Raw genomic sequence first — 54,501 nt, forward strand, 5'->3', positions numbered from 1 at the left:
GTCGGTCTTCAGCCGGCGCAGGACGAAGGGCCCGGTCAGCGCCTTCAGCCGGGCGGTGGCGTCGGCGTCGCGCTGCGTCTGAATGGGCATGAAATAGTTGCGTTTGAAGGCCGCCGCGCTGCCGAGGAAGCCGGGGTTGAGGAACTCCATCACCGACCACAGATCGCCGACGTTGTTCTCCACCGGGGTGCCGGTCAGCGCCACGCGGTAATCGGCGGGCAGCGCGCGGGCCGCCTTGGCCTGCTTGGTCTCCGAGTTCTTGATGTTCTGTGCCTCGTCCAGGATCACCCCGGCCCAGGGCACCGCCTTCAACGCCTCCGCGTCGCGCTGCAGCAGGGCGTAGCTGGTCACCACGAGATCGTGCGCCTTGCAGTCGCGGCGCAGCGCGGCGGCGGTGCGGGTGCGCCCGGCCCCGTGATGGACCATGACGGCGAGGTCCGGCGTGAAGCGCGCCGCCTCGCGTTTCCAGTTGGCGACGACCGAGGTGGGACAGACCAGCAGCGTGGTCGGCCGCGCCCGCCCCTCCTCCTCCGACGCGTCCTTCTCGCGCTGGAGCAGGGTCAGCGTCTGCACGGTCTTGCCGAGACCCATGTCGTCGGCGAGGCAGGCGCCCAGCCCCCAGCGCCGCAGGAAGGCCAGCCAGGAATAACCGCGGCGCTGGTACGGGCGCAGCGTCGCCGACACACCCGGCGGCACCGGCAACTCGTCGAAGGGACGGGCGCCGGTCAGCCGGTCCAGCAGGTCCTTGACCCAGCCCGCCACGTCGATGCCGTCGACGGTCATGTCCCCGCTTCCGCCCAGCGCCATGCGGACGAGGTCGCGGGCCGACATCTCCTGGCCGCGCCGCTTCAGCCGCTCGGCCGCCGCCTTGATCTCCGCGGCGTCGAGCAGCACCCACTGCCCGCGCACGCGCACCAGCGGCGTCTTCAGCCGGGCAAGCGCCGACAGGTCGCGCGCCGACAGAACCTGGTCGCCTAGCGCCACCTCCCAATCAAAGGTGACGAGGTCCTCCAGGCTCAGCGCGGCGCCACCCTGCATCTTCGGCGCGCGCACCTTGGCCCGGTTGGCGAGCCGAGTCCGGGTGCCCCGCCCCGCCCACCAAGCCGGCAGCAGCACGCCGAAGCCCGCCTGCTCCAGGGCCGGGGCGGTTTGGGTGAGGAAGTCCACGGCGCCCGTTGCGTCGGTGTCGAAGCCGGCGGGAACGCCGCGCTTCAGGCTGGCCTCGACGGCCGGGCTCAGCCGCCCCGCCTGGGCAAAGGACAGCAGCAGGAACTCCCGCAGGTCGCCACCGCCCGAAACCCCCTTCAGAAGCCGGGCGGCCTCGCCGTTTCCGCCCTTTGCCCAGGCGTCGGGCACGGGGACGAGCAGGCTGGGGTCTTCGTGCGATTGCAGCAGGTAGCGGACCGTCCAGGCCCCCTCCGGAACGGTGACCGCAGTGGCGTCCTCCTCCGCGTCCGGGTCTCTCTCCGGCTCCTCCAGCCGGAAGCAAAGGCGCACCGGGCTGACGGCCATCACCGCGATGGGCCGGCGCCAGTCGGCGAGGCGTTGTTCCAACCCGGCGAGCGCGGCTGCATCGCCCTTGATCGCGGCGACGGGACCGGTGAGGGCGGCGAGCCACGCGTCGTCCGCGCTCGCCGCCTTCGCCAGCGTCATCGTCGTGCTGGCCGGGGTTGCCTCATCCCACAGCGGGGGCCGCATCAGCGCGTCGGCGATCCAGGCGAGGAAGGCGGTCAGTATGGCCGGCGGCGGATCCTCAGGAGGGGCGCCGGCCTCGCCGACGGCGCGCGCGGCGTCCGGCATGGCTTGGGACAGGCGTGCCAGGGCCTGGGCGTCGCGGCCGAGATAGGTGGGACTCCAGCGGGCAAAGGCGCGACCGTCCTCGCGCACGAGGTCCGGCAGCAGGCGCCCCCGCGCGACCAGCGCCCCGGCGAAGCGAAGGGCCGCCGCCCAATAGGCGAGGTCCGCGCCGGCGAACAGGCCGGGCGCCAGCGACGCGTCCGACAGCACGCGGGTGAGGAGGGCAACGGCGTTCCGCGGGTCCAGCCCGAGGGCCGCCGTCTCCCACGCGGCCAGCGACATCGGGCCGGTCTGCGCCTCGTCCGCAGCGTCGTCCAGGATGGGGCTGGAGGGAACCGGCCGCCCGCGCTCGGTGGGAAGCCAGAGCGTCACGGTCCCAGCCGCGATGCCGGTGCCGAGCCCGATCGCTTCGACCATCTGGCCCAGCGTGCCCGCCCCAGCGTCGAAGGGATTGGGATCGCGCTGCGGCGCCTTTGCTTTCCGCCCGCGCGGACGCGGCAATGGTGCCGCGCCGGCCAGGGTGGTTTCCCCCCACAGCCACAACCGGTCTTTCCGGAAGACCGAGTGCAGAAAGGTTGTCATTTTCCGTCGCCGCGTCTTTTCACCCCGGAAAAGACTATACACGCGACGGGGCGCGGTGGCCCGACGTCACGCCCGGCGGCGCTGCGGACCCCGCTGCTGGATCAGGTCGATCCAGGCCCGATACATCTCGCGCGCGTTGCGCGGCCCGCGTTCGGCCTTCAGCTGATCATAGGCGGCCTGGGCCGCCTCGACCGTCGGGTAGGCGCCCTGGTCGACACCCCAGGCCACGGCTTCCGCCGGCGTGTAGAAGGTCAGGACGCTCTCGGCCTCGCCCTCCTTGGGTGCAGAAGATGTGGGTTTGGAATCGCCATCCTGTCCGTAGATCGCCGCCTCGATGCGCTCCGGCACGCCCTTCCAATGCCCCTCCTCGTCCCACACGATCATGCCCGCGGGGCCCTCGCGCGACCATTCGACCAGCACGCCGCGGCGCTCCTCCTCGCGCACGATGCGCAGGGAGGCGTTGAGCGAGCGGTACAGGCGCTCGCGTTCGGTTTCCGGCAGGGTTTCCCGGATCTGGGCCTTGCCGTTGAGCTGCGCGTCCTCCAGGTGCCAGATCCACAGCACATGCGTGCCATGCGCGGTCACCGCATCCTGCAAAAGGCGCATCTTTTCCGCCTTGTCGACCCAGGCCTGGTTCTTGTTCCGGTTGCGGTCGGCCGCGTTGTCCAGCATGGCCCGGGCGATCGAAACGCCGATCAGCGACGTCACGCTGTCGATGGCGATGGTCCGGATGTCGGAACCGGGCATGTTCGCGTCCAGCAGGTCCTGGATGCGCTCGACGGAGCGGTGGTCGGCGGCCTCCTCGCTCAACTCGTACAGTTCGCCGCCCTTCAGCTCATGCCGGCGCCCGTCGGCGTCGATCATCAGCGTGGGCTGCTGCATGGCCAGGATGAAGGTTGACTTGCCGTCGCCATAATAGCCCTTCAAGGCCCAGCGGCGGGGCGGCAACGTCGTCTGGCTGACGCGCTTGAACGCCATAGAAAAAACCTCGCATCGGTGAACGGTTTGCCTCGCCGAAGGACCAGTCCGAACCAGCCGGCGCAGCGCACATGCTTGGACACTAGCACAATGTTCATGATTTGTGCTGTTTCTTTTGTATGGCACAGCTTAGGCTTTCTATTGCGCGCGGTTTGGATTCAGCGCGACCCCTCCCGCATCTCCACGATTTGCAAGTGAGAATGATTTGCACTATTATTCGGGCACGTACGGTCGCGACCGCGCGACGCATCCGAAACCACGAAATAGGCGGGAGCCTGGACGATGTGTGAACGCTGCCGAACCAAGGACGCCCTGCCGCCGCTGAGCCGCGGCGGACGGCGAAAGCTTTGGACCATCCCCGGCGAATTCCACTGTTCCATCGTGGGCACCTGCCTGTCGTCGGACGATGTCGCGTGGCTGTGCCGCCGCCTGCGCCTGACAATGTCCGCGGACGTGCGGCCGTACGACATCCACCGCTACTTCGTGGAACGGGCGGGCACCAACGGCCCGGAGGCGCGCCTCATGCAGCGGCGCCTGGACGAGGCGGCGGCCGGCGCCATCCGCCGCTTCGCCAAGGAGACCACCGAGGAGGGCTGGCTGGCCCAATGGGAAGCCTCGGTCGCGTCGGGAGCGGTCGCCCAAGCCTATTGGGCGATCCTCAGCCACGCCGGCATTCCCGACGCGGTGCGGGCGCGCGCCTTCTCCGACGTTCACATGCTGTCCCACATCATGGGGGGCGAAAGCCGCCGCCAGCTGCGCGACAACCAGGGACTGGCGCGGCGCTGCGCCGAGTTGGAGGAGCGGCTGGCCCGGAACGAGCGCGCTGCGGCCGACCATCTGGCGGAACGCGACGCGCGCATCCGCGACCTGGAGGCGCAGCTGGCCAAGCGGCGCAGCGTGGTGAACCCGGCGCGCGAGGTACTGGCGCCAGCGCATCGGACCGGCGACCGCTTGCAGCGCGAGGTGGACGTGTTGCGCCGCCGTCTCGCCGCGGAGCGGATGCGCGCCCGCAGCGCGGAGGCAGAACTGGACCGGCTGCGCCCTCTTCTCGACGGGCTGTCCGCCCTCCGGCCCCAACCGGTTCCCGCGACCCGGACGGACGAGGCGGAAGCGGAAGTGCCCGCCGATCTCAACGGCCAAGCCATCCTCTACGTCGGCGGGCGGCCGGGCACCCTTCCCCACCTCCGCGCCGCGGTGGAGACCCGCAACGGCTCGCTGCTGCACCATGACGGCGGCATCGAGCAGACGACCCACGGCCTCGTGTGCCTCGTGGAGCAGGCGGATGTGGTGGTCTGCCCCATCGACTGCGTCAGCCACAACGCCTGCCTGCGCGTGAAGGGGCTCTGCCGGCGCATGGGCAAGCCCTTCGTGCCGATGCGCAGCGCCGGAGCGACCTCCTTCGCGCGCATGCTGCGCACGCTGAACGGGGCGGCCGGCACCCCGGACACACCACCCGCCTGAGCTTTCAGGACCGGGGCGGGTCGAAGATCACCGACCGGTCGATGTCGGCCAGTCGTGCCCGCCCGGTCAGCGCCATGGCGACCTCCAGTTCGGTCTGCAGGATCGTCAGCGCGTGGGCGACGCCCGCGACGCCGCCGACCGCCAGGGCGTAGAGCACGGACACACCCACCATCACCGCGTCGGCGCCCAGCGCAAGGGCCTTGAGGATGTCCGTGCCGCGGCGGATGCCGCCGTCCATCAGAATGGGAAGGCGCCGGGCCGCCTTCGCCGCCACAAACGGCAGTGCCTCGATCGTCGCTGGCAGCGTGTCGAGAGTCCGCCCACCGTGGTTGGACACGATGAGACCGGCCGCCCCCGCCGCGATCGCCGGATCCACGTCCTCCGGATTCAGGAGTCCCTTCAGCAGGACGGGCATCCGCGTTTGTGCGCACAGCCACGCCACGCTCTCCCAGGTCGGCGCATTGTGGAGCATGCCCTGGAAGACCAGGCTGCCCGGCCGCGACGCCACAACCTCGTCCAGGGCCATGCCGACGAGGTTGACCGGCGAGACGTCGGCCGGCAGGCGGAAGCCAGCGCGCTGCTCCATGTTGCGCAGGCCGTTCACCGGCGCGTCGACCGTCAGCACCAGCGCGCGATACCCGGCGTCCTCCGCCCGGCGGACCAGGGCAAGTGTGTCCTCCGGCCGAGGCCGCAGGTAGAGCTGGAACCACAGCTGGTTGCCCAGTGGATTGTTGGGCGCCGTGGCGGCGACCTCCTCCAGTGTGACGCTCGCCTGCGTGCTGACGGTCATCCAGGTGCCGGTCAGCGCCGCCGCGGTGGCCGTCGCCCGCTCGCCGTCCGGATGGACCAGCCGGTGATAGGCCATGGGCGCCACGACGATCGGGTAGGCCATCGCCTCACCCAGCAGGGTCGCGCGGGCGCTCGCCCGGGACAGGTCGCGCAGGGCGCGCGGCATCAGGCGCAGGCGGTCGAAGGCCTCGCGGTTGGCGCGCTGGGTGATGCCGTCCGCCCCGGCGCCGGCGATGTAGGCGCGGATCGCCGGATCGACCCGGTCGGTGAAGTGCTGCTCGTAGTCGGACAGCGACACGGTGTCGGGCGGAACGATCATGGAATATGTCCGGTGTTGGCCAGAGCCTCGGCTTCGCGCGACAGCGCGCGCAGCCTGGAATCGGGGTGGCCGGCCAGGGCGTCGGCCATGCAGCGGTGGAAATCGGAGAAACCGGCGGCGAGCGCGCGCCGGAACCACGGCAGCGCCTCCTCCAGCCGGCCGTCGAGGGTCAGCATGCGCGCGTGGTTGAAGCGGCCCCAGCAGTCCCCGCCCTCCGCCGCCGCCTGGAAGAAAGCACGCGCGGCGCCGCCGTCCACCGGCACCGCCCGCCCGCATTCGTGGAACAGGCCCAGCATGTTGAGCGCCTTCGCGTGCCCCCTGCGCGCCGCCGCGGCGTAGAGCCGGTAGGCGGCCTCGTCGTCGGCCGGGACGCCCTCCCCCCGGCAATGCAGGTCGGCCAGGTTGAACAGGGCCCAGACATCGCCGCGGTCCGCGGCCTTGCGGTAGCAGGCGGCGGCCTGTCCGGGATCGGCCAGGACGCCCCAGCCCCGCTCGAAGCAGCGCCCCAGCATGTTGATCGCGCGCGCGTCGCCGCCGCGCGCGGCGATGCGGAACCATTCCGCCGCCTGCGCCGCCCCGCCGCGGTCGAGGCAGATCTGCCCCAGCGCCAGTTGCACGTCGATGATGCCCGGCGCCACCGCGGCGCCTGCGCGTCCGGTGGCCATCACACCTCGGCCCAGCGGCGGAGAAGGTTGTGATAGTGGTTCACCAGCGACAGCACGGCCTGGTGCCCGTCCCCCAGCTCCCCGCGCAACGCGATGATGGCGACGTCCAGGTCGTAGAGCATGGCCCGCAGGCCGTCGTCCTTGACCAGAGACTGCGTGAAGAAGAAGGACGCCCAGCGCGACCCCCGCGTCACCGGTGTGACCTGATGCAGGCTGCTGGACGGGTAGACCACCCCGTGCCCGGCCGGCAGCTTCACCGCCTTCATGCCGTAGGTGTCCTCGACCACCAGCTCGCCGCTGTCGTAGTCGGCGGGATCGCTGAGGAAGATCGTGGTCGACACGTCGGCGCGCATGCGCAGACCGCCGCTGCCGGGAATGGTTCGGATGGCGTTGTCCACGTGGCAGCCGTAGGTCATGTCCTGGTCGTACCGGTTGAACATGGGCGGCAGCACGCGCAGCGGCAGGGCGGCGGAGTTGAAGGCCGGGTTGCGTCCAAGCGCTTTCAAAATGACCACGCCCAATTCGCGGGCGGTCTCGCTCTCCTCCGGGATCTGCAGGTTCCGCTTGGCCTGCACCGCCTGACCGCCTGCGGTGACGCGGCCGTCCACCCAGGGCGACGCCTCCAGCACGGCCCGGCAATGGGCGACCTCGTCGGCGGTGAGGATATTGGGGATTTGCAGCAGCAACGGGGGCTTCCTCTCAAGAAAATGGCTGGGCCGCCCCTTCGGGCGGCCCAGCCACAGCGGTCAGAACGTCAGGCCGGCCGTCAGCAGGAACGTCCGCCCAGCCGCCGGCACGGCGCGCGAGGCGTTGAAGGCGGCCGTGTAGTTGCGGTGGTCGGTCAAGTTGTAGGCGTTCAGCTGAAGCGACAGGTTGCGGTACTCGTAGGACACCAAAGCGTCCAGCGAGACGGTCTCCGGCATGCGGCCGGTGTTCGCGCTGTCCGCCCAATAGTCCGACGCGTACTGGACGCCGCCGCCGACCGCGAACTTGCCCGGGACCCCGGCCTCGAACTCATAGGTCGTCCACAGGCTGGCGTTGTGCTTCGGCACGTTCGGGGCGTTGCGGCCGACGACCGCGGGGTTGGTGCGGGATTCGGTCACCTCCCCGTCCAGGAAAGCGTAGCTGCCGTAGACGCTGAGGCCCGGCAGCACCTTGCCGCTGATGCCCGCCTCGAAGCCCTGGACGCGGGTGCCGAGACCGGCTTCCGAGAAGCCGTCGGTCACGGCCCCGGTGGCGGGGTCCACGGCGTAGGTGTTGCTCTTCTCCAGGCGGAACAGGGCGGCGTTGACGCCCAGGCGGCCGTTCAGGAAGTCCGCCTTTCCGCCAACCTCGCAGAGGTCGGTCTTTTCCGGGTCGAAGTTCCGGCCATTGCGCGGGTTTTCCGCCGTACCGTTGGCCACCGCCGCCGCGATGTCGGTGCCGATCGGCTTGGCGGACCGCGCGTAGGAGAAGTACAGGGAGGAGTCCTTGGTCGGCTCGTAGAGCAGGCTGACCGACGGGCTCCAGGTGCGGGTGGTCGCGGTGCCGCTGCCGACCGCAGGGTCGTTGGCGCTGAAGCTGGTGCGGAAGTAATCCCAGCGCACGCCGCCCTGAACCGACAGCTGGTCAAACAGCCACATGCGGTCGGTCGCGAACAGGCCCGTGTTGGCGACGCTCGCTTCACGGCCGCCAGTGGTCGGATAGGTCACGAAGGCGTTGGCGGTGTAGTTGTGGATCGGGGTCCGGACCGTCTGATTGTTGACCCGGTTGACCCAGGTGCCGTTCCGCCGCTTGTCGCTCTGGTAGCTGACGTCCACGCCGCCGTTGAACTTGTGCAGCAGCCCGAACAGTTCGCCCTGCACCTTGGCGCCAGCGACGTTCTGCACGCCCCAGCCCTCCTGCTTGTAGGCGCTGCCGCCGCCGGCGCCGTAAGGCAGCGTCGGGTTGCCGCCGTTCAGGAAGCTGGTGGCCGTGGCACCATTCAAGGGGCCGGGGGTGGTGACGGCGAGATCGCGCTCGTAATGGCTGTAGCGGGAGTCGTTGTAGACGGACAGGCTCTTGTTCACCTCGTGCGCGAAGGTCGAGGTCACGACGTGGTTCGTGGTGTCGTCGCGGTCGAGGTTGCGGATGTAGGAGGTGGAGCGGTCGAGCCCGTACTCCCCGATCGGCCGGTAGACGCCGTCGCGCCCGAGCAGCATAGGCTGGCCCTGGTCCGGCGTCTTTTCGCCTTTCAGGAAAGAGTAGTTCAGGTGCCACGTCGTGTCGGTGCCGAGACCAAGGCCGAGGTCGGCGGCGATGCCCTTGCGGTCGGCCTTGCCCTCGTCGCGGTCGGGGATCGTCGACTTCTGGTACAGGCCGTTCACCCGCAGCGCCGCCGTGTCGCTGATCTTCTGGTTCACGTCGACGGTGGTGCGGTAGGTCGGGCCGCTGCCGACCGACTGCTCCACGTTGTACCGCGAATCCAGCCTGGCCTTCTTGGTGCCCTGGTTGATGACGCCGCCGGAGTTGCCAACGCCGAAGCCGTTGCCCGATGGGCCTTTGAAGACCTGCACGGATTCGGTGTTGAAGGTGTCGTGGGTGTAGACGCCGAAGTCCTTCAGGCCGTCCGTGTAGATGTCGCCGCGCGCGCTCAGGCCGCGGATGCGGAACTGGTCGCCGGTCTGCCCGCCGTTGCCTTCGCCGGCCGATATGGTAATGCCCGGCACGTTCCGCAGGACCTGTTCCAGCGTGGTGGCCTTCTGCTGCTCGATGATCTCTTCCGGCACAACGTTGACGACGCGCGGCGTGTCCTTCACCGTTTCAGGCAGGCGGGAGATGCCGGTGGGCGCTGCGTTGACGTTGCCCGTCTCGGCCGGCCGGTTGGCATCGACGCGAACGGGGTCCAGCACCAGGGCGTCGCCGGACGACGCGCCGGGCGCTGGGGCTTTGCCCGTGCCGGCCGTCTGCGCGTCCGCCGCCGTGGTCAGGGAGGAAAAGGTCATGGCAAGGCCGGCCGTCGCGGCGGCGCCGGCGATGATGGGTCTCAGGCGGTCGGGAACGGTGTTCTGCGGCATCGGGCTCTCTCAAAATGCGGCGTGGGCGAATGAAACGATCGGTGGGGCTATGTACCAATGGGGGGGTTCCCGGCTTCAATTGTTAAGATTCAGAATCATTCTAATTTGCAAAATCGTAGTTGTTGCGACTCGTTCTTAAGTGGAAGCGGGTTGCCGTACGACGGCGCCGGGTTGTCCGGCCAACCGTGACCGGGGCGGCGCATCTCGATTTTTTCTCCTTTCGTTTCAATGCCTTCGCATGCCGTTTCTGATGTTCGCCGATGCTTCCCGGACGGCAGGACCAGGGCAAATCCGGCCTGTGTTGCTCAATTGTTATATCGCTAATGACAATCACTCTCATTGCGTAGGAGTTCGGATTGTGGGCAATTCACCGCGCCGTCAAACCGTGCGGCGGGCCTTCCACAGGGCTTCGGCTTGGCCCATGGCCTCGTCGAAGCTCATGCCCTTGCCGCCCGGAATGGAGAAGAGCGCGAAGGCCGCGGTGCTGACGATGATCCGCTCTGCTCGCGGGTCGCGGATGGCTCCGGTCCATACCCCTTCCCAATAGTCCAGGTTGGTGCCGCGCGGCCGCGGTGTCGCCGGCGGCTCGCGCATCAAAGCCGGCAGCGTCCGATCGTCGGCGTCGCCATCGACAAGGCGGTGGACGGTGGTCGGGCGGAACGGCGTGAACTGGGCGACGTCGCGCGCGCTGCCCAGCACCGCGAGGTTCTTCCATCCGAGAAGCCGGGCGGCGTCGCGGTGCAGGTCCCGGTAGGACGGCTTCGCCGCGCCAAGCAGGGTGATTCTGCCGCCCGCGGGCTTGAGCAGATGCACCGCCTCCATCACGGCGGAGCGCGTCTGCATCAACCGGTACAGCCCGACCAACTGGTGGATCTGCGGGGCCAGCGCAGCCAGGGAGGCGTAGGCGATGCGGCTGCGGGCCAGGGCCAAGGGGATGTCGTCCGTCGTCTTGCAGACCGGAATTGCCAGGGCCGACGCGACGACCTCGTGCCGCACCGACGAAGGGCCGACGCCGGTGCTGCCGTGCAGCAGCACGCGGTGCCCGGCCTGCGCCACCAGGATGGCCGCGTGGAAGAACCACGGCGGGTTGTGATAGTTGGGCGAGGTGAAGCAGGGCCAGTCCACATCGACTTCGATCGTCCGGCCCAGCCGGCCGGCGACATGGGCGCCCATCGCCCGCACGAAGCCGGCGATTTCCGGCGCGGTGGATCCGCGCATGCGCATCATGCCCAGCAGCGCGCCGATCTGCACCGGGTCCGCCTCCCCGGCCAGGATGACCGCCATGGCGTCCTCGGCTTCCTCCACGGTCAGCGGCCGGCCGTGCCCGCCGCCCCCGATGCCGAGCACCCCGATGTGCCGGGCCAGCCGGTCGCTGGGCGTGTCGCCCGGATTGATGACGTCGGGACCGGAAGCGTCCGGCGGATCGGCCGGCCGGACCCGCAGCGGCGGGGCGTGACTGTCGATTGGCACGTTCCAGCGCGGATCGAACGTTATCTCCGATGGCACGGGGTCCGTCCCGGGCTTGAACAGCGCGTCGATGTCCACCGCGATCGCCCAGATCTTCGGCCGCAAGGCCTCGACGAAGGGTGTGGGGACGAGGCCGCGGCCCGACCGGACGAAGAGCGGATCGCCGAACTCGTCCCGCAACTGGCCGAGGAGCCGGCTGAGCGCCGGCGTCTGGATCCCGAGATCCTTGGCCGCCGACGTGACGTTCCGTTTGGCGAGCAGGGCGTCCAGCGCGATGACCAGCCGTCCCCAGCCCAAGCGGTCCCGGACCTTTCCGGAACCGAACGCTTCCGGATCCGGATCGGGCGCAAAGTCGCCTGTCTTGCCCATCATCACCCTCTGACCTGATCGACGCGAATTGCCCGCGAATCCGACCACGCAATGATAATGATTTGCAATCTCATTTTATTGCGAACGGACCGAAAGATTCGTGCCGGCAAGGGCGCCGCCGGCGTTACTCCAGTGGGCGCTTCAGCTTGGCGCTCGACACAGCCCGCCGCACGATGGCGGCGAAGGAGCGGACGGCCGCCGCCCGTTCGCCGTCGCGCTTCCACAGGATGCCGGGGGTGCGCATGGGCGTCGGGCTTTCCAGGGCGACGATGCGCACGTCCGCCAGTTCCGACACCGCCTGCTCCGACACGATGGCGGCGATCTCCATGCGGCGCACAAGGCTCAGCATGGCGGCGATGGTGTTCGTCTCCGCCACCACGACCGGCTCCGCGCCCACCGACTGGAAGCAGCCGTCGAGCATCTGCCGCGTCGAGAACTCCTTCGGCAACAGGACCAGCTTCTGCCGGTGCAGTTCGATGATCCGGATGCGCTTGCGGTGGGCGAAGGGATGCTCCGGCCCGACCGCCAGCACCATCTCCTCGTTGTAGAGCGGCTCGAACCACAGGTCGCGCAGGTCAACGGGCCGGTAGGCGATGCCGATGTCCAGCTCGTCGGTCTCGATCCGCTCCTCGATCTCCGCGGCCGACAGCTCTTCCACCGTCACGCGGACCGAGGGGTTGTTGGTGAGGAAGGTCGCAAGGCAGGTCGGGATCAGGCTGATGTTGAAGGTGTGGGTGGCGCCGATGCGGACCATGCCGCTCAACGGCCGCCCCGTCCCCTTCAGCGTCCGGAGGCCATCGTCGATCTCCCGCAAGGCCTTGGTGACGGCGGGGAGCAGCAGCTCCCCCGCTTCCGTCATGACCACCCGCTTGCCGACCCGGTCGAACAGGCGCTGCCCGACCTCGTCCTCCAGCTGCTTGATCTGGTGGGACAGGGTGGACTGCGTGACGTGCACCTTCTCCGCCGCGTGGGTGAAGTTCAGGCGTTCCGCCAGCGCCGCGAAGTACCGCAGGTGTCTCAGCTCCAATCCTCAGCCCCTCCCCTGCCGGCGCCATCCATCGATGGCATCGATCGTTACGATGAAAATCTATCATTTCACCGCTGACCGGGGAAACGGTAGATCTACAAACATTCCGGAGCGCGAACGACGCAGGTTTTGCGCCTGTTCGTCCGCGACGCAAACGACGACCGCCGTTCGACGGCGGCGCACCCAGGGGGGAACGATGCGCGAGTTCAGCGAAGCCAGCATCACCGGCGCGGTGCTCGAACGGTTCGCGGAATGCGAGGATCCGCGCTTCAAGACCATCATGACGGCGCTCGTCCGCCACATGCACGACTTCGTCCGCGAGGTGAACCTGACAGAGGCGGAGTGGATGGCCGGCATCCAGTTCCTGACCGCGACCGGCCAGACCTGCACCGACATGCGGCAGGAGTTCATCCTGCTGTCCGACACGTTGGGCGTCTCGATGCTGGTGGACGCGATCAACAACCGGAAGCCGGCCGGCGCGCTCCAGTCCGCGGTGCAGGGCCCATACTATTGGGAAGGCGCCCCGGAACGGCCGCTCGGCAGCGACCTTGCGGTGGACGTTAAGGGGGAGCCGACCTTCTATTCCGGCCGCGTCGTGACGCTGGGCGGCACCCCGGTGGCGGGCGCCCTGCTCGACGTCTGGTCGGGCGACGGCGAGGGCAACTACGACATGCAGCTGCCCGGCCAGACGGAGATGCGGGCGCGCGGCAAGCTGCGCACCAACGCGGAGGGCCGCTACTGGTTCCGCTCCATCCGCCCGGCCTCCTACCCGGTGCCGACGGACGGCCCGGTCGGCACGATGCTGAACCGGATGGGGCGCCATCCCTTCCGGCCCGGCCACATCCACATGATCGTCTCGGCCCCCGGCTACCAGACGGTCACGACCCAGCTGTTCGTGTCCGGCGACGCCTACCTCGACTCCGACGCCGTGTTCGGCGTCAAGGATTCGCTGGTCATCGACTTCCAACGGCACGAGCCCGGCACCGCCCCGACCGGCGAGGCCATGGACACCCCCTTCTACACGGCCGAGTACGACTTCGTGCTCTGCCCGGTGACGGAACCGGCGCTTCAGGACTGATGCCCGCGGGGCCGCCACGGCGGCCCCCAGTCACCCGAACCGCACGATAAAAATCGGAGAGTTGCGATGCGCAGCGCGATCTGCCGCAGCGATGCGGACAGTATCCGTATCCATGGGCTCGACCTGACCACCGACATCCTCGGCAAGGTCGACCTCGGCCAAATGGCCTTCCTGGAAATCTGGGGGCGGCTGCCCAACCCGCAGGAGGACGCCGTCTTCAACGCGCTGGTCGTCGCCCTGGTCGAACACGGCCTGACGCCCAGCGTGCTGGCCGCCCGGCTGACCTACCTCGGCGCGCCGGATTCGCTCCAGGCGGCGGTGGCGGCTGGCCTCAGCGGCGTCGGCACGGTGTTCGTCGGCAGCATCGAGGGCGCGGCCCGGCTGCTCCAGGAGGCCAAGCCGGCGGACGCGTCGGAGGAGCAGCTGCAAGCCCTCGCCCGCGACATCGTCGCCCGCTTCCGGGCCGAGAAGCGCATCATCCCCGGCCTCGGCCACCCCATCCACAAGCAGACCGACCCGCGCACCGCGTGCCTTCTCGCCATCGCCGCGGAGAACGGCTTCCGCGGCAACCATGTCCGGCTGCTGGAACTGGTGGCGGCGGAGGCCGAGCGGTCGTTGGAGCGTCACCTGCCCATTAACGTGTCCGGCGCAATCGGCGCAATCGCCAGCGAGCTCGGCATGGACTGGCGCGTGTGCCGCGGGATCGGCCTGATCGCCCGCACCATCGGGCTGGTCGCCCACCTGCTGGAGGAAATCCGCTCCCCCCTCGCCCGGGAGCTTTGGCTGCGCACGGAGCACGAGGCGCAGGAGGCCCCGTAACGCGGCCCAGCTTCCCTCACGCGACACCCATTCCCCAGGGGGCACCCATGCCGACCGACCTGAAGCCACGCGACGTCCTGAACCTCTACCCGCCGCACGGGGACACGATACCGTCCCTGCTGGCCTCCCGCCGCGCCACGGGGCCCGACCGGCCGGTCCTGCTGTTCGAAGGCCGGACCTGGAGCTACGCGCAGATCGACGAGACCAGCGGCCAGTTGGCCCGCGCGCTGGTGCTGCGCGGCATCCGCAAGGGCGACCGCGTCGGGCTGGTCTCGCCCAACAGCGACGTGTCGCTGCTGGTCTTCCTCGCCACGGCCAAGGTGGGCGCGGTCTTCGTGCCGATGAACCCCGGCCTGACCGACGCCGAGCTGTCCTACATCCTGAAACACTCCCGACCCACCGTCGTCGCCAGCCAGACCGCCGACCTGGAGCGGGTGGAGCGAATCACCGGCGCCTTCGCGGAGGTGCCCTGGCTGCTCCCGCTCGACGAAATCGGCGCCGCCGACCGGGATGTCGCCGCCATCACCGCGCGGATCGGGCGCTATGCGGGCGACAACGGCCCCATCGGCCTGCCCGAGCCGCTGCCCGACGACCCCGCCGTGGTGATCTACACCTCCGGCACCACAGGTTTTCCCAAGGGCGTGGTCCACAGCCAGAAGAACTACGTGTGGGCCGGGGAGGCCTTCGTGGAGCGCATGCACCTCCAGCCTTCCGACCGGCTTCTGACGGTGCTGCCCTTCTTCCACATCAACGCCCTCTTCTACTCCTGGGGCGGCGCGCTGGCGGCGGGGGCCGCGATGATCACCGCACCCCGCTTCAGCGCGTCGCGCCTGTGGCAGCTGGCAGCGGAGACCGGGGCCACGGTGTTCAACATCCTGGCGGCGCTCGGCAACATCCTGGCCAACCGGCCGCGCAGCGAGTTCGACCCCACCCACCGCATCACCAAGATCTACGGCGGCCCGATCAGTGCCGAGATGATGCGGGTCTTCCAGCAGGACTTCCACGTCCCCACCCTGATCGAAGGCTACGGGATGTCGGAAATCCCCGGCGCCTGCAACAACCCCTTCGAAGGGCCGCACAAGATCGGCAGCATCGGCCGGCCGGCGCGCCACCCGCGCTTCGACGACACCTTCGTCGAGCTGCGCGTCGACGACGACGACGGGCGCGAGGTGCCGGTCGGCGAAATGGGCGAGCTGCTGGTCAAGACGCCGATCATGGCGCTGCATTACCTCGACGATCCGGAACAGACGCGCGCGGCCATGCAGGACGGCTGGTTCCGCACCGGCGACTATGTCCGGCGCGACGAGGACGGCTATTTCTACTTCGTCGCCCGCAAGAGGGACATCATCCGCCGCCGCGGCGAGAACATCTCCGGCGCGGAACTCGACCGCATCCTGTCGGAGCATCCCGGCATCCTGGAGGCCGCGACCATCGGCGTGCCGTCGGAGTTGGGTGAGGAGGAGATCATGGCGGTGCTCGTCCCCCGCGACGATCCCCCGCCCGCCGAGACCATCGTCGAATGGTGCAATGGCCGGATGGCGGCAATGAAGATTCCGCGCTTCGTCGTCTACGTGAACGCGCTGCCGCACACCTCCTCCCACCGGGTGGAGAAGTACCGGCTGAAGCAGGACCCGTCGCTGCTCGCCCGCGCCTTCGACCGCGAACGCCACGCGGCGGCCTCGGCCCATTAAGCGCCCCCAAAACCAAAGAACGCCCAAAACAGCACCGGATCAAGGAGGAACGCCATGTCCCGCGAGACGCATCCCGGTTCCCGGCTCGGCCCAACACCGTCGGCGCATTCGGCAGCCAGCACGGAGACCAGCCAGCGCTGGCGCCAACTCGTTCTGGGCGTCATCGCGATGATGGCGATCTCCAGCCCGCAGTATGTCTGGGCGCTGTTCGTGCAGCCGATGCTGGGCAGCTTCAAGGTCTCCCTGTCGGCGCTCCAGGTGACCATCGCGCTGTTCAGCATCTTCCAATGCGGCTTCGGCCCGATGCACGGCTATCTGGCCGAGAAGTTCACGCCGCGCCAGTTCGCCACCGTCGGCGGCCTGTTCGTCGCGGCGAGCTGGATGTCGTCGGCCTACGTGACCAGCCTGCCGGTGCTCTATGTCACCTACGGCGTCCTCAGCGGCATCGGCACCGGCATGATCTACGTCGCCGCCGTCGAGCTGATGACCCAGTGGTTCCCGGACCGCCGCGGCTTCGCCATCGGCATGGTGGCCGGCAGCTACGGTTTCGGCGCCATCGTCACCACCTTCCCGATCGACATGGCCATCAAGTCGATGGGCTACCAGAACACGCTGCTGATCTTCGGCGCGATCCTCGGGGCGATCTGCGTGGTGACCGCGCAGGGCATGGCCCGGCCGCCCAAGGGCTACATGGCCGATTTCCGCGCCGCGGCCGAGGCGAAGATGGCGGGCCTGCGCAGCTACACCCCTCGGGAGATGCTGCGGACGCCGATCTTCTGGCTGCTGTTCGTCATGATGACGATGGTGGCGACGGGCGGCCTGATGGTCATCTCGCAGATCGGTGCCTTCGCCAAGGACTTCGGCATCACCAAGGACGTGATGGTGTTCGGCATGGCGGCGCTGCCGCTGGCGCTGACCGTCGACCGCGTCGCCAACGGGCTGACGCGCCCCTTCTTCGGCTGGGTGTCCGACCATCTGGGCCGTGAGAACACGATGGTCGTCGCCTTCGCGCTGGAGGGCCTGGCCATCCTGCTGCTGCTTAAGTTCGGCACCGACCCGCTGGCCTTCGTCCTGCTGACCGGCGTGGTATTCTTCGGCTGGGGCGAGATCTACTCCCTGTTCCCGTCGCTGCTCGGCGACCTGTTCGGCCCGCGCCACGCCGCGAACAACTTCGGCTTCCTGCTGATCGCGACGGCGGTGGGCTCCATCCTCGGCGGGCCTCTGGCGGCCTTCGTCTACGAGCAGACCCAGTCCTGGCCGCTGGTCTTCACGCTGGTCAGCGTGCTGGACTTCTGCACCGCGGCGCTCGCCCTGTGCGTCCTGAAGCCGATGCGCCGCATCTGGCTGGTCCGGCAGGACATCGCCCCGGCGGCGGCCGGCGCGACGGTCGTGCACTGACAGCCCTGTCTCCAATCGCCGTGCTTCCCGCGGGGTGGGGCTGGGAAACCCGCCCCGTGGCACCACTTCGACTGGGGAACGCGAGACCAGATGGGAAGCGACATGACCGTGAACGTGCTTGGAATTTCCGGAAGCCTGCGCCAGGGCTCCTACAACACGGCGCTGCTGCGCGCGGCCAAGGAGCTGGCTCCGCAAGGCATGACGATCGAGGAATTCGACCTCGCGCCCATCCCCTTCTACAACGACGACGTCCGCCTCCAGGGCTACCCGCCGAGCGTCGAGGACCTCCGCACCAGGATCCGGCAGGCCGACGCCCTGCTGTTCGTCACGCCCGAATACAACCGGTCCGTTCCGGGGGTGCTGAAGAACGCCATCGACTGGGCCTCCCGCGCGCCCGACCAGCCCTTCGACGACAAGCCGGTCGCCATCATGGGGGCGAGCATGAGCGCGCTCGGCACCGCCTTTGCCAACCATCACCTGCGGCAGATCCTGGTGTATCTGAACGCCCACATGCTGAACGGGCCGGAGGTTCTGGTCGGAGGTGCGGCGTCCAAGTTCGACGCGCAGGGTCGGCTGACCGACGAGGCCACCCGCGACTTCGTCCGCAACCACCTGATAGGCCTGAAACGCCTGACTCTGCGGCTGAAAGGCTGACCGGCCGCGGAGGGATCGAAACAAACGGCGACGGGGAGTGTTGTTGCACCGCAACCTGATCAATCGGTGACGACAGACCCATGACGATGTCTAAGAACAACAACGACAAGCCGACCTCCACCGCCGAAACCACGGTGATCTTCGCCCACGCGGGCTCGGCCGCCTACGCGACCATCATTCCCGCGAAGCCGGACGAGGCCGGCGACACCGAAACCCCGAAGCCGGACGAGGCCTGAGCCGGCAGGACACGGGGCGGCGCCACGCCGCCCCGCTTCCGACAAATCAAGACCTGAACCAGTTGAAGCAGCCGACCGGCAGCAACGCGTTGCTCACCAGCATGGCGCCATGCCGGTACAACGGCATAGGATTCCCGCCCGCGCCCAGGTCGATGGCCCAGAGCTGACCCGAGGGGTCGTTCCAGACGGTCCGTCCATCCACGGCGACCACAGCCTCCAGCACCGCGGGCAGCGTCGTGCCCGGTTTGAACAGCACCATCACCGTGGTAACGCCGGGCGGCGGCAGCGCCGCAGTGGGACCGGCAACCAGAACGGCCAAAGCCAGGGCGACCGGCGTGACGACCTTCCGCACCCCACCAGCGCCGCCATCGCTACCGCCGCGCCGCAGCCACCACCCCGCCGCCGCGACCGCCACGCCGAAAACGACGAACCACAGCAGGTCCCAGACCAGCTTGTTCTCCACGTCCATGCGGATGCGGTGGATGCCCAGGATCCAATGGGACAGCACGCCGTCGAGCATGTGCCAAGCGCCGAAGCCGATCAGAGCGTTGGCAAACAGCCGGCGGTCCGCCCCTGGTTCCGCGAAGACCCGGCGGCTGCGCCACAACAGCAGCAGGCCCCCCATCGCGATGACGTACATGAGCGCGTGAAACAGCCCGTCCGCCAGGATTTGGACGCGGATGTCCCGGAAGGCCGGAGCCTCCAGGCCGGTCAGCAGATGGTGCCATTGCAGCACCTGGTGCAGCAGAATCCCGTCGAAAAAGCCGCCCAGGCCGAAGCCCAACAGGTATCCGGCCCACGAAAGCCCGGACGGGACGGGCGTGGGCGACGGGTGTGTTGCGGAAGCGGCGGACATGGCCCGACAACTTCCACCGACGCCGGTTGGTTCCACCCGACGCCACGGGGCTGTGGCACCGGAAAAATGCGAAAGCCCCGACCGGCGGGGATCCGGTCGGGGCTCCAGGGGAAAAGGGGCGAGGCGTTACTTCTGGATGCCGAAGGCGTTCTGCTTGGCGAAGTTGCCGATGCCGGCGGCCAGGTTGTTGGCCTGGAACTGGTTGCCGCCGCCGAAGGGCACGCCGAGAGGACCGACCTTCGGGGTCTTCTGGATCACGGTGCCGTTCTGGACCGCGAGGTTGCCGACGCCGGCCGCGGTGTTGTTCATGTTGATGATGTTCGGGCCGCCGAGCAAGCCGCCACCCTTCTGCTTGGTGAAGGCGTTCTGCACCGCGACGTTGCCGACGCCCGCGGCGGTGTTGTTCAGGCTGGTGATGTTCTGCGCCATGGCCGGGGCGGACAGCAGGGCCAGCGTGGCGAAACCGGCGAGCAGCGAGGTGCGGATCATGGTGGTCTCCTGGGTGTGAGGCCAGGGCCCGCGCCCCGGCGTTGTCGATGACCAGACCCTACCCGCAGCCGCCCAGCCCGGCTGTGAGCCGGTCCACACCGGACGCGCAATTCATCACGACCATCGGAATCCACCGCCGGCCGAAATGGCAACGGGCGCCCAGGGTGGCTGGGCGCCCGTTCTTGCGTGCCGGCATCCGATGGTACGGTCACGCCCCGCCGGTTCGCACGCCGGTCAGGAAGCGCTCGACCTGGGCGTTGAGATCATCCGCCAGATGCGCCAGCTTCCCGGACGAGTCGAGCAGCCGCGCCGCGCCGTCCCCGGTTTCCGACGCCGCGTGCAGCACGTCCGCGATGGAGGACGACACCTCGTTGGTGCCCGCGGCGGCCTGCTGGACGTTCCGCGCGATTTCCATGGTGGCGGCGTTCTGCCCGTCGACCGCCTGGGCGATGGTGCCGACGATGCTGTTCACCTCGCCAATGGTGGCGGCGATGGTCTTGATCGCCTGCACCGCGTCGGCGGTCGCGGCCTGAATTTCGGTGATCTGCTGCGAGATGTCTCCCGTGGCCTTGGCCGTCTGGTTGGCCAGGCTCTTCACCTCGCTGGCCACCACGGCGAAGCCCTTGCCCGCCTCGCCGGCGCGCGCGGCCTCGATGGTGGCGTTCAACGCCAGCAGGTTGGTCTGGCCCGCGATGTCGTTGATGAGGTTCACGACGTCGCCGATCTGGTTGGCCTTGGACGACAGCCCGTCGACGATGGCGTTCGTGCCTTCCGCCTGCTCGGCCGCCTGCTTGGCCTTGCTGGTGCTATCGCTGATCTGGCGCCCGATCTCGGCGATGGAGACGGCCAGTTCCTCGGCGGCCGCGGCGACAGTCTGGACGTTGACCGACGCCTTTTCCGACGCCCCGGCCACGGTCGTCGCGCGGCGTTCGGTGTGGTCGGCGTTGGTGTTCAGCGCCTGGGCGAGCGTCCGCACCTCGCCCGAGGCGGCCGACACGCTGTCGACCACGCCCTTGACCTCGTTTTCGAACCGGTCCGCGAGCGCCGCCATCTCGGTCCGCTTGCGCGATTCCGCGGCCTGCTCGGCTTCGGCCTGACGACGACGGAAGGCATCGGCGTCCACCGCGTTCGCCTTGAACACTTCGACCGCGCCGGTGATCTGCCCGATTTCGTCCTTGGCGTCCGAATGCGGCAGCACGACGCTGAGATCGCCGCGCGCCAGCACGAGCATGGCGTCCGTCAGCCGGCGCAAGGGGCGCAGCGCGTTGACCGTCCACAGCCCGAAGCCGGCGCCCAACAGCAAGGCGACGGCGCAGAGCGACACCATGAGCGTCTGGAAGCCGCTCGCCACCGCGCGGGCGCGTGCCGCGATCGTCTGGTTCTTGCGCTCCTGGTGGTCGATGAAGGCATTGATGCGCCCCAGCCATTCGGTGAAGGCGGGACGGGCGTCGGTCATCAGCCCACGTTCGGCACCGGCGCTGTCGTTCGCCTTCTTCGCCGCGACCACCGCCTTGATCATGGGCAGGGTGCGCGCCTCCGTCTCCTTGATGGCGGCGAGCAGCGACCGCTCTTCCGGGTCGATGTCGGCCATCTGGGCGAACATCGCGTCCAAGGGTTTTGCCGAGTCCGCGTAGAAGGCCGCGAGGCGGTCGATGTCGGCCAGCACGCCGGCCAGCACGGCAGGATCGCCGGTCAGCACCACGTCGCGCAACGCGATGGCGCGGTCGTGCACGCTGCCGCGGAAATTGATGGCGTAACGCTGCTTGACGCTGTTCACGTCGTTGATGCGGTTGAGATCGGAGTCGATCTTCCGCACCTCGCGGACGCCGATGGCGGTGAGGCTGATCAGCAGCAGAAGCACCACACCGAACCCGAGAACCAGGCGTGTGCGTATGGTGGCGCGGTGAATGGAAAACATATCGGCCTAACACCGTTATGATGGGACAGTCGATAGTTTAGAATCAATATCGTTAATAATCCGTTCGTTATCGGCCGGTGTTTCAATGAAGGTTTGAAGTCCGTTTTGCGTCAGCAATTCCGGGTTGAGAAAAGCCGATCCCGGCGCGTTCCGGCGACGGTTGCGTTCTGTCTCATCGCCAAACGGCGGCGACTGTGCTTCGATGACACTCTCATGACGCTGATCGGTGGGTGAATAGATGCGCAGTTCTGCTGAGTCCGGACGCTGGCCGCTGCTGTCCGGTGCAGTTTTCCTTGCTTTCCTGGCCGGTTCGGCGATGGCGGCCGATCCCGTGCCGCAGAACGACCTGCTGAACGCCGAACTGTGGATGCAGCGCTCGGTCGAATACAAGGCCAACTCGCTCGCCGTCTATGCGCTGGCGAAGGTCCGGCTGGATCAGGCGCTGGCCGACAAGACCTGGACCGCGGCAACCGAGCAGACCGGCAATTACCAGGAGTTGCCGCCGGCCGTCGTGTTGGATTTGGACGAGACGGCGATGGACAATTCGGCTTATCAGGCCGGGCTGGCCGCCACCGGCGCCGACTTCTCGCCCAAGACCTGGGATGTCTGGGTGAAGGCGGAAAAGGCGACCGCGGTGCCGGGCGCCGTGGAGTTCACGCAGCATGCGGAATCGAAAGGCGTCAAGGTCTTCTACGTCACCAACCGCACCGCCGACCAGGAGGAGCCGACGCGCAAAAACGCCCAGGCGCTCGGCTTTCCCATGGGCGGAAACGTCGACACCTTCCTGATGTCGAAGGAAAAGCCGGACTGGGGCTCGGCCAAGAGCACCCGCCGCAGCTACGTCGCCAAAGACTATCGAATCCTGCTTCTGCTCGGCGACAATCTCGGTGACTTCAGCGACGCTTACAACGGCAGCGATGCCGAACGGCTGAAAGCCTTCGAGGAAGCGAAGGCGCATTTCGGGCGCGACTGGCTGATGCTGGCCAATCCCGGCTACGGATCCTTCGAAAGCGCGCCCTACGGGCACAACTTCAAATTGTCGGCCGACGAGAAGCGGTCGAAGAAGATCGGCGCGCTGGAGCCCTGGACGGTGCCGGCCCAGTAACGAACCGCGCGGGCCGGGGCGATCTCCTTGCCCCGGCCCGCGCGCGTTCTACGTTCCTGCCACGGCAATCGTACGGAGGGCTTCCCCATGGTTCGCCTTCCCCGTCTCCCGATCCTGGCCCTCTGCATGGCCGCTACGGCGTGCGCCTACGGGCGCGTCGTCTCCGACCTGCCGTCCTCGGCCTACACCGTGAGCGAGGTTGCCTACGCGGCGTCCGACCGCGACCTGCGCGTGGTCATCTACGGCAATCCCTTCGGCATGGATCCGCAGAGTTTCGGCCAGCTGGTCACCGACAACATGCAGAACCGGATCGTCGGCGTGAAGACCCGGTTCACCACCACGCCCAACGAGACCGCGAGGCCCGGCTACTGGGTGGCGTTGGCCTTCAACCCGTCCCAGACCATGCTGACTTCCTACGTGTGCAGCGGCCAACCGATCCCGACGCGCCCACCCGGCGGACCCATCGTGGTGCAGGGCGCCTTCTGCCGTGGAAGCGGCTTCGCAGGCCTGCTGTCCGGAGGCGCCCTGACCTCGGCGACCGGCTGGCTCGACAGCCCTCAGGGACCGACCGATCCGGGATTCAAATCGCTGATCAGCGACATGACCTTTTCGCTTTTCCCGACGGCAAACCAGGGAAGCGACCGAGGCCGGTGCACGGGCTGCTAAAGCGAATTTGCATTCGCTTTAGATTCATATGACCTCATGTGCCGGTCGGGCTTCGGCCGCACGTGCGACCGGGACCGCCGTCGCGGTCCAAAGCGGATCGCAATCCGCTTTAACGCTTGCCCTTACGCGCCCTGCTGCTTGATCCGCTTGCCGACGGAGCACTGGATCCGCTGCAGCTGGTACTTGGGATTGTCGTTGATCCACTTCGCGCCTTCGATCTGGCCGGCGATCGGGCAGCTGGACATGGTCAAGGGCTCGTCGTCCGGGATCATCGGACTCACCGTCCGGCATTGGGTTGGGTCGGACGCCAGGCAAAAAATCATCGACAGTGTGACGAACATCAAACGCTCCAACGTGCAACAGCACTCATGTGCCGACTCGGAATGGACCGGCGCACGCAAGCCGCATGCCACGCCCGCGCACAGCCTGCGCACGGGGGGCATCATGCCCCTCCACCAGCCGCCTAAAAATGAGTCAGGCCACATTGCTGCCGAATCATTAGGCATCAAAGGTTAACAATGCCTAAACGGTGTGGCCGTCCAATTCCGGCGGCCGAAGGTGGCTAGCCGGAAGAGCGGCGCACGGCCTCAGTGCGCTTGCGTTAGCCTGATACGGATGGCGCCCGCCGGAGGTTTCGACGCCAGAGGTCTCGACATGGACGAACCCATGGGCACGGATGCCCCCGCCGTGGCGCCGCCGGACGGCTGGGCATCGGGTGCGCGCGACGACGAGCACGACCATTCGTTCGAACGCGCGCCCGCGGAGATTCACGGCTGCGACGGCATGATCCTACTGCGCGGCATCGTTATCCGCCCCAGCCATGCGCTGTGGCGCACCGGCGTCGTCCACATCGCTTTTGTGCCGGACCGGAGCGTGACCGGTGTTTCAACGATCGTGCAAATCGTCGACGCCAACGCCCGCCTGTTCCCCATGCAGGAACGGCTGACGGTGCGGATCGCCGGTGCGGTGGATCGAACGCTGCGCCCGCTGGGCGTCGCCGTCACGGTCGAGGTGGCGCACCAAGCCGCAATCGTGACCACCAGCCGAACGCTCGGCATCTTCCGCAGCGACGCTGACCTGCGGCGCGAATTTCGCAGCCTGATTCACCAGCACCCGTGAGGGAGCCCCCTGGCGGAGGTCAGGCCGAGGGCTGTTCGCATTGCCACCGTCGGACGTTCCAGTTCGGATGCTCCATGAGCCAACGCACGACGTGGAAGTAGCCGCCGTGGGTGCAATCCATCGCCGTCGCGAAACGCTCGATCGAGGGTGGGCGTTCGATTGTGCATTGGTCCGGCTGTGCCGCCAGGCAAACCACCAAAACGAGTTCGAACATGGACGTCTATTCCTGAAATGATTGTGATTGATACCGCACTTCCCGCAAAGACTGCCAAAGCGGGTGAGTGTCGGGATCATTGCATCAACAGGCGCGGGCGCAGTTTGCCAACTGCATATCGCGATATAGATCGCCTTCAAAGATCGACCATAATTTCGCGCTGCTGTGCAGCAAAAATTGCTGCTCCGCACAATGATCGCGCGGCACTGAAAAGAAATACGACGAAAAAATGAATTTCAAAGGATTCGCGATTTACCACCTATTCGTGATCATACCCGGCGCAAATTGTCAGGATTGCCCCTCTGGCCGTTTTCTATTTCAGCAACGTCTTGACGAAAACGCCGCCCCAACATAGCATTAAGTCCTAATTTGGCGCCGATCATTCTGAGCTTTCAATTCGGAATGAGACGTTTTGCGCGACAAAACCGCTGTGCATTCAGTCCCACGACCATAAGAACGAACCCATCGGTCTCTGGGTACCCATTGGTTATTGGGTAACAATAAGGGCCACCACGGGAGGAAGCGTCATGAAGGTCTTGTCTCGATGGCTTCTGGCGTCAGTCGCTGTACTCGCAGCCGGTTCCGCCTCTGCGAACGACAGCATTCTTAAAAACCAGGCGAACCCCAACAACTGGGCGTCCCAGCTCGGCAACTACGCCGGGCAACGGTACAGCCCGCTCGAACAGATCAACACAAACAACGTCAAGAACATGCAAGTCGCATGGTCGTTCTCGACCGGCGTCCTGCGCGGCCATGAAGGGGGGCCGATCGTCGTCGGGGACGTAATGTACATTCACACGCCGTTCCCGAACAAGGTCTTTGCGTTGGACCTGAACAATCCCGGGCGCGTGATCTGGAAGTATGAATCCGTCCAGGATCCGACCGTGATCCCGATCATGTGCTGCGACACGGTCAACCGCGGCGTCGCCGTCGCGGACGGCAAGGTGTTCCTGGCGCAGGCGGACAACACGTTGGTCGCACTGGACGCGAACACCGGCAAGGAGATCTGGAAAGCCAAGAACGGCGATCACACCAAGGGCGAATCGCTGACGGCGGCCCCGCTGGTCGTGAAGGACAAGGTCTTCGTCGGCATCAGCGGCGGCGAGTTCGGCGTGCGCGGCCACCTGACCGCCTACGACACGAACACTGGCAAGATGGTCTGGCGGGCCTTCTCCACCGGCCCCGACGCGGACGTGAAGATCGACCCGTCGAAGACGACGATGATGGGCAAGCCCATCGGCCAGAAGGACCTCGGCGTTTCCACATGGCCGGGCGAGGAGTGGAAGCGGGGCGGCGGGACGACGTGGGGCTGGTACACCTACGATCCCGAACTGAACCTCATCTACTACGGCACCGGCAACCCCGGCACCTGGAACCCGACGCAGCGCGCCGTCGACAAGGACCGGAGCAAGAGCGACAACAAATGGTCGATGACCATCTTCGCCCGTGACCCCGACACCGGCGAGGCGAAGTGGGTCTACCAGAAGACGCCGTTCGACGAGTGGGACTTTGACGGCGTGAACGAAAACATCCTGGCCAACATCAACATGAACGGCCAGCAGCGCAAGGTCCTGGTCAACTTCGACCGCAACGGCTTCGCCTACACGCTCGACCGGGCGACCGGCGAACTGCTCGTCGCGCAGAAGTTCGATCCGACGGTCAACTGGGCAACCGACGTCGACATGAAGACCGGGCGTCCGAACGTCGTCGACAAATACAGCACCTTCGCCAACGGCGAGGACAAGAACACCACCGCGGTCTGCCCGGCGGCGCTGGGCAGCAAGGACCAGCAGCCGGCGTCCTTCTCGCCGGACACCGGCCTGTTCTATGTCCCGACGAACCACATCTGCATGGACTACGAGCCCTTCTCGGTCTCCTACACGGCCGGGCAAGCCTACGTCGGATCGACCGTGTCCATGTACCCGACGCCGAACTCCCACGGCGGCATGGGCAACTTCATCGCCTGGGACGCGGCGGCCGGCAAGATCGTCTGGTCGCGGCCGGAGCGGTTCGCGGTGTGGAGCGGCGCCCTGTCGACCAAGGGCGGCGTCGCCTACTACGGCACGCTGGAAGGCTACCTCGTCGCCGTCGACATGAAGGACGGCAAGGAGCTGTGGCGGTTCAAGACGCCGTCCGGCATCATCGGCAACATCAACACCTACACCCACAACGGCAAGCAGTATGTGGCCGTTCTCTCGGGTGTCGGCGGCTGGGCGGGCATCGGCCTTGCCGCGGGCCTGACCCAGGAAGCCGGGGCCCAGGCGTGGCACAACGCGGTCCATCCCGGCCATGCCGAAGGAACGGGGGTGGCCACGGCCGGCCTCGGAGCGGTCGGCGCCCACCAGTCGCTGGGCGAGTACACCCAGCTCGGCGGCGTCCTGACGGTGTTCCACGTTCCGGACCAGAAGTGATCGGCAAACTGCCCCCGGTGCGACAACGCACCGGGGGCTTTGCTTTTTCGCCTTCCGATTGCGACCTGATCCGAGCAAGGAATTCCATGTTGATGAAGCGCAGATTTGGTATTTTGACCGGCATCCTCGCGGCGGGCATCGGCGCGCTTGCCTGCGCCACCGCCTTCGCGGAGGACGACGCGCCCGTCACCCCCGACGGAACGCCGGCCTACATCGTCAAGGACGGTCAGGTGGACAAGGGGACCTACAACGGTTACCGGCGGTTCCACGCGACCTGCCACGTGTGCCACGGCTTCGACGCGTCGGGATCGTCCTTCGCCCCCAGTCTGGCGGACTCGCTGAAGCGCCTGAGCTATGACGACTTCAAGGAGGTCGTCGTCAACGGCCGCCAGAACCAGGGCGCCACCGGCGACAAGGTGATGCCGTCCTTCGGCCTGGACCCGAACATCATGAACAACCTGGACGACATCTACCGCTACCTGAAGGCACGGGCGGACGGCGCGCTGCCCGGAGGACGCCCGCAACGCATCGGCGGCTGAAGTCTTGACGGCTGAAGTTCTGGCGACCGACCTGGGGAAGGCCAATGGCACATCCAGCGACACGCATTTGCATGGCGGCTCTTCTGGCGGGCGCCGCGACTTCCCCGGCGTTCGCCGTCGAGGTGACGGAGCGCGAGGCCGTGCGCGTCTGCGCCGACGGGAACCTGCTGCCCTTTTCCAACGAGAAGATGGAGGGGTTTGAGAACGAGATCGCCCGGCTCATCGGCGAGGATTTGAAAAGGCCGGTGACCTACACCTGGTGGCCCCAGACCATCGGCTTCGTCCGCAACACTCTGGGCTCCCGGAAATGCGACCTCGTGATGGGCACGGCGTCCGGCGAAGAGCTGATGCAGAACACCAATCCCTATTACCGCACCGTCTACGCCCTGGTCTACCGCACCAAATCCGGCATCCGGGCGGAGTCCGTGGGCGATCCCGCGCTGAAGGACGCCCGCATCGGCGTGGTGGAGCGGACGCCGGCCGTGAACCTCCTGCGCCGCTACGGCCTCACCAAGACCGAGCCATACCAGCTCAACACCGACACGCGCGTGAACAACCCGGCCCGCGACGCCATCGAGGACGTGGCGACCGGGAAGACCGACGCGGCGGTGATCTGGGGGCCGATCGCCGGCTACTTCGCGGCCCAGCAGTCGGAACCGCTGACCGTCGTGCCGCTGATGAAGGAACCGGCGGCCGCCCACCTTCAGTTCAACATCTCCATGGGCATCCGCGGCGACGAGCCGGAATGGAAGCACTGGCTGAACGATTTCATCAAGCGCCGCCAGGACGACATCGACCGCATCCTGCTGCGCTATCACGTGCCGATTATCGGCCCGGACGGGACGCTGAAGGCCGCCGACGCGTCGGCGCCGCCCGGCTACCGCATGGACAATTACCGCGCGCCGACGCCGGCCGGCCTGTCCGGCGCGTCCACCGTGACGTTGGGGGAATTGCGCGGGCTGATCGAACGCCATCCGGACACGCGGCTGGTCGACGTGATGCCGATGCCGCCGCGCCCGGCGGACCGTGCGCCGCCGGCCGTGTGGGCGCCCCCGCCCCGCCGCAGCCTGCCGGGCGCGGTCTGGCTGCCCAACGTCGGCTACGGCACCCTGTCCGCCGACCAGGAACGCTATTTCCGCGCCGGGCTGGATGCCATGAGCAAGGCGGAGCGCCCACCGAAGCTGGTCTTCTTCTGCGAGCCGGACTGCTGGATGTCGTGGAACGCGGCCAAGCGCGCCGTGGAATGGGGTTATAGCAACGTCTATTGGTACGCCGACGGCGCGACCCGCTGGCAGGAGGCGGGCTACGCGCTGGAGACGGTGCAGCCCTTCGCCGGCGGCGCGTCGAATTGACCTTTAAAAGAGGCACTGGTCAATCCAATCGGGCGGCGATCTCCCGCGCGATGCGGCCGGCCTTCTGCTCCAGCTGGACCGGCTGGTCGCAGAGCGCCGACTGGTAGCGCCGCCGCTCGTCGAGGATGCGCCGCCGCCACGCGATCTCCTCCCTCAACGGTGCCGCTTCCGGCGCGTCGGCCGGCAGTTCCTGCAAGCGGGTCAACGCCTTGTCAATGCTGTCCAGCAGTTCGCGCTGCTGGTGGGCGTAGCGGTGGATGGCGGCGATCGCAGCACCACGGTCGCGGTTGAGCGCGTCGAACGCCCCGGCGAACAGAGCGGTCAGGGTCGCGTTGCGGTCCGGTCCCAGGCCGTCGGCGAAGCGGTCGATGGCCTCCTCTTCCTGCTCGGCCTCGGTCCGGCGGTTGAGGATGCGCTTCAGCACCGGCTCGACGCCGGGGATGTCGCGCCAATCGTCCGTTTTTCCGTCGATGGCATCGCCGGACCAGATCTGGCCGGGCGACAGCGTCGGAACCAGGATTTGAACGCAGGGCCAGTCCGGATCGCGCTCGGCCGCCTGGGCCAAGGCCGGCGCCAGGGCGAGGAATGCGGCGGCGAGGAGAGTGGTGCGGTGACGCATGACCGGATTCTGATCGAGGACCGCAGGCTTGCCCATCCGCGCATTCGGATAAGCTCGACCAATAAGGCAGGGGCTTCATGAGGATTTGCGTCGCCGCCTTCATCGTCCTGGCAGTGCCGTTCGCACCGGCCATGGCCGACGCGCCGCCCAAGGTGCTCGTCTTCGAGCTGGAACTGGTGGACACCAGCCAGGAGGGGCAGCAGCCGGACCATCCCGGGCGCCTGGAACGGGTGACCGCGCTGCTGCGCGACGGGCTGAAGGAGGGCGGGCGCTACGCGGTGACCGCTGTGCGCGACAGCGCCGTCGCGGCGGAGGTTCCGCCGTCGCTCCAGTCCTGCAACGGCTGCGAGGTCGACCTGGGGCGGCGGGCGGGCGCGGACATCGTGGTGACGGGATTCATCCATAAGATCAGCACCCTGATCCTGAACATCCAGATTACAATGCGCCGTGTCAGCACCAACGACATCGTCGCCGTCGGAAACGCGGACATCCGCGGCGACAACGAGCGGTCGTGGCGGCGCGGCGTCGAATGGCTGCTGCGCCATCGTCTTATGACCGCCGAAGAGCCCTGAACAACGCCGAGGCGGGGGAGCTTCGCCCCTGCCCATTGCGGGGAGGAGGATGGCTTGGCCGACGACGCACTGCTGTCTTATGTGCCGTACCGGCCGGCGGCGAGCCGCACCCGGTATTACGACATCACGCTCCGCGACTATGTCGACCAGTTCAAGATCGGGGTCTGGGAGCGGGAGAAGGGGCGCACGCAGCGCGTCCGCATCAACGTCACGCTGACGCTGCCCTGGCCAGATCAGTCCATGACGGACAATCTGGACGAGGTGCTGTCCTACGATTTCCTGATCGACGGCATCCGCGCGCTGCGCGACGGCGAGCATGTGCACCTCGTTGAAACGCTGGGCGACCGCATCCTCGCCTTGTGCTTTTCGATCCCGGAGGTGACCAAGGCGCGCGTCCAGGTGGAGAAGCTGGACGTGGTGCCGGAATCCGGCGGCGTGGGCGTGGTCATCGAGCGTTCCCGAGCTGACGGGGCATGAAGGGGGGCTCATGAGCAGCGCCCCGCTGTGGGTCGTGAAGCTGGGCGGCAGCCTGTGGCGCGCCCCGGAGTTGCGCCGCTGGCTTGAAATCCTGGCGGCGGCGCGGCGCGTTCGGGTCGTGATCGTCCCGGGCGGCGGCCCCTTCGCCGACGCCGTGCGCGAGGCCCAACCGGCGCTCGGCTTCGGCGACCGCGCGGCGCACCGCATGGCCCTGCTGGCGATGGAGCAGTACGGCACCGCGCTGGCTGATTTGGAACCACGGCTGAACCCCGCCCGCACCATCGCCGATCTGCGCGGCCAACCCAGCCCGACCGTTTGGATGCCGCTCCCCCTGGCGGAAAGCGCCGATGTCGCCGAAAGCTGGGACGTCACGTCGGACACGCTGGCGGTCTGGCTGGCCGGCGCGCTCGCCGCCTCCTGCGCGGTGCTGGTCAAGTCCGCCCCCTTGCCGGACGGAGCCTCGCCCGTGCACGGCCTCGTCGCGGACGGCGTCGTCGACCCGGCGTTGCCGGACCGGATGGCCCGCTTCGACGGGACCGTCTGGTGCGTGTCGCGGGACGAACACCGGCGGTTCGCGGAGGCGCTGGACCAGGGCAGCCCCTGCGGCACCCGCCTGACCGGTGATCCCAATGCCTGACACGCCAGGGCATGTCCTGCTGCTGACGGGCGAGTTGGCCGAACCGCGCCTGCGCCGCGTGCTCGCCGCGCTGGAACCGTTGGAGTTTCGGACCACGGTCGTCAACCTCGGCATCAAGGTCGCGGCGCTCGCGACGACCGAGATCGTGCTGCGCCGCCTCTCCTCGACACAAGGCGCCGACCGCGTCCTTCTGCCGGGGCGGTTCCGCGGCGACCTCGACCGGCTGTCGGCGCATTTCGGCGTGCCGTTCGAGCGTGGCCCCGACGAGCTGGAAGACCTGCCCCAGCATTTCCGTCGGCAGGCCGCCCCGCTCGACCTCAGCCGCTACCACACGAAAATCTTCGCGGAGATCGTCGAGGCGCCGCTGCTCGACGTGCCGGCCATCCTGGAGCGCGCCGCCCGGTTCCGGGCGGACGGGGCCGACGTGATCGACCTCGGCGGGCTGCCCGACCACCCTTTCCCACATCTGGAAGACGCGGTGACGGCGCTGCGCGACGCCGGCCACACGGTCAGCGTGGATTCCCTGGAGCCGAGGGAGCTTCTGCGCGGTGCATCCGCGGGCGCTTCCTACCTGCTGAGCCTGACGGAGACAACCGCCTGGGTCGCGCGCGAAACCGACGCGGTGCCCGTCGTCATCCCGACCACGCCGGACGACCTGCCGTCCCTCTACCGCGCGCTGGAGGCGATCGGCGCGGAAGGCCGGCGCTGCATCGCCGACCCGATCCTGGAGCCGATCCATTACGGCTTCACCGACTCCCTGCTCCGCTACCGCGAGGTTCGGGCGCGCTATCCGGAGTTGGAGATCCTGATGGGCATCGGCAACGTGACCGAACTGACCGACGCCGACACGCCCGGCATGAACGCGCTGCTGATGGGCATCATTTCCGAACTGCGGATCGACCATGTCCTGGCCGTGCAGGTCAGCCCCCATTGCCGCCGGACCATCCGGGAGTTCGACGCGGCGCGCCGCCAGTTCTTCGCCGCCAAGGAAGCCGGCGCCCTGCCCCGCAACGTCGGTGACGCCCTGCTCTGCCTGCGCGACCGCAAGCCCTTCGTCAGCACGCCGGAGCAGGTCGCGGATCTCGCCACGAAAATCCGCGACCCGAACTACCGGATCGAAGTGACGGAGCAAGGCATCCACCTCTACAACCGCGACGGCCACCACGTGGCCGACGACCCCTTCGCCCTGTTCCCGCACATCGACACCCGCGGCGATGCGGGCCACGCCTTCTACCTGGGGGCGGAATTGGCGCGCGCGCAGATCGCCTGGCAGCTCGGCAAGCGCTACAGCCAGGACAACGCGCTGCGCTGGGGCGTGGCGGTCGATGCGCCGGACGAGGATCCGTCCGGGTTCCACGCCGTTGGCACGACCAAAGCCGGGAGCCGAAAGCCGTGAGCTTCATCCGCGAGACGATCATCACCAGCTGCGATGCGATTGGTGCCGTCCACGTCGCCCCCATGGGCGCCACGGTGACGGAGGGCGGCTACATCCTGGCGCCGTTCCGCCCGTCGCGCACGCTCGACAACCTGCTCGCCACGCGCTGCGCGGTGGTAAATTTCGCTGACGACGTCCGGGTGTTCGCCGGCTGCGTCACCGGGTGTCGGCGCGACTGGCCGACCGTCCCGGCGGAGCGCATCCGCGGCGCGGTCCTCGCCGGTGCGTTGGCGCACGAGGAGGTGGAGGTTGTCGCCGTCGAAGACGACGGCCAGCGCCCGCGCCTGCATTGCCGGCCGGTGCACCTCGTCACCCACCACCCGTTCCGCGGCTTCAACCGGGCGCAGGCGGCGGTGGTCGAAGGGGCGATCCTGGTCAGCCGCCTGCACCTCCTGCCGCCCGAGAAGATCGACCGCGAGATCGAGTACCTGTCCATCGCCGTCGGCAAGACCGCCGGCCCCGTGGAACTGGAGGCCTGGGGCTGGCTGCTCGACCGCATCGCCCAGCACCGGGCGGGCGCGGAGAGTGCCGCATGACCCGCCTGCTGGCGAGCGTCGCCAACCTGGATGAACTGGCGCTCGCCGCACAGGGCGGTGCGGACATCCTGGATTTGAAGGACCCCCGGAGCGGCGCGCTCGGCGCCTGGGCGCTGGACGACATCGCCCGCGCCGTGGATATGACCCGATCCTGCCCCGTCCACCCGCCACAAAATCTGCCACTGAGCGCAACCGTCGGCGATCTGCCGATGGAGCCCGCGGCGGTGGCGGACCGCGTGGCGCGGACCTGGGCCTGTGGCGTGGATTACGTGAAGATCGGTCTGGTCCCATCCGGCGACCCGGCCGGCTGCTTGGCCGCGCTGGCGCCCGACGCGCGGCGGGGCGCGCGGATCGTCGCGGTGCTGTTCGCCGATTTTTGGGATAATGCCAACCAACCGCTTCCCGACATCGCGCGGGCGGGCTTCGCCGGGGCCATGCTCGACACCGCCGGCAAGGGCTCCGGCGGCTTGCTGCGGCACAAGGACATCGGCCAGCTGGCGCGCTTCGTGGAGCAGGCGCGCGCCCTCAACCTGCTCACCGGGCTGGCCGGTTCACTGGCTGTGGGGGACATACCGGCGCTGCTGCCGCTCGGCCCCGATTACCTGGGCTTCCGCACGGCCCTGTGCGCCGGTGCGGACCGGGGCGGCGCGCTGGACCCGGCCGCCCTGGCCGCCGTCCGCTCCGCCGTCCCGACCCACGCCGGCTGATCAGGCCGTTACTGCCCGGAGCCCTGCTTCGGCGGGCCGGAGTTGTTGCCGCCCTGCGACACCGAGCCGCCACCGATGGCGCCCTGCCGCTGCCCAGCCAGGGAGTTGTCCGGCAACGCGCCGGTGCCGCCCGTAGCGCCGCCCGAAGAGCCGGACGTCGCCGCCCCCGAGCTGTTGCCCGTGGAGCCGGCCCCCGGTGAGCCATAGGTCGTGGTTCCCGAGGATCCGGACGTTCCGCTCTGCCCGCCACCGCCTTGGGTCACCGCGCCACCGACGGTTCCCTGCCGCTGTCCGGCCAGGGAATTGTCCGGCAGGGCGCCGGTCGATGGGCTTGCGCCCTGGCTGCCCGAGCTTTGGGACCCGGAATTCTGGGGCATCGTGCCGCCCGTGGACTGGGCCGATGCCGGAAGCGCGAACGTGGCTGCGGCCAGGGCCAGCAACGATGCGCCAGCCGCAATCTGCAGGTGTTTCATCGGACATTTCCTCCGGTTTGGTGGTGGGAGGCCCGGTGCACGAACCTCATCAACAACCAACCGTCGAAACGCCCGCTCGTCCCCCCGCCGTGACCCACCGGGCCACGGCGAGGAGGGGGTGCCTTCACCGCTCGTCCTTGGCGCTGCGGTTCTCGCGGGACGCTTCGCCCATGTGGCCGATCTCGTCCTTCGCCTTCTCGTCCCGGCCGGCGTCCTGCGGCTGGTCCTTCTTGAAGGCCTGCTTGTCGCCGAGGACGCTCTTCTCGCCGCGGGGCTGCTTCTGGCCCTTGTCGGATGTTCCGGTCATGACGGTTCCTCCACTCATGCCCGCCCGGCGGGATGACCGGACGGTCTTCTGATCCGTCAACCGGAGGGCGCCCGCGCGGTTCCGCCTCCCGGCCCCGTCACCCCTGTTCCGCGGGGCCGCCCCGGCGCGCCCAGAAGCCACGTCCGGGATCGTAGGCGAGGATCGCACCCCCCAGGAAAAGGACCAGGCAGGCCGCCACGGCGAGGAAGGCCGTGGCGTTGAATTGCAGGTACAGCGCGAAACGGATCAGCTCGACCGCTTGCGTGAAGGGGTTGATCCCGGCGATCCAGGCCAGGGTTGGGCTGCCCTCGCGGATGCGCCACAGCGGGTAGAGCGCGGAGGAGGCGAAGAACATCGGGAAGATGACGAAGTTCATCACGCCCGCGAAATTCTCCAGCTGCCGGATGAAGGACGACAGCAGCAGGCCCAGCGCCCCCAGCATCAGCCCGCTCAGCACCAGGGCCGGCAGTACAGCGAGGTAGCCGAGCGGCGGTGGCTGCACCTCCCAGAACCAGGCAATGGCGAAGAAGACGTAGGCCTGGGCGATGGACACCAGCACGCCGGCCAGCAGCTTGCACACCAGCAGGTACCAGCGCGGCAGCGGGCTGACCAGCAGGGTCTTCATGCTGCCCATCTCCCGGTCGTAGACCATGGACAACGAGCTTTGCATCCCGTTGAACAGCTGGATCATGCCCACCAGCCCCGGCGTCACGTAATCCTCGTAAAGGATGTAGGTCTCGTAGGGCGGGATGATCGACAGGCCGAGCACCGCGCGGAATCCCACCGCGAAGATGGCCAGCCAGACCAGCGGCCGCACCAGGGCGGCGAAGAAGCGTTCGCGCTGGTGCACGAAGCGCAGCCCTTCGCGGATGATCACCGCGCGCAGGCAGCGCCAGTAGAGCGATGCGGTCATTGCCCCGTCCCCTTTTGGGTCGCCCTTTCCGTCAGGCGGGCGAAGGCTGGGCCCAGGGCCGGGGCGCCGGCGGCGGCGCACACCTCGTCCACCAGCCCCTCGGCCAGCACCCGCCCGCGGTGCAGGACCACCACGCCGTCGCCATCCCGCGCCTCGTCGATGAGGTGGGTCGCCCACAGCACAGCCAAGCCACGCTCCCGGCAGAGGTCGTGCACATGGTCGAGCACCTGCCGGCGCAGTTCGATGTCCAGCCCCACCGTCGGCTCGTCGAGCAGAAGCAGGCTCGGCTGGTGGAGCAGCGCGCGGGCGATCTCCACCCGCCGCCGCTGCCCGCCGGACAGGGTGCGCACGCGCTCGTCCCCACGCTCCAACAGGCCGATGCGCGTCAACTCCTCCGCCGCGCGCTGCTCGATGACGGCCGGCGCTAGGCCGTGCAGGCCGCCGTGGTAGCGCAGGTTCTGCAGGACGGTCAGGTCCGGGTCGAGCGTCGGCTGTTGGAACACCACCCCGATGCGCGCCAGCGCCTGGGTTGGTTGCCGGCGCATGTCGAAGCCGAACACCCGGATGCTGCCCCGGCGGGTGTTGTAGATCCGCGTGATCAGCGAAAAGAGCGTGGTCTTGCCGGCGCCGTTGAGCCCCAGCAGCACGGCGAACCGCCCCGCCGGGATGCCGAAGGACACGTCATCCAGGACCGTCCGGTTTCCGAAGCTGTGGCTCAACCCCTCCACCGCCAGCACCGGCTCCGCGACGGTGCCTGACATGGCACGCTGGTCGGGCGGAGCGGTTTCGTAACAGGCCATGTCACCCCCCAATCGCGATGAAACCCTCTCCCCCCTGGGGAGAGGGGAGGGTGAGGGGGTCCCGCGACTTTGGTACGTCCGGCGCAAGCGCAACCCCCTCACCCTAACCCTCTCCCCGCTTTCAGCGGACCAAAGGTCCGCCTGTCGCGTCAGCGCAAACTTCGTTTGCGCGTGAGCGGAGGGGAGAGGGAACAATGGCTGCACACTACGGCTTCACGATCACGCCCCACGGGGCGCCGCCGACCGAGACGGACTTCACGACCCGGCCGCGCTCCAGATCCATCACCGACATGTCGTTGCTGACGCCATTCGTCGTGTAGAGGCGCTTCTCGTCCGGGGACAGGGCGAGGTTCCAGACGCGCTGGCCGACGAGGTGGTAGCGCTTGACCTCGAAGGTCTTGGCGTCGATCTCGGCCACCCGGTTGGCGGGGCCGAGGGCGACAAAGGCCCGCTGCTCGTCGCTGGTGATCTGGATGCCGACGGGCTGGATCGCCTCGCGCGGGACGCCCTGGACGGCGAAGGTGATCTTGTGGACGACCTTGCGCGACGCGGTGTCGATGATGCTGACGGTCCCGCCGACCTCCGACGACACCCAGACGAACTTTCCATCTCCGGTGAAGCGCGCGACACGGGGACGGGCGTCGACCAGCACGTTGTCGACGATCTGGTGCGACTCCGTGTCGATGAAATGCGCCATGTTCGTCGTCTCGGACGTGTTCACCAGGAACTTGCCGTCCGGGCTGATGCCCATGCCTTCCGGCTCCACCCCCACCTGGATCTCGCCGACGATCTTCTTCGTCTCGGTGTCGACCACCGAGACCATGTTGTCGTCCTCGTTGGCGACGTAGAGCAGACGCCCCTTCGGATCGAGCACGAACAGCTCCGGATCGGGACCGGACGGCAGCCGGTCGACCACCTTCTGGGTCGCCACGTCGATCACGTCGATGCGGTTGTCGTCGCCGACGCAGACGAAGATCTGCGTCATGTCCCGGTTGAAGGTGATGCCGCGCGGCCGGCGCCCGACCTTGATGGTGGCGAGCACCTGCATCTTGCCGCCGTCCACCACGGAGACGGTGTTGCTCTTCTCGTTGGAGACAAAAATCGTATCCGCCTGCGCGGACGGCGCAATCATAAAGCCCAGCAGCGCTAACAGGCCCAAGCGGGCCGCCCCTCCATCAAACGACATGCGTGTCCTCCCGTTGTCGGCCCGCTTGGCAAGGCCTTGTGTTTACTGGCTGTGTTCACTGGCTTCGCTTGCAGCGGCTCTCCGGCCGGTCGTCGCCGAGCGTGTCGAGTTCCGAGTATTGGTGCAGAAACCCCGCCTGCGGTGACACCGAGACGAGCACCCGCGGCCCGGCGAGCAGCACGGGTTGGCGGAGCTGCCCGTCCCAATCGCGGAAGCTCAGCCCCTGCCCCTTGAAGGCCGGCAAGGTGAAGTCGGGGCCGCGCACGAAGGCGGCGAGCGCCGCGGGATCGGCCGACTTGGTGCGCGTCGCCGCCTCCCCCACCGCGCGGACGGCCATCCAGGCGGTGTAGTCGCGCGGGCGCATCCAGCGGCCGGCCTGCCGTTCGAAGCGGCTGTGCAGCTGCGTCGCCCCCCACTGCTCGTTCACGCGCGACCACGCCGTGGGTACGAGCCCATGGGTGCCGACGACCGGGCGGGGAAGCCACGTCTGGTAGAGGAGATACTCGCCGAACCCGTCCGCCTCGTCGGCGACGACCAGCACGTCGTGCTCGGGCGCTTGCGTGAAGGTCAGGATTTCCGACTGCACCGTCACATGGCCGGTGTCGACGCGGCGGTTGGCGTCCTCGAACGCCCAGCGCTTCTCCTCCACGATCTTGGCGCGGTAGCGCTTGGCGGCGGCGCGGATCGCGTCGGCGTAGGCGGCGTCCTCCGGCGTGCGGCCGACCACCAGCAGCCAGTTCATCCACTTGCGCGACACCAGATACTGGGACAGCGCGTCGGCCAGCATCCGGCGGCTGGGCGTCACGTGCAGCAGGTTGGTGCGGCAGCGTTCGTTACGCAGGTCGTCGTCCGGCGCGCGGGTGTTGAAGACCAGCATGTCGCGCGCCTCCGGCGCCGCAGCAGCGGCGAGCAGCGCGTCCTCCCTCAGATCGGCGACCAGCAGCCGGACGCCCTGGCCGGCTAGGTCGCGGACGGCGTCCTCTACGCGACCATCCTCCGGCACGACCGCCTCAACCAGTTCGAAGCGCTGGTTGAGGAAGCGCCCGGTCGTGTTGTTGTCGGCAATGGCGAGGCGGGCTCCCTGCACCCCTTCGTCCTCCGACACCGGTTCGAGGAAGGTCTGGGGGATCCGTGGCTCCTCCGCGCGGGTCAGGTAGCCGATGCGGATCACCATCGGCCCGGCGCCGGGATCAGCCGCCCGGGCTGGGCCGCCAAGCAGGAGGACTCCGGCGACGATCAGAAGGGAGGCGATCCTCATACAGACCCTCCGGCGCGGTCGGCAGCATCGCCGCGTTCTTGCGAGACGTTGTCAGGATGTGGTTGGGCGGCGTGCGTCACGCTACGCCTTCGAAAGGATAAGCACTTCGCCGATGCCCTGAACCGAACGGTCGCCGACCAGCCGTCGGGCGCGGGTGCCGACGGTCGGGAAGCCCACGGGCCACGCCCCGCCATCCGTCAATTCCCGCCGCATCAGCTCCAGGAACAGCCAGTCGTTCGCGCCACCGTCCACGAAGCCGGTCGGTAGCGCCTCCGGCGCCTGGGACAGGAGGATGGTTCCGCGGCGCATCGCGAGCCCCAGTTCCGGGCCGCAGGCGGCGCCGACGGCGATGGTCCCGGCGATCATCCGGGCGCCGCATAGGCTGCCCGCCCGCCCGTGAACAGTGATCAGGCCCCGCCGCATCCGTTCGCCGATGCGATCCCCCGCGTTGCCCGCAACGACGACCGCCCCGCCGCTCATGCCGCGCGTGCCGCCGGCCAGCGGCGCGCCCAGGAAGTCGCCGGCGTCGCCGGCAACGCGCAGGCGTCCGCCGGCCATCTCGGCGGCGGCGAAGGCTCCGCAGTCCCCCTCCACGATCAGCGTGCCGCCGCGCATGCCGCTGCCGGCGTAGGCTCCGCAATCCCCTTCGACCAGGATCTCCCCGGCCGCCATGCCCGCCCCCACCCCGTCGAGCGCGGCGGCGCCAGGACGCAGCACCAGCGCTCCCGCCGGGCCGCCGTCCTGGAGGTCGAACAGCGCGTCCAGCCGGTGGCGCCCCTTTCCACGGACCAGCATCAGCCCGGCCAGCGCGGCCCGGCCACCATCCGCCAGTCGATCCGGCAGAACGCCGGTCATGTCGATCGGCGGCCCGGCGGCCTCGACGGGGGTGAGGATGACACCGCTCATGCCATCACCTCGTGCAGGCGGAATTGGTAGCGGCCGAGTTTGCCGCCATAGTTGCCGGCGGTGACCGACACCACCCCGCCGGCCGCCCCCAACCCGACCACCGCACCGATGCCCGCCCGCATGGCGGCGGCGACCGCGTCCGCGCTCACCCCGTCGATCACCAGTTCCAGGATGGACTCCACCCCCTCCGGCACCAGCGACGCGGGCACCGTGCCCCGCAGGGTCGGGCAGAAGGCCGTGTTGGTGGAGGCGATCATCCCCTTGTACTTGCCTCCGATCTTGGAGCCGGAGCGGACCACCCCGCCGGGGAACGGCAGAATAGCGCCGGGCACCTCGCGGATCGCCATGACCGCGGCCTGCGCCGCCGCCAGCCCGGCGCGGCGGTCGACCGCCAGCAGGATGAAATTGCCGCCGCCCACGCCCTCCACCACCGCGGTGGCCGCCTCGCACAGGAACTCCCCGTCCATGACCGGGACGCGCCAATAGCGCCGGTTGCCCACCCGCTTGGCGATCTGCCAGCCATCGCCGAAGTAGCGCAGCGCGTTGCCGAGCGGAATCGTCGGACCATCGTGCAGGCCCGCGTAGCAGGCCGACCCCGGCGAGGTCATCACGCACTGCCCGACGCGACGCCCCACCTGCTTCGCGAGTTCCGCCTTGTTCATCGCGAACAGCAGCACCGCGGCACCCGGCCGGGCGTCCGGCGTCTCGTCCGGCGGCAACAGCCGCTCCACCGCCGCCTCACAGCCGCAGGCGATGACCGAGGTGGCGAAGCCCGTCATGCTGAGCACCGCCGCCTGCACCCAGGCCGGCGTGTCGGCGGTGATCACCAGCCGCGTGCCGAGCATGGGGAAGGCCTCGGCGAAGGTGTCGTCGATGTGGACGCCGTTCAGCCGCATCAAAAAGCTCCCGGCGTGCACGCGTGGCGGACCAGGCCGTTTCCGCCGCGGATTTCCTCCTCCGCGATGCGGAAATGCGCCAGCCGCTGGCCCATGCGTTTGTCGAAGCGGCGGCCCATCCAGGCTTCGATCGTCGGGTCGTAGGCGGGCTCGACCACATGGGTGCGCCCCGCGCCCAGGGCAATCACCACGCCGTTGCGGACGATCAGCCGGCCGTCCTTGAAGACCAGGTCCGGCTTCTCGAACATGGCGCGGCGGTCCGGCCGGTCGGTGTAGACGGTGATGTCCGCCGCCGCCCCCGGCCCAAGATGCCCACGGTCGGCCAGCCCGAGGATCCGCGCGGGTGCGGCGCGGGTCATGGTGGCGATCTCCCCCAGTGTGTATTCGCGCGTCAGAGAGCCGAGGATGGTGTGCTGCGGCAGGTCCGGATGAAGCTCGGCCATCCGGGCGAGGCGGTGGTCGCGGTCCATCAGCAGGCGGATCAGCTCCGGATAGCTGGTGAAGGGCGCACCGTTGGGGTGGTCGGTGGTCAGGAAGATGCGCCAGGGATCCTCGATCAGCAGGAACAGCTCCAGCCCGATGGCCCATTGCAGCGCGTTGACGAAGGCCTTGTCGCGGTAGCGGAAGGGCACGACGCCGCAGCCGGCGTCGCACTCGATGTCCATCATCACCCATTTCTTGGGGTGAGCGAGCCCGGCGTTGCCCATCTGCGCCATGGTGTCGGCCGACGCGGTCACCGTCTGGCCGAACATGATCTGCCCGACGTCCACGGAGATGTTCGGCCGGCGGTTGACCGCCTCCGCGATCCGCGCGGCGGCGGAGGAGAATTTCCGGTCGCCCTCCACGCCGTAGGCGTGGAACTGCACGTGGGTGAGGTGGAGGCGCAGGCCCTCCACCGCCTCGATGCTGTCCAGCGTCGCCTCCGCGTTGCCCGGAACGCCCAGGTTGAAGCCGTGCAGGTGCAGCGGGTGCGGGATGCCGAGCCGATGCACTGCCGCCGCCAGCGCGGTGAGGATGCGGCGCGGCGTTATGGCGTGGAAGGGCCCGGCCTCGTCCACGTTCAGGCGGCGCTGGTTATACTTGAAGGCGTTGATGCCGCCGGGGTTCACCGCCTTGATGGCGAGGCTGCGGGTGGCGTTCAGCATGCAGCCGACGTAATCGGCCACCGCCTCCTCCCCAGCGCCGGAGGCGAGAAGCTCCAGCAGCAGGTCGTCGTTGCCCAGCACGAGGTAGCCGCCGGTGTCGATCAGCGGGATGTCCGCCATCTCCAAGTGCGCGTGGCGGGCGTTGCTGGGCAGCATCGCCGGCTCGAAGGCCGCGGTGTAGCCCATCTGGGCGTAGCGGCAGCCGGTGACGTGGGTGGAGGGGGTGGCGATGGCGCCCCCGCAGCCGCAAGGTTCTTCCGATGCAAGCGCCGCCGCGCGATGCTCCTCCGCCATCAGCAGCCGCGCGATGTTGACCTTCCCGCCAGCGATGTGGCTGTGGATGTCGATGGCCCCGGCCATCACCACCCGGCCGGTCAGGTCGTGGACCTCGTCCGGCGCGGCGCCGGGTCCCGGATCGGCGACGATCCGGCCGTCCTGGACGAACAGGTCGCCGACCGCGCTGTCGCGCCCGTTGGCCGGGTCGTAAATGCGCCCACCGGCGAGTTTCATCAGCATGCGGCGGCCTCCTGCGGCAGCGCGGCGGTGATGGCCGTCAACACGGTCGCGACATCGGGCAAGCCGCGGTCGATCAGGCCCCGCGCGCGCAGCGCGACCACCGTGTCGCTGCGGAAGACATGGCCGGGATGGTCGATGCCCGGCGTGCCGACGGGGATGAAGACGGCCGGCTCAGTGGCAAAGGGGGTTCCCGGCGGGGCCAGGACGATGACCGGCTTGCCCGGCGGAAAGATTGGGACCTCCGGCCGGAAGGACGAAATCCACAGGACGGCGTCCGCCGTGTCCAGGTACCGGTCCCAGGCGAAGCGGTAGGGATCGTGCAGCGGCGCCCCTCCGCCGAGCGAAGCGCGCAGCGGAACCCCGAGTTGCCACGTGCAGACCTGGTTGGCGCCGACCACGTTGTCGTGCCCGGCAAGCGGCAGGCCGGCGCAGCGGGTGTGCCGGTTGACGTCGTGGACGAGGCGGACCAGCCGCTCCACCGTCAGGTCGGCGTGCGGCGCTTGGAAGGCGGAGGCCGCCCAGGCCACCACGGCGTAGCGCGCCTTCAGCAGCCGCTCCGCCAGCGCAGCGATGTCTGCCGCCGGGATGCCCGCTGCGCCGACCGCGCGGGAGGGATCGGGCAGCGCCGCCGTCAACGCCGCCGCCACGTCCCCGATCCGCGCGGGGTCGCCGGGCAGGACCGTGACGGGAAGATTCACCAGCGCAGCCCGCGGCGAGTCCAGCGGTTCGCCGCACAGGAACACCACCTCCCGCGACGGCGGGTTCTGGAAGGCCGGGGTCGGCGCTACCCAGCGCTCGTAGAGGCGCGGGTGGAACGCCGCCGGGTCCGGCCCCGCCACCAGCAGCAGGTCGCAGCGGTTGCGCAATTCCGCCAGCGTCGTTGCGATCCAGCCCGTGCGTTGCAGCACCGCCAGATTGCGGTACAGCCCGTCGGACAAAGCGTGGTCGACCACCGCGCCCAGCCGCTGGGCCAGCGCCAGCGCCGCCCGCACCCCACCGACGTCGGTACCGAGCCCGGCGACCAGCGGCGCACCAGATCCACCCAGCGCCGTGGCCGCCGCGCGCGTCGCGTCTTGCAGCGGCACGGGAGTTCCCGCCACGCGCGGCGGTTCGGCCGGCGGGGTGCGGGCGAAGCGGTCGCGCGCGATCGGGCAGTCGGTGGAGCGCACCGCCAGCCCGCCAGTCTCCGCCTCAACCGTGAGGTCGTCGCAGCCGAGGCCGCAGAAGGGGCACAGGACGTCTTGATGAATCGCCGGATTGCTCGCCATAAGGGCGCCGTCAATCGTACTTGATGTAGGCGAAGCGCATGTCGTCCTTGGGCGTGCCCTCCAGCGCGCCGCCCTCCTTGGCCGGCTGCCACTGCACGACCTCCTCGATCTTGCGGGCGAGTTCGAAGTCCTTGTCGGTGATGCCCTTGGCCGTGTGGGTCTTCAGCCGCACCTCGACCCAGGCGTAGGACACGGTCAGGTCCGGGTGGTGCCACGCGGCCTCGGCCAGATGGCCGACCGTGTTGACCACCATCAGGGTGCCCTTCCAGCTGTTCGTCTTGTACTTCCGACGAATCCAGCCGTCCTCAAAACGCCAACGCGGCAATATTTGCTGCAGCCGCTCTGCGACTTCAGCATCGGAATAGGTGGATTCCTGAACCGCGGCCATGTCTTCCTCCCCGAAGTGACCGAACAGTCTTCACCCCGAAAGAGGTATATACTATTGGATCGGGGTGTTTTTTTGACACAAGATTATCATGATCGAAAAAACGACGCAACTTTCCTTGAACACATGAGGTTCTCATGCCTCTTGGCGTCGACGATGTGGGGGAGGTGCGGGTCACGGCGCCCGCGCGGTTGCATCTGGGATTTCTCGACATGAACGGTGGCCTGGGGCGTCGCTTCGGCAGCCTCGGCCTGACGCTCGACGGAATGGCGACGACCGTCCGGGCCCGCCCGTCCGAACGCCTGCGCGCGGCCGGCCCGTCGGCGGAACGTGCATTGAAGGCCGCGCGGGCGGTGTGCGACCGCTTCCGCTGGCCGGCCTGCGCCGAACTGACGGTGGAGGAGGCCATTCCGGAGCATGTCGGGCTGGGGTCCGGCACGCAGATGGGCTTGGCGGTCGGTACCGCGCTGGCACAGCTTTACGGGCGGCCCCTGCCCGTCCGCAAGCTCGCCGCGGAGCTTGAGCGCGGTGCGCGTTCCGGCATCGGGATCGGCGCCTTCGAGAAGGGCGGCGTGATCCTGGACGGCGGCCGGGGAGCGAGCGACGATCCACCACCCATCGTCGCACGCCTGCCCTTTCCGGAGTCCTGGCGCGTCCTGCTGATCCTGCACCGCGACGGCCAGGGGCTGCACGGCACCGCGGAAGTGCAGGCCTTCAAGACGCTGCCGCCCTTTCCGGCGGAGCGGGCCGGGCATCTGTGCCGCCTGATGGTCATGGCGGCCCTGCCGGCGCTGATCGACGGCGACGCCGACCGCTTCGGGCAGGCGGTGGGCGAGCTGCAACGCACGGTGGGCGACCATTTCGCCCCCGTCCAGGGCGGGCGCTTCACCAGCCCCGCGGTGGCCGACGCGCTGTCCTGGCTGGAGGCGGAGGGCATTCCCGGCGTCGGGCAAAGCTCGTGGGGACCGACCGGCTTCGCCATCGTCGGCGACGCCCGGCGCGCCGAGGCCCTGCTGGCGGAAGCTCGGCGCCGCTGGGCCGGTTCCCCGCTGGAGTTCCACCTGTTCCGCGGCCGCAACGACGGCGCGACCCTTGAGTCCGCCCTGCATCGGGCAACGCTGCGGGTCTCCTGAACCAACCCCACACGATAGGGAAGAGCACGATGGCTGCACCCTACGTCCTGCACATGCTGACACCGCTGAAGCACGTCAGCGCCTTCGACGTCAACATGGCGGCCGACGCCGGCATGGCGACCCTGTTCCCCTACACCGAGGTTGCGCCGGAGGAGGTCACCGGCATCACCCAGGACGCTATGTTTTCCCGCGATCCGGCCAACGCGGCGCGCACCGGGCTGTTCATCGGCGGACGGGACGCGCTGGTGGCGCTGGACATGATGGACGCGGCGCGCAAGGCGATGTTCCCGCCCTTCACCATCTCCGTCATGGTCGACCCGTCCGGCGCCTTTACCACGGCCGGCGCCATGGTCGCCGTGGTCGAGCGCGCGTTGCGCCGCACCCGTCCAGAGGGGATCAAAGGCCTGTCCGTGCAGGTCTATGGCGCCACCGGAGTGGTCGGCGGCACCGCCGCGGTCATCGCCGCCCTGGCCGGTGCGCGGGTCACGATGGTCAGCCACCGCGGCCTGTCCGGTGTGGAACCCAAGGCCGCCGAATTCCGCCGCCGCTTCGGCGTGGAACTTGCCTGCGCCGACGCCCCCGACGATGCAACCAAGGAAAAGCTGCTGACGGACGCGGAGGTCGTGTTCGCCTGCGGGCGCGCCGGGATGCAGATCCTGTCGGCGCGCAACCTCGCCGCGGCGGGGCGCCTGCTGGCGGCGGCGGACATCAATGCCGTCCCGCCATCGGGAATCGAGGGCGTCGCCGCCAAGGATGACGGCGCGCCGCTGCCCGGCGGGCGCGGGGTCGGCATCGGTGCGCTCGCGGTCGGCAACGTCAAGTTCCGGGTGCAGCACGCCCTGCTGAAGCGCCTCGCCGACGCGGACAAGGCCGTGTACCTGGACTTCCGCGATGCCTACGATGCCGCCCGCCAGATCGCCGGCTGAGGGACCGGACGTCGCCCCGGACGTCGTTGTCGTCGCCCTGTCGGCGCGTGCGCTGGCCGCCGCGGCGCGCCGGGCGGGCCGGCGCCCGGCGGCCATCGACCTGTTCGCCGACCATGACACCCGCCAGCTTGCGGAACCCTGCATCCGCCTGCCCTCCGACGCCCTGCGCCTGGACATTACCGCCCTGCTGGACGCCCTGGCGAGGCCGGAGTTACGCGGCCTGCCGCTGGTCTACGGCGCCGGGTTCGAGGAGGCTCCGGCCCTTCTGGCGCGCATCGCGGAAGACCGGCCGCTGTTCGGCAACCGCGCCGATGTGGTGGCGCGCGTGAAGGACCCGTTTCGCTTTGCTGAGACCCTGGACCGGCTGGGCATTCCCCATCCCCCCGTCGCGCGGTCGCTGGGCGGCCCGCCAAGCAACCACCTGCTCAAGCGGATCGGAGGCAGCGGGGGCGGGCACATCGCGCCCGCATCGGCCGCGACAGCCCAACCGGGCTGGTACTTCCAGCGCCGCGTCAGCGGCCATGCGGTGTCGGTCCTCTTCCTCGCCGACGGTCGGCGGGCGGTCATTGTCGGGCTCAGCCGGCAGTGGTCCTCGCCGACCGCGGAAAGCCCCTACCGTTACGGTGGCGCCGCCGGGCCGTGGCGCTGTCCGAAGCGCATCGCCCAGGCCTTGGCCGACATGATGAACCGCCTCACCACAGCGTTCGGACTGGTCGGGCTGAACAGCGCGGACTTCCTGCTGAACGGACAGGGCTTTCACCTGTTGGAGATCAATCCGCGGCCGGGGGCGACCATGGATGTCTTCGACCGCGACCCGATGCCGCCGCTGTTCACCTTGCACCTGGAGGCCTGCGCCGGCCGCCTCCCCGACCGCTTGCCGGCGCTGCCGGACTGCCGGGCGGCGGAGGTGGTCTACGCCGACGCCCCCACCTCGATCGGCGCCGACCTGCGCTGGCCGGACTGGACCGCGGATCGCCCCGTGACGCCCGCCGCACTCGCGGCTGGCCAGCCGGTCTGCACGGTGCTGGGCGACGGCGACGGCGTCCGCGCGGCACGGCGCCACGTCGAGCGGCGACGGCGGCAACTGGCCGCCTCCGCCATGATGGAGTTGCAAGCATGACCACGGAAACGCCTTCCGACCAGCGCCCAAGCCTTGCGGAGCTTTCGTCGCCGCTGGTGGAGCGGCTGGTGGCCGATGCGGCGGTGCTGCGCCTCGGCATCCAGCGCGTCGGGGAGGCCTGCGTCATCGACGCCGGCATCCGCCATCCCGGCGGCCTGGAGGCCGGGCGGCGCATCGCGGAGCTGTGCATGGGCGGCCTCGGCCGGGTTGCGCTCGGCCCGGTGCCCGGCGTGCCGGCTTGGCCGTTCGGCGTCACGGTCCACAGCGCCCAGCCGGTGCTGGCGTGCCTCGGCAGCCAATACGCCGGGTGGAGCCTCAGCCATGGCAGCGGCAAGAGCGCCTTCTTCGCGCTGGGCTCCGGTCCCGGCCGCGCGCTGGCGCGGCAGGAGACGTTGTTCGACGAACTCGGCTACCAGGACACCGCCGACAGCGCCGCCTTCGTGCTGGAGGTGGGGACGGTGCCTCCGGCCGAGCTGGTCGCCCACATCGCGTCCACCTGCGGGATCGCCGCGGACCGTCTGACCCTGGTCCTCACCCCGACCCAGAGCCTCGCCGGTACCACCCAGGTGGTCGCCCGAGTGCTGGAGGTGGCGTTGCACAAGCTGCACGCCCTGGGCTTCCCGCTCGGCCACGTCGTCGACGGGATCGGCATGGCGCCGCTGCCTCCGCCGGGCGGCGGATTCCTGACGGCCATGGGCCGCACCAACGACGCGATCCTCTACGGCGGCACGGTGCACCTGCACGTCACAGGCCCGGACGACGAGGCGGAGGATCTGGCCAAGCGCCTGCCCTCCTCCGCCTCGCGCGACCATGGGCAGCCCTTCGCGGAGGTCTTCGCGGCGGTGAAGGGCGACTTCTACGCCATCGACTCCATGCTGTTCAGCCCGGCGCGCGTGACCGTCACCGCCATCGACAGCGGACGCAGTTTCCAAGCGGGCGAGCTGACGCCCGACCTTGTGGAGCGCTCGTTCCGCGATGTCCGGTGAGCGCACCGCCCTGATCCTCACCGAACGGCCGGACTGGCACACGCCGCGCCTCGTCCGCGCCATCGAGGCGCGCGGCCTGCCCTGCCGTTGCGTCTCGCCGCGGCGCTGCGGGATCGCCGCCGGACATACCGCCACCGGGCTGCTGATCCCCGGCTTCGAGGACGAACTGCCGGCCGGCGTGTTCGTCCGGGCGGTGGGCCAGGGCAGCTTCGAGCAGGTGACGCTGCGGCTCGGCGTCCTCCACGCGCTGCGCGACCTCGGCGTGCCAGTCTACAACGACGCGCGGGCCATTGAGCGCTGTGTGGACAAGAGCATGACGAGCTTTCTCCTCACCCGCGCCGGCCTGCCGACCCCGCCCGCGCTGGCCGCCCAGGACGCCGAGCCCGCCCGCCGCGTTCTGGAGCGCACACCCGACCAGGTGCTGAAGCCGCTGTTCGGCGCGCAGGGACGCGGCTTGCTGCGGCTGGACGGTCCGGAGGCTCTGCCCGACGCCGACAGCGTGGCCGGGGTCTACTACCTCCAGCCCTTCATCCCGCCGCGGACGGAGGGCGCGTGGCACGACCGGCGGGTGTTCGTGGCCGGCGGACGGGCGGTCGCCGCGATGACCCGGCACGGCAAGAGCTGGGTCACCAACGTCCACCAGGGTGCGGCGTGCGAGGCCGCCTCTGCCGACGACGAACCCGCCGACCTCGCCGTCCGCGCCGCGCGGGCGGTCGGGGCGGGCTACGCCGGGGTCGACCTGATCCAGGACCGGGCGGGACGCTGGCTGGTGCTGGAGGTCAACAGCATGCCAGCCTGGCAGGGATTGCAACGCGTCAGCGCGGTGGACATCGCCGACGCCCTGGCCGCCGACTTCGTGGAGCGGGTGAACACGCATGACCAGCCACGCAAATGACTGACTGGGCGCCTATCCCCCCTGACCGTAGCTCCGGCATCGCCGGCGCCTACCGCGCCGCCTGCCACCTGGAACTGCGGGCGCTGAAGCCCGGCAACGTTCACATACACGCGGACGGGCATGGGATGAGCGTCGGCCAGTTCCTCGCCAGCGCCGACATCACCGCGCCGATCCTCGCCCGGCCGGACCTGAGCGTCGGGGAACGGATCTTTGAGGCGGTCGCCGCCACGCGGGCGGCCGTCGGCTGCAACACGAACCTCGGCATCCTGCTACTCGCAGCACCCCTGGCCCAAGCCGCACTGACCGGCGGCGGTCCCCTGCGCGACCGGCTGGGCCGTGTTCTCGCCAACCTGACGGTGGACGACGCGGATCTGGCGTTCCGCGCCATCGCGCTGGCCGAACCCGCCGGGCTCGGGCGGGTGGACGGGGCGGACGTCCACGCCCCGGCGCGGGTGACCCTGCTCGCCGCCATGCAGGAGGCGCAAGACCGCGACCGGATCGCTTGGCAGTACGCAACCAACTTCGCGGACGTGTTCGAGACGGGCGTGCCGTGCCTCCGGCACTGGCTGGACGCCGGGGAGAGTTATGAACAAGCGACGGAACGGCTGTACATCCATCTTCTTTCCACCGTGCTCGACAGCCATGTCGCCCGCAAGTACGGGTTAGAACGCGCTGAATGGTTACGCGGGCGGGCATCGGAATTGAGGGAAAACAAGGCCCCGGATCGTGCATTCACGCTAACGCGATCGCGCTTGGGGGAACTGGACCGCGAACTCAAATACAATGGCGTCAATCCGGGGACGACCGCGGATATTGTTGTGGGCTGCCTGCTTGCGCACTGGATCATGCAATCGCCATAGCAGTCCATAATAACGGGGGCTCGTCGAGAAAGACGCGCCGCGCAAATAACGCCTGAAAGCTAGGGAGAAAGGACATGCCGATGTGGGGAGGACAATCCGCGAAGATCAACCGCGTTCTTGTCGGTGAGTCGCTGGTCGGTGATGGGAACGAGGTCGCCCACATCGATCTGATCATGGGGCCGCGCGGCAGCGCCGTGGAAACGGCTTTTTGCAACGCGTTGACCAACAACAAGGACGGCTTCACGTCCCTTCTCGCCGTGGTCGCGCCCAACCTGATGTGCAAGCCGGCCACCATCCTGTTCAACAAGGTCACGATCAAGGGCGCGGAGCAGGCGGTGCAGATGTTCGGCCCCGCCCAGCACGCCGTCGCCAAGGCCGTGGCCGACTGCGTGGCGGAAGGCACGATCCCGCAGGAGGAGATCGACAACATCTTCATCTGCGTCGGCGTCTTCATCCATTGGGAAGCCAAGGACAACGCCAAGATCCAGGACTACAACTACCGCGCCACCAAGGAAGCCATCGAACGCGCGGTCGCCAGCTTCCCAAGCGCGCAGGACCTTATGAGCCAGAAGGACAAGGTGAAGCACCCCTTCGCCGCGTGATCCCTTCACAGGGCCTGCAAATCCGCGAGTCCAATGCGGCCGTCGTGCAGCGCCGTCGCCACCAGGGCACCGGCGCTGCCACGCGCGGCCAGTTCCCGGAGGTCGTCGCCGCCGCGCACGCCCCCGGCGGCGAACAGGCGCGCGTCCGGCTCGGCCCCTCGAATCTTTGCACCGATTTCCGCGAGGCGACCCCAGTCCGGTCCCTCCCCGGATCCCACGCGAGCGAGCGTCATGGCGATGATCCGCCGCGGCCACAGGTCGGTGCGGTCCAGCAATTCGGCCGGCCCGACAAACCGGTCGCGGAAATCGAGCGACAGGACGACGCCCTCCCACGCGGCATCGCCTCTCAGTTGTTCCAGCGGCTCGATCCCCGACAGGCTCTCGCTGCCGAGCACCGCGTCGCCGACGCCCGACGCAACGAAGCGGCGCACCACGTCCGCGCTGCGAAAGCCGGCGTCGACCCAGAATCCCGTTCCCGAAAAGGCCGCCCGCAACCGCGCCAGGACCGGCTGGTTGTCCCCTGTCCCTTCGATGGCGTCGAGATCGGCCACATAGACGACCTGGAACGGGTGCAGGCCGAGAAGGCCGCCGACCACCGCCACCGGATCGTTGCCGCTGCACAGCGGGGAGCGCAGCGGCGCGTACCGGCCCCGGTCGCCGCGCCGGGCGTGCACCACGCCGCCATCCCGCAGGTCGATCACCGGAACGACTTGGAACATCTCTCCTCCCTCGGCTTTCTTACGGACGGACGACATGCGCATCCTGGTCTGTGAGTTCGTGACCGGCGGCGGCATGCCCCCGGACGCCCCCATCCCCTCCAGCCTTGCCCGCGAGGGCGACCTGATGCTCCGCGCCCTGGTCGACGACCTGCTGGAGATTCCAGAGGTCGAGGTCATGGTCACGCGCGACGCCCGCCTCCCACCGCTCCGGCCGCCCGTGCGCAGCATAACCATCGACGACCCCCGCGAGTCCTGGGCCCTTTGGGAGGATCTCGCCCGGGAGGCGGACGCCGTCTGGCCCATCGCACCGGAGACGGAGGGCGCGCTGGAACGCTTCAGCCGCATGGTCGAGTCCGCCGGTCGCCGTCTGCTCAACAGCCCGGCCGATGCGGTGGCTGTCGCGTCCAGCAAGGCGGCGACCGCCGACGCCCTATCCGCCGCCGGATTGCCTGTAGCACCGGTCTGGCACGTCGGCGCCCTCGGCGCTGACCGACCGCCGGGGGATGGCCCCTGGGTCGTCAAGCCCGACGACGGGGCGGGATGCGTCGACACCCGGCTGCTCCGTGACCGCGGCGACTGGATCGCGTGGCGGGGAGAGGTCAACCGCGCCGGCTTCGTGGCGCAGCCTTTCCAGCCCGGCACGCCCGCCAGCCTGTCGATGCTGTGCCGCGATGGGCGCGCTTGGCTGCTGACCGTCAACCGCCAGGATGTTTCCCTGTCTGGGCAGTCCTTCGCCTATGGCGGGGGGATCGTCGGCGGTATGCCGTCAACGCCGCCCCTGGCCGGCCTCGCCCAAGGCGTCGCCGCGGCGCTGCCGGGCCTGTTCGGCTATGTGGGCGTGGATTTCATCGCCGGACCGGACGGCCCGACGATCCTGGAGGTCAACCCGCGCCTCACCACCTCCTATGTGGGCCTGCGGCGCGCGACCGGGCTGAACGGCGCCGCGGCGGTGCTGGACTTGGCGCGCGCCCCACCGGTCCCGCCGAGGCCGGTGGAGCGGGTGGAACCCGTCCTTCTGAACCTTGAGGGGTAAGGCATGGAACGCGGCGGATTGATCGGGCTGGACATCGGCGGCGCCCACCTGAAAGCGGCCCGGTTCGACGAGGCGGGCACGCTGCGCGACCTCGATCAATGGCCCTGCCCGCTCTGGCAAGGCCTCGACCGGCTGGAGACCGCCATCGCGACGGCGCTCAATCGCTGGGGCCGCCCCCGGCGCGTCGCCGCGACCATGACCGGCGAGTTGGCGGACCTGTTCGACGATCGGGCGGACGGTGTCCGCCACATCGCAGCGACGCTGCGCACAGCCCTCCCCGGCACGACCCTCGCTTTCTTCGCCGGTCCGCGTGGGCTGGTGCCGGAGGAGGCCGTTGCGGACTGCGCGGACGCGGTGGCCTCGGCCAACTGGTACGCCACGGCGCTGGTGGCGGCCGAGGCTGGGGACGGAATCCTGGTCGATGTCGGCAGCACGACGACCGACATCGTCCCGCTCGGCGACGGTGGCCCGCGCCACGCCGGCTATTCCGACGCGGAACGGCTGGAGAGCGGGGAACTGGTCTACACGGGCATCGTGCGCACCCCGGTCATGGCCGTGGCCCGCGCCGTTCCCCACGCCGGAGGCTGGCGGACGCTGATGGCGGAGTTGTTCGCCACCATGGCCGACGTGCACCGCCTGACGGGAACGCTGCCGGACGGCGTCGACCAGCACCCGACGGCGGACGGGCGCGACCACGGCGAGATCGCCAGCGCACGGCGGCTGCTGCGCATGGTGGGCGACGATCTGGGGTCGGATGGCCTTGCGGCGGCGCGCCGGCTCGCCCGTCATCTCGCCGAACGCCAACTGCGGCAGATCGAGGACGCGCTCGACCAAGTGCTGTCGCGGGGCACGGCGGCGGACGCCGCAGCACTGGTGGGCGCCGGGGTCGGCCGCGGCTTGGTGCGCCGCTTGGCGGAGCGCCGGGACCTGCCCTACCATGATTTCGAGGCGCACCTGCCCATCGCGCCGGACTTACGCGAGCGCGTCGGCTGGTTCGCGCCGGCCGTCAGTGTCGGCTGGCTGGCCGCGCACCGCGACCCCCGGACCTGAGACCCCCGGAGCGCCACGGCGGTTGCGCCGCACAAACACTTTTGCTCGGTTGCCGCGCCCTTTGGCACCGCCCCATACTCGCCGGAATGGACAGGACGCAGGAACGGACGATGGCGGGCGCGGCCATGCTTGGGGGCTGGCTGCTGGGCATCTGTCTGTTGGGCGTTTGGATTTTCTGGGCGGCACCGGTGTCGGCCGATCCCTTGCCCGTGTCCGAGGTCGCCCCCGGGGTCTTCGTGCATGCGGGCCTTTACGAGGAAACCGACACCGCCAACGCCGGCGACATCGCCAATTGCGGGTTCATCGTGGGGGACGACGCCGTCGCCGTGATCGACACCGGCGGGTCTCCGGCGGTCGGCCAGCGGCTGCGCGAGGCGATCCGGGCCCACACCGACCGGCCCGTCCGCTACGTCGTCAACACCCACATGCACCCGGATCATGTGCTGGGAAACGCGGCCTTTCTGCCCGACCAGCCGGACTTCGTGGCGCATCGCAATTTCCAGGCGGCGCTGATGGCGCGCGGCAACCATTACCTTCACGCCTTCGACGCCGCGGTCGGCGCCGAGGCAGGCGCGGAGGCGCGGATCATTCCGCCGACGGTCACCGTGTCCGACCGGCTGGAGTTGGACCTGGGCCGGCGCGTGGTGGAACTGGTCGCGCGCCCGGTGGCGCACACGGACAACGACCTGACGGTGTTCGACCGGCAGACGGCGACGCTCTGGACCGGCGACCTGTTGTTCATGGAGCGGGCGCCGGCCATCGACGGGTCCGTGCTCGGCTGGATCCGCCTGCTCGACGGCCTTGCGGCGGAGCCGGCAGCGCGCGTCGTCCCCGGCCATGGGCCGCTATCGGCGCCGTGGCCGGAAGCGGCACGGGACTTGCGCCGCTACCTGGACCGCGTGGTCACCGGCGTCCGTGCCATCCAGGCCGCGCACGGCACCATCCAGCAGGCGGCCGACACGGTCGCCACCGACGAGGCGCCGCGCTGGCGGCTGTTCGACGGCTACAACCCGCGCAACGTGACCGCGGCCTTCGCCGAACTGGAATGGGAATGAGAGGGGAGGATGCAATGACGACACCGCAGCGGAGCTTGGGTCCATGGGCCGG

56 protein-coding genes (2 of these 56 cut by a window edge) are annotated in these 54,501 nt (G+C 69.0%); 30 read left to right on the forward strand and 26 right to left on the reverse strand.

All coding sequences use genetic code 11. From position 1 onward, the window contains the following. Both M2351_RS29255 and M2351_RS29260 read right to left on the reverse strand, forming a co-directional pair. A protein-coding gene (locus M2351_RS29255; RefSeq protein ID WP_264659549.1) for a DEAD/DEAH box helicase crosses the window boundary here: on the reverse strand, nucleotides 1-2,379 show its 5' portion. The gene continues 780 nt to the left of window position 1, outside the view; 2,379 of the gene's 3,159 nt are visible here — the first part of the coding sequence; its start codon is at nucleotides 2,377-2,379; the stop codon falls past the left edge of the window. 66 nt (nucleotides 2,380-2,445) lie between these two features. Continuing rightward, a complete protein-coding gene (locus M2351_RS29260; RefSeq protein WP_264659550.1) occupies nucleotides 2,446-3,357 on the reverse strand; it encodes an ATP-binding protein in 912 nt (303 codons plus the stop codon). 282 nt (nucleotides 3,358-3,639) lie between these two features. On the opposite strand from M2351_RS29260, the gene M2351_RS29265 reads away from it, so the two are divergent. Then, the gene (locus M2351_RS29265) at nucleotides 3,640-4,818 is read left to right on the forward strand and encodes a DUF2325 domain-containing protein (protein ID WP_264659551.1); all 1,179 of its coding nucleotides are present in this window, start codon (nucleotides 3,640-3,642) and stop codon (nucleotides 4,816-4,818) included. 4 nt (nucleotides 4,819-4,822) lie between these two features. On the opposite strand, the gene M2351_RS29270 is transcribed toward M2351_RS29265, so the two are convergent. From M2351_RS29270 to M2351_RS29295, 6 genes are all read right to left on the reverse strand, one after another. Next, nucleotides 4,823-5,926: an alpha-hydroxy acid oxidase gene (locus M2351_RS29270; protein WP_264659552.1), complete on the reverse strand. Its 1,104-nt coding sequence runs from the start codon at nucleotides 5,924-5,926 to the stop codon at nucleotides 4,823-4,825. Next, nucleotides 5,923-6,591, reverse strand: a complete 669-nt coding sequence (locus M2351_RS29275) for a tetratricopeptide repeat protein (RefSeq protein WP_264659553.1) — start codon at nucleotides 6,589-6,591, stop codon at nucleotides 5,923-5,925. The genes M2351_RS29270 and M2351_RS29275 overlap by 4 nt, the downstream gene beginning before the upstream one ends. Beyond that, nucleotides 6,591-7,277 carry a Fe2+-dependent dioxygenase gene (locus M2351_RS29280; RefSeq protein WP_264659554.1) on the reverse strand — a complete coding sequence of 229 codons (687 nt, stop codon included), beginning with the start codon at nucleotides 7,275-7,277 and terminating at the stop codon, nucleotides 6,591-6,593. The genes M2351_RS29275 and M2351_RS29280 overlap by 1 nt, the downstream gene beginning before the upstream one ends. A 60-nt stretch (nucleotides 7,278-7,337) precedes the next feature. Then, complete coding sequence (locus tag M2351_RS29285) at nucleotides 7,338-9,626, reverse strand: TonB-dependent receptor (protein ID WP_264659555.1); 2,289 nt, start codon at nucleotides 9,624-9,626, stop codon at nucleotides 7,338-7,340. A 378-nt stretch (nucleotides 9,627-10,004) separates the two neighbouring features. Then, nucleotides 10,005-11,465 carry a glycosyl transferase family protein gene (locus tag M2351_RS29290; protein ID WP_264659556.1) on the reverse strand — a complete coding sequence of 487 codons (1,461 nt, stop codon included), beginning with the start codon at nucleotides 11,463-11,465 and terminating at the stop codon, nucleotides 10,005-10,007. A 121-nt stretch (nucleotides 11,466-11,586) separates the two neighbouring features. Further along, nucleotides 11,587-12,489 (reverse strand): LysR substrate-binding domain-containing protein, encoded by a 903-nt coding sequence (locus tag M2351_RS29295; RefSeq protein WP_264659557.1) that lies wholly within the window; start codon nucleotides 12,487-12,489, stop codon nucleotides 11,587-11,589. 196 nt (nucleotides 12,490-12,685) lie between these two features. On the opposite strand from M2351_RS29295, the gene M2351_RS29300 reads away from it, so the two are divergent. The 6 genes from M2351_RS29300 (at nucleotide 12,686) to M2351_RS29325 (ending at nucleotide 18,365) form a co-directional block, all read left to right on the forward strand. Further along, nucleotides 12,686-13,567: an intradiol ring-cleavage dioxygenase gene (locus M2351_RS29300; protein WP_264659558.1), complete on the forward strand. Its 882-nt coding sequence runs from the start codon at nucleotides 12,686-12,688 to the stop codon at nucleotides 13,565-13,567. A 66-nt stretch (nucleotides 13,568-13,633) separates the two neighbouring features. Continuing rightward, nucleotides 13,634-14,386: a citryl-CoA lyase gene (locus M2351_RS29305; protein WP_264659559.1), complete on the forward strand. Its 753-nt coding sequence runs from the start codon at nucleotides 13,634-13,636 to the stop codon at nucleotides 14,384-14,386. Nucleotides 14,387-14,433: 47 nt separating this feature from the next. Continuing rightward, entirely contained in the window at nucleotides 14,434-16,077 is a 1,644-nt protein-coding gene (locus M2351_RS29310; protein WP_264659560.1) for a class I adenylate-forming enzyme family protein, read from the forward strand. Nucleotides 16,078-16,131: 54 nt separating this feature from the next. After that, complete coding sequence (oxlT, locus tag M2351_RS29315; protein WP_264659561.1) at nucleotides 16,132-17,475, forward strand: oxalate/formate MFS antiporter; 1,344 nt, start codon at nucleotides 16,132-16,134, stop codon at nucleotides 17,473-17,475. 102 nt (nucleotides 17,476-17,577) lie between these two features. Then, the gene (locus M2351_RS29320) at nucleotides 17,578-18,129 is read left to right on the forward strand and encodes an NADPH-dependent FMN reductase (RefSeq protein ID WP_319801941.1); all 552 of its coding nucleotides are present in this window, start codon (nucleotides 17,578-17,580) and stop codon (nucleotides 18,127-18,129) included. An 80-nt stretch (nucleotides 18,130-18,209) separates the two neighbouring features. Further along, nucleotides 18,210-18,365 carry a hypothetical protein gene (locus M2351_RS29325; protein WP_264659563.1) on the forward strand — a complete coding sequence of 52 codons (156 nt, stop codon included), beginning with the start codon at nucleotides 18,210-18,212 and terminating at the stop codon, nucleotides 18,363-18,365. A 46-nt stretch (nucleotides 18,366-18,411) separates the two neighbouring features. Here the strand turns inward: M2351_RS29325 and M2351_RS29330 are convergent, their stop codons facing one another. The 3 genes from M2351_RS29330 to M2351_RS29340 all read right to left on the reverse strand — a co-directional run bounded on the left by M2351_RS29330 (nucleotide 18,412) and on the right by M2351_RS29340 (nucleotide 21,628). Continuing rightward, nucleotides 18,412-19,221, reverse strand: coding sequence for a DUF2243 domain-containing protein (locus M2351_RS29330; RefSeq protein WP_264659564.1), 810 nt, complete (start codon nucleotides 19,219-19,221; stop codon nucleotides 18,412-18,414). Between the two features lie 126 nt (nucleotides 19,222-19,347). After that, the gene (locus tag M2351_RS29335; protein ID WP_264656434.1) at nucleotides 19,348-19,710 is read right to left on the reverse strand and encodes a hypothetical protein; all 363 of its coding nucleotides are present in this window, start codon (nucleotides 19,708-19,710) and stop codon (nucleotides 19,348-19,350) included. 208 nt (nucleotides 19,711-19,918) lie between these two features. After that, nucleotides 19,919-21,628: a methyl-accepting chemotaxis protein gene (locus M2351_RS29340; RefSeq protein WP_264659565.1), complete on the reverse strand. Its 1,710-nt coding sequence runs from the start codon at nucleotides 21,626-21,628 to the stop codon at nucleotides 19,919-19,921. A gap of 238 nt (nucleotides 21,629-21,866) precedes the next feature. Between M2351_RS29340 and M2351_RS29345 the strand changes: the two genes are divergently transcribed. Together M2351_RS29345 and M2351_RS29350 are read left to right on the forward strand one after the other, a co-directional pair. Next, entirely contained in the window at nucleotides 21,867-22,733 is an 867-nt protein-coding gene (locus M2351_RS29345; RefSeq protein WP_264659566.1) for a 5'-nucleotidase, lipoprotein e(P4) family, read from the forward strand. An 87-nt stretch (nucleotides 22,734-22,820) separates the two neighbouring features. Beyond that, nucleotides 22,821-23,399, forward strand: coding sequence for a hypothetical protein (locus M2351_RS29350; RefSeq protein ID WP_264659567.1), 579 nt, complete (start codon nucleotides 22,821-22,823; stop codon nucleotides 23,397-23,399). Nucleotides 23,400-23,521: 122 nt separating this feature from the next. Here M2351_RS29350 and M2351_RS29355 read toward each other — a convergent pair whose 3' ends face one another. Continuing rightward, a complete protein-coding gene (locus M2351_RS29355; protein ID WP_264659568.1) occupies nucleotides 23,522-23,740 on the reverse strand; it encodes a hypothetical protein in 219 nt (72 codons plus the stop codon). A 313-nt stretch (nucleotides 23,741-24,053) separates the two neighbouring features. Here M2351_RS29355 and M2351_RS29360 point away from each other — a divergent pair, with 313 nt between their 5' ends. After that, nucleotides 24,054-24,518: a GTP cyclohydrolase I gene (locus M2351_RS29360; RefSeq protein ID WP_264659569.1), complete on the forward strand. Its 465-nt coding sequence runs from the start codon at nucleotides 24,054-24,056 to the stop codon at nucleotides 24,516-24,518. Nucleotides 24,519-24,537: 19 nt separating this feature from the next. On the opposite strand, the gene M2351_RS29365 is transcribed toward M2351_RS29360, so the two are convergent. Then, a complete protein-coding gene (locus tag M2351_RS29365) occupies nucleotides 24,538-24,732 on the reverse strand; it encodes a hypothetical protein (protein WP_264659570.1) in 195 nt (64 codons plus the stop codon). 527 nt (nucleotides 24,733-25,259) lie between these two features. Here M2351_RS29365 and M2351_RS29370 point away from each other — a divergent pair. The 3 genes from M2351_RS29370 (at nucleotide 25,260) to M2351_RS29380 (ending at nucleotide 29,034) form a co-directional block, all read left to right on the forward strand. Continuing rightward, nucleotides 25,260-27,143 (forward strand): methanol/ethanol family PQQ-dependent dehydrogenase, encoded by a 1,884-nt coding sequence (locus tag M2351_RS29370; protein ID WP_264659571.1) that lies wholly within the window; start codon nucleotides 25,260-25,262, stop codon nucleotides 27,141-27,143. A gap of 92 nt (nucleotides 27,144-27,235) precedes the next feature. After that, entirely contained in the window at nucleotides 27,236-27,682 is a 447-nt protein-coding gene (locus M2351_RS29375; protein WP_264659572.1) for a c-type cytochrome, read from the forward strand. 71 nt (nucleotides 27,683-27,753) lie between these two features. Beyond that, nucleotides 27,754-29,034 carry a quinoprotein dehydrogenase-associated putative ABC transporter substrate-binding protein gene (locus tag M2351_RS29380; RefSeq protein ID WP_264659573.1) on the forward strand — a complete coding sequence of 427 codons (1,281 nt, stop codon included), beginning with the start codon at nucleotides 27,754-27,756 and terminating at the stop codon, nucleotides 29,032-29,034. 19 nt (nucleotides 29,035-29,053) lie between these two features. Here M2351_RS29380 and M2351_RS29385 read toward each other — a convergent pair whose 3' ends face one another. Then, nucleotides 29,054-29,653 (reverse strand): hypothetical protein, encoded by a 600-nt coding sequence (locus M2351_RS29385; protein WP_264659574.1) that lies wholly within the window; start codon nucleotides 29,651-29,653, stop codon nucleotides 29,054-29,056. A 77-nt stretch (nucleotides 29,654-29,730) separates the two neighbouring features. Here M2351_RS29385 and M2351_RS29390 point away from each other — a divergent pair, with 77 nt between their 5' ends. The 6 genes from M2351_RS29390 to M2351_RS29415 are packed head-to-tail and all read left to right on the forward strand — an operon-like array spanning nucleotide 29,731 to nucleotide 34,017. Then, a complete protein-coding gene (locus tag M2351_RS29390; RefSeq protein ID WP_264659575.1) occupies nucleotides 29,731-30,225 on the forward strand; it encodes a DUF3280 domain-containing protein in 495 nt (164 codons plus the stop codon). Nucleotides 30,226-30,279: 54 nt separating this feature from the next. Then, entirely contained in the window at nucleotides 30,280-30,702 is a 423-nt protein-coding gene (locus M2351_RS29395; RefSeq protein WP_264659576.1) for a dihydroneopterin aldolase, read from the forward strand. Nucleotides 30,703-30,712: 10 nt separating this feature from the next. After that, nucleotides 30,713-31,339 carry an amino acid kinase family protein gene (locus M2351_RS29400; protein ID WP_264659577.1) on the forward strand — a complete coding sequence of 209 codons (627 nt, stop codon included), beginning with the start codon at nucleotides 30,713-30,715 and terminating at the stop codon, nucleotides 31,337-31,339. After that, a complete protein-coding gene (locus M2351_RS29405; protein WP_264659578.1) occupies nucleotides 31,332-32,735 on the forward strand; it encodes a DUF6513 domain-containing protein in 1,404 nt (467 codons plus the stop codon). Before M2351_RS29400 ends, M2351_RS29405 begins: the two co-directional genes overlap by 8 nt. Further along, nucleotides 32,732-33,310 carry a DUF447 domain-containing protein gene (locus M2351_RS29410; protein ID WP_264659579.1) on the forward strand — a complete coding sequence of 193 codons (579 nt, stop codon included), beginning with the start codon at nucleotides 32,732-32,734 and terminating at the stop codon, nucleotides 33,308-33,310. Before M2351_RS29405 ends, M2351_RS29410 begins: the two co-directional genes overlap by 4 nt. Beyond that, complete coding sequence (locus M2351_RS29415; RefSeq protein ID WP_264659580.1) at nucleotides 33,307-34,017, forward strand: (5-formylfuran-3-yl)methyl phosphate synthase; 711 nt, start codon at nucleotides 33,307-33,309, stop codon at nucleotides 34,015-34,017. Before M2351_RS29410 ends, M2351_RS29415 begins: the two co-directional genes overlap by 4 nt. A gap of 8 nt (nucleotides 34,018-34,025) precedes the next feature. Here the strand turns inward: M2351_RS29415 and M2351_RS29420 are convergent, their stop codons facing one another. The 11 genes from M2351_RS29420 to M2351_RS29470 form a co-directional block, all read right to left on the reverse strand. Further along, entirely contained in the window at nucleotides 34,026-34,490 is a 465-nt protein-coding gene (locus M2351_RS29420; protein ID WP_264659581.1) for a hypothetical protein, read from the reverse strand. Between the two features lie 124 nt (nucleotides 34,491-34,614). After that, nucleotides 34,615-34,797 (reverse strand): hypothetical protein, encoded by a 183-nt coding sequence (locus M2351_RS29425; RefSeq protein ID WP_264659582.1) that lies wholly within the window; start codon nucleotides 34,795-34,797, stop codon nucleotides 34,615-34,617. A gap of 97 nt (nucleotides 34,798-34,894) precedes the next feature. Then, nucleotides 34,895-35,710 (reverse strand): ABC transporter permease, encoded by an 816-nt coding sequence (locus M2351_RS29430; protein WP_264659583.1) that lies wholly within the window; start codon nucleotides 35,708-35,710, stop codon nucleotides 34,895-34,897. Further along, on the reverse strand, nucleotides 35,707-36,510 hold the full coding sequence (locus M2351_RS29435; protein WP_264659584.1) for an ABC transporter ATP-binding protein: 804 nt from the start codon (nucleotides 36,508-36,510) through the stop codon (nucleotides 35,707-35,709). Before M2351_RS29435 ends, M2351_RS29430 begins: the two co-directional genes overlap by 4 nt. Before the next feature lie 205 nt (nucleotides 36,511-36,715). Next, complete coding sequence (locus tag M2351_RS29440; protein WP_264659585.1) at nucleotides 36,716-37,696, reverse strand: PQQ-dependent catabolism-associated beta-propeller protein; 981 nt, start codon at nucleotides 37,694-37,696, stop codon at nucleotides 36,716-36,718. Between the two features lie 55 nt (nucleotides 37,697-37,751). Then, nucleotides 37,752-38,954: an ABC transporter substrate-binding protein gene (locus M2351_RS29445; RefSeq protein WP_264659586.1), complete on the reverse strand. Its 1,203-nt coding sequence runs from the start codon at nucleotides 38,952-38,954 to the stop codon at nucleotides 37,752-37,754. Between the two features lie 81 nt (nucleotides 38,955-39,035). Then, nucleotides 39,036-39,860, reverse strand: coding sequence for a formylmethanofuran dehydrogenase subunit C (locus M2351_RS29450; RefSeq protein WP_264659587.1), 825 nt, complete (start codon nucleotides 39,858-39,860; stop codon nucleotides 39,036-39,038). Then, nucleotides 39,857-40,756, reverse strand: coding sequence for a formylmethanofuran--tetrahydromethanopterin N-formyltransferase (gene fhcD, locus M2351_RS29455; RefSeq protein WP_264659588.1), 900 nt, complete (start codon nucleotides 40,754-40,756; stop codon nucleotides 39,857-39,859). The genes M2351_RS29450 and fhcD overlap by 4 nt, the downstream gene beginning before the upstream one ends. Next, entirely contained in the window at nucleotides 40,756-42,417 is a 1,662-nt protein-coding gene (locus tag M2351_RS29460) for a formylmethanofuran dehydrogenase subunit A (RefSeq protein ID WP_264659589.1), read from the reverse strand. Before M2351_RS29460 ends, fhcD begins: the two co-directional genes overlap by 1 nt. Then, nucleotides 42,411-43,685, reverse strand: a complete 1,275-nt coding sequence (locus M2351_RS29465; protein WP_264659590.1) for a formylmethanofuran dehydrogenase — start codon at nucleotides 43,683-43,685, stop codon at nucleotides 42,411-42,413. Before M2351_RS29465 ends, M2351_RS29460 begins: the two co-directional genes overlap by 7 nt. A 10-nt stretch (nucleotides 43,686-43,695) precedes the next feature. Continuing rightward, nucleotides 43,696-44,073, reverse strand: a complete 378-nt coding sequence (locus M2351_RS29470) for a 4a-hydroxytetrahydrobiopterin dehydratase (RefSeq protein WP_264659591.1) — start codon at nucleotides 44,071-44,073, stop codon at nucleotides 43,696-43,698. 134 nt (nucleotides 44,074-44,207) lie between these two features. Between M2351_RS29470 and M2351_RS29475 the strand changes: the two genes are divergently transcribed. The 7 genes from M2351_RS29475 (at nucleotide 44,208) to fae (ending at nucleotide 50,592) form a co-directional block, all read left to right on the forward strand. Continuing rightward, a complete protein-coding gene (locus M2351_RS29475; protein WP_264659592.1) occupies nucleotides 44,208-45,203 on the forward strand; it encodes a beta-ribofuranosylaminobenzene 5'-phosphate synthase family protein in 996 nt (331 codons plus the stop codon). A gap of 29 nt (nucleotides 45,204-45,232) precedes the next feature. After that, nucleotides 45,233-46,129, forward strand: a complete 897-nt coding sequence (locus M2351_RS29480) for an NAD(P)-dependent methylenetetrahydromethanopterin dehydrogenase (RefSeq protein WP_264659593.1) — start codon at nucleotides 45,233-45,235, stop codon at nucleotides 46,127-46,129. Continuing rightward, nucleotides 46,104-47,249: an ATP-grasp domain-containing protein gene (locus M2351_RS29485; protein WP_264659594.1), complete on the forward strand. Its 1,146-nt coding sequence runs from the start codon at nucleotides 46,104-46,106 to the stop codon at nucleotides 47,247-47,249. The genes M2351_RS29480 and M2351_RS29485 overlap by 26 nt, the downstream gene beginning before the upstream one ends. Next, complete coding sequence (gene mch, locus M2351_RS29490; protein ID WP_264659595.1) at nucleotides 47,246-48,235, forward strand: methenyltetrahydromethanopterin cyclohydrolase; 990 nt, start codon at nucleotides 47,246-47,248, stop codon at nucleotides 48,233-48,235. Before M2351_RS29485 ends, mch begins: the two co-directional genes overlap by 4 nt. After that, nucleotides 48,225-49,130, forward strand: coding sequence for an ATP-grasp domain-containing protein (locus M2351_RS29495; RefSeq protein WP_264659596.1), 906 nt, complete (start codon nucleotides 48,225-48,227; stop codon nucleotides 49,128-49,130). Before mch ends, M2351_RS29495 begins: the two co-directional genes overlap by 11 nt. Beyond that, nucleotides 49,127-49,990, forward strand: coding sequence for a triphosphoribosyl-dephospho-CoA synthase (locus M2351_RS29500; protein ID WP_264659597.1), 864 nt, complete (start codon nucleotides 49,127-49,129; stop codon nucleotides 49,988-49,990). Before M2351_RS29495 ends, M2351_RS29500 begins: the two co-directional genes overlap by 4 nt. 74 nt (nucleotides 49,991-50,064) lie before the next feature. Next, on the forward strand, nucleotides 50,065-50,592 hold the full coding sequence (gene fae / locus M2351_RS29505) for a formaldehyde-activating enzyme (RefSeq protein ID WP_319801942.1): 528 nt from the start codon (nucleotides 50,065-50,067) through the stop codon (nucleotides 50,590-50,592). Between the two features lie 5 nt (nucleotides 50,593-50,597). Here the strand turns inward: fae and M2351_RS29510 are convergent, their stop codons facing one another. Then, a complete protein-coding gene (locus tag M2351_RS29510) occupies nucleotides 50,598-51,311 on the reverse strand; it encodes a HisA/HisF-related TIM barrel protein (RefSeq protein WP_264659598.1) in 714 nt (237 codons plus the stop codon). Nucleotides 51,312-51,345: 34 nt separating this feature from the next. Here M2351_RS29510 and M2351_RS29515 point away from each other — a divergent pair, with 34 nt between their 5' ends. The 4 genes from M2351_RS29515 to M2351_RS29530 all read left to right on the forward strand — a co-directional run. Beyond that, complete coding sequence (locus tag M2351_RS29515; RefSeq protein ID WP_264659599.1) at nucleotides 51,346-52,344, forward strand: ATP-grasp domain-containing protein; 999 nt, start codon at nucleotides 51,346-51,348, stop codon at nucleotides 52,342-52,344. Between the two features lie 3 nt (nucleotides 52,345-52,347). Further along, entirely contained in the window at nucleotides 52,348-53,394 is a 1,047-nt protein-coding gene (locus tag M2351_RS29520; RefSeq protein WP_264659600.1) for a hydantoinase/oxoprolinase family protein, read from the forward strand. Nucleotides 53,395-53,504: 110 nt separating this feature from the next. Beyond that, on the forward strand, nucleotides 53,505-54,449 hold the full coding sequence (locus M2351_RS29525) for a quinoprotein relay system zinc metallohydrolase 2 (RefSeq protein ID WP_264659601.1): 945 nt from the start codon (nucleotides 53,505-53,507) through the stop codon (nucleotides 54,447-54,449). Nucleotides 54,450-54,463: 14 nt separating this feature from the next. Next, a protein-coding gene (locus M2351_RS29530; protein WP_264659602.1) for a quinoprotein dehydrogenase-associated SoxYZ-like carrier crosses the window boundary here: on the forward strand, nucleotides 54,464-54,501 show its start. 784 nt of this gene lie beyond the right edge of the window; the window shows 38 of its 822 coding nt (coding positions 1-38); the start codon lies at nucleotides 54,464-54,466; its stop codon lies off the right edge, out of view.

Origin of the sequence: Azospirillum canadense, assembly GCF_025961225.1 — a bacterium.
Taxonomy (GTDB): domain Bacteria; phylum Pseudomonadota; class Alphaproteobacteria; order Azospirillales; family Azospirillaceae; genus Azospirillum; species Azospirillum canadense.

What these genes read in the sequence shown, in the direction of transcription:
- M2351_RS29260 (WP_264659550.1), bottom strand. Translation starts at nt 3,357, where the DNA reads ATGGCGTTCAAGCGCGTCAGCCAGACGACGTTGCCGCCCCGCCGCTGG.
- M2351_RS29265 (WP_264659551.1), top strand. Translation starts at nt 3,640, where the DNA reads ATGTGTGAACGCTGCCGAACCAAGGACGCCCTGCCGCCGCTGAGCCGC.
- M2351_RS29270 (WP_264659552.1), bottom strand. Translation starts at nt 5,926, where the DNA reads ATGATCGTTCCGCCCGACACCGTGTCGCTGTCCGACTACGAGCAGCAC.
- M2351_RS29275 (WP_264659553.1), bottom strand. Translation starts at nt 6,591, where the DNA reads ATGGCCACCGGACGCGCAGGCGCCGCGGTGGCGCCGGGCATCATCGAC.
- M2351_RS29285 (WP_264659555.1), bottom strand. Translation starts at nt 9,626, where the DNA reads ATGCCGCAGAACACCGTTCCCGACCGCCTGAGACCCATCATCGCCGGC.
- M2351_RS29290 (WP_264659556.1), bottom strand. Translation starts at nt 11,465, where the DNA reads ATGATGGGCAAGACAGGCGACTTTGCGCCCGATCCGGATCCGGAAGCG.
- M2351_RS29300 (WP_264659558.1), top strand. Translation starts at nt 12,686, where the DNA reads ATGCGCGAGTTCAGCGAAGCCAGCATCACCGGCGCGGTGCTCGAACGG.
- M2351_RS29305 (WP_264659559.1), top strand. Translation starts at nt 13,634, where the DNA reads ATGCGCAGCGCGATCTGCCGCAGCGATGCGGACAGTATCCGTATCCAT.
- M2351_RS29310 (WP_264659560.1), top strand. Translation starts at nt 14,434, where the DNA reads ATGCCGACCGACCTGAAGCCACGCGACGTCCTGAACCTCTACCCGCCG.
- oxlT (WP_264659561.1), top strand. Translation starts at nt 16,132, where the DNA reads ATGTCCCGCGAGACGCATCCCGGTTCCCGGCTCGGCCCAACACCGTCG.
- M2351_RS29320 (WP_319801941.1), top strand. Translation starts at nt 17,578, where the DNA reads ATGACCGTGAACGTGCTTGGAATTTCCGGAAGCCTGCGCCAGGGCTCC.
- M2351_RS29325 (WP_264659563.1), top strand. Translation starts at nt 18,210, where the DNA reads ATGACGATGTCTAAGAACAACAACGACAAGCCGACCTCCACCGCCGAA.
- M2351_RS29330 (WP_264659564.1), bottom strand. Translation starts at nt 19,221, where the DNA reads ATGTCCGCCGCTTCCGCAACACACCCGTCGCCCACGCCCGTCCCGTCC.
- M2351_RS29335 (WP_264656434.1), bottom strand. Translation starts at nt 19,710, where the DNA reads ATGATCCGCACCTCGCTGCTCGCCGGTTTCGCCACGCTGGCCCTGCTG.
- M2351_RS29340 (WP_264659565.1), bottom strand. Translation starts at nt 21,628, where the DNA reads ATGTTTTCCATTCACCGCGCCACCATACGCACACGCCTGGTTCTCGGG.
- M2351_RS29345 (WP_264659566.1), top strand. Translation starts at nt 21,867, where the DNA reads ATGCGCAGTTCTGCTGAGTCCGGACGCTGGCCGCTGCTGTCCGGTGCA.
- M2351_RS29350 (WP_264659567.1), top strand. Translation starts at nt 22,821, where the DNA reads ATGGTTCGCCTTCCCCGTCTCCCGATCCTGGCCCTCTGCATGGCCGCT.
- M2351_RS29355 (WP_264659568.1), bottom strand. Translation starts at nt 23,740, where the DNA reads ATGTTCGTCACACTGTCGATGATTTTTTGCCTGGCGTCCGACCCAACC.
- M2351_RS29360 (WP_264659569.1), top strand. Translation starts at nt 24,054, where the DNA reads ATGGACGAACCCATGGGCACGGATGCCCCCGCCGTGGCGCCGCCGGAC.
- M2351_RS29365 (WP_264659570.1), bottom strand. Translation starts at nt 24,732, where the DNA reads ATGTTCGAACTCGTTTTGGTGGTTTGCCTGGCGGCACAGCCGGACCAA.
- M2351_RS29370 (WP_264659571.1), top strand. Translation starts at nt 25,260, where the DNA reads ATGAAGGTCTTGTCTCGATGGCTTCTGGCGTCAGTCGCTGTACTCGCA.
- M2351_RS29375 (WP_264659572.1), top strand. Translation starts at nt 27,236, where the DNA reads ATGAAGCGCAGATTTGGTATTTTGACCGGCATCCTCGCGGCGGGCATC.
- M2351_RS29380 (WP_264659573.1), top strand. Translation starts at nt 27,754, where the DNA reads ATGGCGGCTCTTCTGGCGGGCGCCGCGACTTCCCCGGCGTTCGCCGTC.
- M2351_RS29385 (WP_264659574.1), bottom strand. Translation starts at nt 29,653, where the DNA reads ATGCGTCACCGCACCACTCTCCTCGCCGCCGCATTCCTCGCCCTGGCG.
- M2351_RS29390 (WP_264659575.1), top strand. Translation starts at nt 29,731, where the DNA reads ATGAGGATTTGCGTCGCCGCCTTCATCGTCCTGGCAGTGCCGTTCGCA.
- M2351_RS29400 (WP_264659577.1), top strand. Translation starts at nt 30,713, where the DNA reads ATGAGCAGCGCCCCGCTGTGGGTCGTGAAGCTGGGCGGCAGCCTGTGG.
- M2351_RS29405 (WP_264659578.1), top strand. Translation starts at nt 31,332, where the DNA reads ATGCCTGACACGCCAGGGCATGTCCTGCTGCTGACGGGCGAGTTGGCC.
- M2351_RS29415 (WP_264659580.1), top strand. Translation starts at nt 33,307, where the DNA reads ATGACCCGCCTGCTGGCGAGCGTCGCCAACCTGGATGAACTGGCGCTC.
- M2351_RS29420 (WP_264659581.1), bottom strand. Translation starts at nt 34,490, where the DNA reads ATGAAACACCTGCAGATTGCGGCTGGCGCATCGTTGCTGGCCCTGGCC.
- M2351_RS29425 (WP_264659582.1), bottom strand. Translation starts at nt 34,797, where the DNA reads ATGACCGGAACATCCGACAAGGGCCAGAAGCAGCCCCGCGGCGAGAAG.
- M2351_RS29430 (WP_264659583.1), bottom strand. Translation starts at nt 35,710, where the DNA reads ATGACCGCATCGCTCTACTGGCGCTGCCTGCGCGCGGTGATCATCCGC.
- M2351_RS29435 (WP_264659584.1), bottom strand. Translation starts at nt 36,510, where the DNA reads ATGGCCTGTTACGAAACCGCTCCGCCCGACCAGCGTGCCATGTCAGGC.
- M2351_RS29440 (WP_264659585.1), bottom strand. Translation starts at nt 37,696, where the DNA reads ATGTCGTTTGATGGAGGGGCGGCCCGCTTGGGCCTGTTAGCGCTGCTG.
- M2351_RS29445 (WP_264659586.1), bottom strand. Translation starts at nt 38,954, where the DNA reads ATGAGGATCGCCTCCCTTCTGATCGTCGCCGGAGTCCTCCTGCTTGGC.
- M2351_RS29450 (WP_264659587.1), bottom strand. Translation starts at nt 39,860, where the DNA reads ATGAGCGGTGTCATCCTCACCCCCGTCGAGGCCGCCGGGCCGCCGATC.
- fhcD (WP_264659588.1), bottom strand. Translation starts at nt 40,756, where the DNA reads ATGCGGCTGAACGGCGTCCACATCGACGACACCTTCGCCGAGGCCTTC.
- M2351_RS29460 (WP_264659589.1), bottom strand. Translation starts at nt 42,417, where the DNA reads ATGCTGATGAAACTCGCCGGTGGGCGCATTTACGACCCGGCCAACGGG.
- M2351_RS29465 (WP_264659590.1), bottom strand. Translation starts at nt 43,685, where the DNA reads ATGGCGAGCAATCCGGCGATTCATCAAGACGTCCTGTGCCCCTTCTGC.
- M2351_RS29470 (WP_264659591.1), bottom strand. Translation starts at nt 44,073, where the DNA reads ATGGCCGCGGTTCAGGAATCCACCTATTCCGATGCTGAAGTCGCAGAG.
- M2351_RS29475 (WP_264659592.1), top strand. Translation starts at nt 44,208, where the DNA reads ATGCCTCTTGGCGTCGACGATGTGGGGGAGGTGCGGGTCACGGCGCCC.
- M2351_RS29480 (WP_264659593.1), top strand. Translation starts at nt 45,233, where the DNA reads ATGGCTGCACCCTACGTCCTGCACATGCTGACACCGCTGAAGCACGTC.
- M2351_RS29485 (WP_264659594.1), top strand. Translation starts at nt 46,104, where the DNA reads ATGCCGCCCGCCAGATCGCCGGCTGAGGGACCGGACGTCGCCCCGGAC.
- mch (WP_264659595.1), top strand. Translation starts at nt 47,246, where the DNA reads ATGACCACGGAAACGCCTTCCGACCAGCGCCCAAGCCTTGCGGAGCTT.
- M2351_RS29495 (WP_264659596.1), top strand. Translation starts at nt 48,225, where the DNA reads ATGTCCGGTGAGCGCACCGCCCTGATCCTCACCGAACGGCCGGACTGG.
- M2351_RS29500 (WP_264659597.1), top strand. Translation starts at nt 49,127, where the DNA reads ATGACTGACTGGGCGCCTATCCCCCCTGACCGTAGCTCCGGCATCGCC.
- fae (WP_319801942.1), top strand. Translation starts at nt 50,065, where the DNA reads ATGCCGATGTGGGGAGGACAATCCGCGAAGATCAACCGCGTTCTTGTC.
- M2351_RS29510 (WP_264659598.1), bottom strand. Translation starts at nt 51,311, where the DNA reads ATGTTCCAAGTCGTTCCGGTGATCGACCTGCGGGATGGCGGCGTGGTG.
- M2351_RS29515 (WP_264659599.1), top strand. Translation starts at nt 51,346, where the DNA reads ATGCGCATCCTGGTCTGTGAGTTCGTGACCGGCGGCGGCATGCCCCCG.
- M2351_RS29520 (WP_264659600.1), top strand. Translation starts at nt 52,348, where the DNA reads ATGGAACGCGGCGGATTGATCGGGCTGGACATCGGCGGCGCCCACCTG.
- M2351_RS29525 (WP_264659601.1), top strand. Translation starts at nt 53,505, where the DNA reads ATGGCGGGCGCGGCCATGCTTGGGGGCTGGCTGCTGGGCATCTGTCTG.